Source organism: Streptomyces sp. NPDC048506, from assembly GCF_040651315.1.
GTDB lineage: Bacteria > Actinomycetota > Actinomycetes > Streptomycetales > Streptomycetaceae > Streptomyces.
Map to the genome: position 1 here is coordinate 1 of NZ_JBEZIX010000071.1, position 43,105 is coordinate 43,105.

The 43,105-nt window shown below is 71.0% G+C and carries 41 protein-coding genes and 7 tRNA genes; 14 read left to right on the plus strand and 34 right to left on the minus strand.

Translation table 11 applies throughout. The features are described from left to right. Window positions 1-120: 120 nt before the first annotated feature. The 15 genes from AB0C96_RS38275 to pgsA all read right to left on the minus strand — a co-directional run bounded on the left by AB0C96_RS38275 (window position 121) and on the right by pgsA (window position 15,631). Complete coding sequence (locus AB0C96_RS38275; protein WP_362924308.1) at window positions 121-2,748, minus strand: RelA/SpoT family protein; 2,628 nt, start codon at window positions 2,746-2,748, stop codon at window positions 121-123. Between the two features lie 172 nt (window positions 2,749-2,920). Further along, on the minus strand, window positions 2,921-3,469 hold the full coding sequence (locus AB0C96_RS38280; protein ID WP_362924310.1) for an adenine phosphoribosyltransferase: 549 nt from the start codon (window positions 3,467-3,469) through the stop codon (window positions 2,921-2,923). Further along, complete coding sequence (secF, locus tag AB0C96_RS38285) at window positions 3,466-4,581, minus strand: protein translocase subunit SecF (RefSeq protein ID WP_362924311.1); 1,116 nt, start codon at window positions 4,579-4,581, stop codon at window positions 3,466-3,468. Before secF ends, AB0C96_RS38280 begins: the two co-directional genes overlap by 4 nt. 1 nt (window position 4,582) lies before the next feature. Further along, window positions 4,583-6,328 (minus strand): protein translocase subunit SecD, encoded by a 1,746-nt coding sequence (gene secD / locus AB0C96_RS38290; RefSeq protein WP_362924313.1) that lies wholly within the window; start codon window positions 6,326-6,328, stop codon window positions 4,583-4,585. A gap of 148 nt (window positions 6,329-6,476) precedes the next feature. Next, window positions 6,477-7,016 carry a preprotein translocase subunit YajC gene (yajC, locus tag AB0C96_RS38295; protein WP_362924315.1) on the minus strand — a complete coding sequence of 180 codons (540 nt, stop codon included), beginning with the start codon at window positions 7,014-7,016 and terminating at the stop codon, window positions 6,477-6,479. A 163-nt stretch (window positions 7,017-7,179) separates the two neighbouring features. After that, complete coding sequence (ruvB, locus tag AB0C96_RS38300; protein ID WP_362924317.1) at window positions 7,180-8,268, minus strand: Holliday junction branch migration DNA helicase RuvB; 1,089 nt, start codon at window positions 8,266-8,268, stop codon at window positions 7,180-7,182. An 82-nt stretch (window positions 8,269-8,350) separates the two neighbouring features. Further along, window positions 8,351-8,971 (minus strand): Holliday junction branch migration protein RuvA, encoded by a 621-nt coding sequence (gene ruvA / locus AB0C96_RS38305; RefSeq protein ID WP_362924319.1) that lies wholly within the window; start codon window positions 8,969-8,971, stop codon window positions 8,351-8,353. Continuing rightward, window positions 8,968-9,519 (minus strand): crossover junction endodeoxyribonuclease RuvC, encoded by a 552-nt coding sequence (gene ruvC, locus AB0C96_RS38310; protein ID WP_362924320.1) that lies wholly within the window; start codon window positions 9,517-9,519, stop codon window positions 8,968-8,970. Before ruvC ends, ruvA begins: the two co-directional genes overlap by 4 nt. A 196-nt stretch (window positions 9,520-9,715) precedes the next feature. After that, window positions 9,716-10,468 carry a YebC/PmpR family DNA-binding transcriptional regulator gene (locus tag AB0C96_RS38315; protein WP_362924322.1) on the minus strand — a complete coding sequence of 251 codons (753 nt, stop codon included), beginning with the start codon at window positions 10,466-10,468 and terminating at the stop codon, window positions 9,716-9,718. 73 nt (window positions 10,469-10,541) lie between these two features. Next, a complete protein-coding gene (gene pdxT / locus AB0C96_RS38320; RefSeq protein WP_362924323.1) occupies window positions 10,542-11,135 on the minus strand; it encodes a pyridoxal 5'-phosphate synthase glutaminase subunit PdxT in 594 nt (197 codons plus the stop codon). A gap of 9 nt (window positions 11,136-11,144) precedes the next feature. Continuing rightward, a complete protein-coding gene (pdxS, locus tag AB0C96_RS38325) occupies window positions 11,145-12,056 on the minus strand; it encodes a pyridoxal 5'-phosphate synthase lyase subunit PdxS (RefSeq protein ID WP_362924324.1) in 912 nt (303 codons plus the stop codon). A 128-nt stretch (window positions 12,057-12,184) separates the two neighbouring features. Beyond that, entirely contained in the window at window positions 12,185-12,730 is a 546-nt protein-coding gene (locus AB0C96_RS38330) for a hypothetical protein (protein WP_362924325.1), read from the minus strand. 152 nt (window positions 12,731-12,882) lie between these two features. After that, on the minus strand, window positions 12,883-14,043 hold the full coding sequence (locus tag AB0C96_RS38335) for a glycosyltransferase family 4 protein (RefSeq protein WP_362924327.1): 1,161 nt from the start codon (window positions 14,041-14,043) through the stop codon (window positions 12,883-12,885). Continuing rightward, on the minus strand, window positions 14,040-14,975 hold the full coding sequence (locus tag AB0C96_RS38340; protein ID WP_362924329.1) for a phosphatidylinositol mannoside acyltransferase: 936 nt from the start codon (window positions 14,973-14,975) through the stop codon (window positions 14,040-14,042). The genes AB0C96_RS38335 and AB0C96_RS38340 overlap by 4 nt, the downstream gene beginning before the upstream one ends. Next, window positions 14,972-15,631 carry a phosphatidylinositol phosphate synthase gene (gene pgsA / locus AB0C96_RS38345; protein WP_362924331.1) on the minus strand — a complete coding sequence of 220 codons (660 nt, stop codon included), beginning with the start codon at window positions 15,629-15,631 and terminating at the stop codon, window positions 14,972-14,974. Before pgsA ends, AB0C96_RS38340 begins: the two co-directional genes overlap by 4 nt. Window positions 15,632-15,894: 263 nt before the next feature. On the opposite strand from pgsA, the gene AB0C96_RS38350 reads away from it, so the two are divergent. Next, on the plus strand, window positions 15,895-18,093 hold the full coding sequence (locus AB0C96_RS38350) for an elongation factor G-like protein EF-G2 (protein ID WP_362924333.1): 2,199 nt from the start codon (window positions 15,895-15,897) through the stop codon (window positions 18,091-18,093). Window positions 18,094-18,291: 198 nt separating this feature from the next. After that, a complete protein-coding gene (locus AB0C96_RS38355; protein ID WP_362924334.1) occupies window positions 18,292-19,947 on the plus strand; it encodes a hypothetical protein in 1,656 nt (551 codons plus the stop codon). A gap of 91 nt (window positions 19,948-20,038) precedes the next feature. On the opposite strand, the gene AB0C96_RS38360 is transcribed toward AB0C96_RS38355, so the two are convergent. From AB0C96_RS38360 to AB0C96_RS38380, 5 genes are all read right to left on the minus strand, one after another. Then, complete coding sequence (locus tag AB0C96_RS38360) at window positions 20,039-22,633, minus strand: DUF6185 family protein (protein WP_362924336.1); 2,595 nt, start codon at window positions 22,631-22,633, stop codon at window positions 20,039-20,041. Beyond that, window positions 22,615-22,980, minus strand: a complete 366-nt coding sequence (locus tag AB0C96_RS38365; protein ID WP_362924338.1) for a hypothetical protein — start codon at window positions 22,978-22,980, stop codon at window positions 22,615-22,617. The genes AB0C96_RS38360 and AB0C96_RS38365 overlap by 19 nt, the downstream gene beginning before the upstream one ends. Window positions 22,981-23,156: 176 nt before the next feature. Next, on the minus strand, window positions 23,157-24,371 hold the full coding sequence (locus AB0C96_RS38370; RefSeq protein WP_362924339.1) for a hypothetical protein: 1,215 nt from the start codon (window positions 24,369-24,371) through the stop codon (window positions 23,157-23,159). Next, window positions 24,371-25,147, minus strand: a complete 777-nt coding sequence (locus AB0C96_RS38375; RefSeq protein ID WP_362924370.1) for a polysaccharide deacetylase family protein — start codon at window positions 25,145-25,147, stop codon at window positions 24,371-24,373. The genes AB0C96_RS38370 and AB0C96_RS38375 overlap by 1 nt, the downstream gene beginning before the upstream one ends. Before the next feature lie 124 nt (window positions 25,148-25,271). Then, a complete protein-coding gene (locus tag AB0C96_RS38380) occupies window positions 25,272-25,829 on the minus strand; it encodes an HIT domain-containing protein (protein WP_362924341.1) in 558 nt (185 codons plus the stop codon). Window positions 25,830-25,890: 61 nt separating this feature from the next. Between AB0C96_RS38380 and AB0C96_RS38385 the strand changes: the two genes are divergently transcribed. Beyond that, a complete protein-coding gene (locus AB0C96_RS38385) occupies window positions 25,891-26,538 on the plus strand; it encodes an ion channel (RefSeq protein WP_362924372.1) in 648 nt (215 codons plus the stop codon). A gap of 97 nt (window positions 26,539-26,635) precedes the next feature. Here the strand turns inward: AB0C96_RS38385 and thrS are convergent, their stop codons facing one another. From thrS to AB0C96_RS38400, 3 genes are all read right to left on the minus strand, one after another. Then, a complete protein-coding gene (gene thrS / locus AB0C96_RS38390; protein ID WP_362924342.1) occupies window positions 26,636-28,615 on the minus strand; it encodes a threonine--tRNA ligase in 1,980 nt (659 codons plus the stop codon). A gap of 104 nt (window positions 28,616-28,719) precedes the next feature. Next, window positions 28,720-29,919 carry a hypothetical protein gene (locus AB0C96_RS38395; protein WP_362924344.1) on the minus strand — a complete coding sequence of 400 codons (1,200 nt, stop codon included), beginning with the start codon at window positions 29,917-29,919 and terminating at the stop codon, window positions 28,720-28,722. Next, window positions 29,919-30,485 carry a DUF4365 domain-containing protein gene (locus tag AB0C96_RS38400; protein WP_362924346.1) on the minus strand — a complete coding sequence of 189 codons (567 nt, stop codon included), beginning with the start codon at window positions 30,483-30,485 and terminating at the stop codon, window positions 29,919-29,921. The genes AB0C96_RS38395 and AB0C96_RS38400 overlap by 1 nt, the downstream gene beginning before the upstream one ends. A gap of 201 nt (window positions 30,486-30,686) precedes the next feature. Here AB0C96_RS38400 and AB0C96_RS38405 point away from each other — a divergent pair, with 201 nt between their 5' ends. Beyond that, window positions 30,687-31,412, plus strand: coding sequence for an exonuclease domain-containing protein (locus AB0C96_RS38405; protein WP_362924348.1), 726 nt, complete (start codon window positions 30,687-30,689; stop codon window positions 31,410-31,412). Window positions 31,413-31,573: 161 nt separating this feature from the next. Here the strand turns inward: AB0C96_RS38405 and AB0C96_RS38410 are convergent. The 4 genes from AB0C96_RS38410 to AB0C96_RS38425 all read right to left on the minus strand — a co-directional run bounded on the left by AB0C96_RS38410 (window position 31,574) and on the right by AB0C96_RS38425 (window position 32,824). Further along, window positions 31,574-31,645: transfer RNA gene (locus tag AB0C96_RS38410), tRNA-Val, on the minus strand. A 73-nt stretch (window positions 31,646-31,718) separates the two neighbouring features. Continuing rightward, window positions 31,719-32,180, minus strand: a complete 462-nt coding sequence (locus tag AB0C96_RS38415; protein WP_362924349.1) for an SRPBCC family protein — start codon at window positions 32,178-32,180, stop codon at window positions 31,719-31,721. A gap of 86 nt (window positions 32,181-32,266) precedes the next feature. Beyond that, window positions 32,267-32,338 (minus strand) — tRNA-Val (locus AB0C96_RS38420). A 54-nt stretch (window positions 32,339-32,392) separates the two neighbouring features. Continuing rightward, window positions 32,393-32,824, minus strand: a complete 432-nt coding sequence (locus AB0C96_RS38425; protein WP_362924351.1) for a TIGR02611 family protein — start codon at window positions 32,822-32,824, stop codon at window positions 32,393-32,395. 189 nt (window positions 32,825-33,013) lie between these two features. Between AB0C96_RS38425 and AB0C96_RS38430 the strand changes: the two genes are divergently transcribed. The 3 genes from AB0C96_RS38430 (at window position 33,014) to AB0C96_RS38440 (ending at window position 34,443) form a co-directional block, all read left to right on the plus strand. Beyond that, on the plus strand, window positions 33,014-33,427 hold the full coding sequence (locus tag AB0C96_RS38430) for an SsgA family sporulation/cell division regulator (protein WP_003959770.1): 414 nt from the start codon (window positions 33,014-33,016) through the stop codon (window positions 33,425-33,427). A 227-nt stretch (window positions 33,428-33,654) separates the two neighbouring features. Then, window positions 33,655-34,221: a CGNR zinc finger domain-containing protein gene (locus AB0C96_RS38435; protein WP_362924353.1), complete on the plus strand. Its 567-nt coding sequence runs from the start codon at window positions 33,655-33,657 to the stop codon at window positions 34,219-34,221. A gap of 51 nt (window positions 34,222-34,272) precedes the next feature. Further along, on the plus strand, window positions 34,273-34,443 hold the full coding sequence (locus AB0C96_RS38440; RefSeq protein ID WP_362924374.1) for a hypothetical protein: 171 nt from the start codon (window positions 34,273-34,275) through the stop codon (window positions 34,441-34,443). 35 nt (window positions 34,444-34,478) lie between these two features. Here the strand turns inward: AB0C96_RS38440 and AB0C96_RS38445 are convergent, their stop codons facing one another. Then, the gene (locus tag AB0C96_RS38445; RefSeq protein ID WP_362924355.1) at window positions 34,479-34,931 is read right to left on the minus strand and encodes a hypothetical protein; all 453 of its coding nucleotides are present in this window, start codon (window positions 34,929-34,931) and stop codon (window positions 34,479-34,481) included. Window positions 34,932-35,141: 210 nt separating this feature from the next. Between AB0C96_RS38445 and AB0C96_RS38450 the strand changes: the two genes are divergently transcribed. Continuing rightward, window positions 35,142-35,666 carry a DsbA family protein gene (locus AB0C96_RS38450; protein ID WP_362924356.1) on the plus strand — a complete coding sequence of 175 codons (525 nt, stop codon included), beginning with the start codon at window positions 35,142-35,144 and terminating at the stop codon, window positions 35,664-35,666. A 62-nt stretch (window positions 35,667-35,728) separates the two neighbouring features. Here AB0C96_RS38450 and AB0C96_RS38455 read toward each other — a convergent pair whose 3' ends face one another. The 3 genes from AB0C96_RS38455 to AB0C96_RS38465 are packed head-to-tail and all read right to left on the minus strand — an operon-like array spanning window position 35,729 to window position 38,483. Further along, window positions 35,729-36,559, minus strand: a complete 831-nt coding sequence (locus AB0C96_RS38455) for a GNAT family N-acetyltransferase (protein WP_362924358.1) — start codon at window positions 36,557-36,559, stop codon at window positions 35,729-35,731. A gap of 35 nt (window positions 36,560-36,594) precedes the next feature. Beyond that, a complete protein-coding gene (locus AB0C96_RS38460) occupies window positions 36,595-37,419 on the minus strand; it encodes an aminodeoxychorismate lyase (protein WP_362924360.1) in 825 nt (274 codons plus the stop codon). Beyond that, window positions 37,416-38,483: a chorismate-binding protein gene (locus AB0C96_RS38465; protein WP_362924362.1), complete on the minus strand. Its 1,068-nt coding sequence runs from the start codon at window positions 38,481-38,483 to the stop codon at window positions 37,416-37,418. The genes AB0C96_RS38460 and AB0C96_RS38465 overlap by 4 nt, the downstream gene beginning before the upstream one ends. 177 nt (window positions 38,484-38,660) lie before the next feature. Between AB0C96_RS38465 and AB0C96_RS38470 the strand changes: the two genes are divergently transcribed. The 5 genes from AB0C96_RS38470 to AB0C96_RS38490 all read left to right on the plus strand — a co-directional run bounded on the left by AB0C96_RS38470 (window position 38,661) and on the right by AB0C96_RS38490 (window position 39,118). After that, window positions 38,661-38,733, plus strand: a tRNA-Gly gene (locus AB0C96_RS38470). 36 nt (window positions 38,734-38,769) lie between these two features. Further along, window positions 38,770-38,843 (plus strand) — tRNA-Cys (locus tag AB0C96_RS38475). A 1-nt stretch (window position 38,844) separates the two neighbouring features. Continuing rightward, a tRNA-Val gene (locus tag AB0C96_RS38480) sits at window positions 38,845-38,916 on the plus strand. A 24-nt stretch (window positions 38,917-38,940) separates the two neighbouring features. Continuing rightward, window positions 38,941-39,012: transfer RNA gene (locus AB0C96_RS38485), tRNA-Val, on the plus strand. A 34-nt stretch (window positions 39,013-39,046) separates the two neighbouring features. After that, a tRNA-Val gene (locus tag AB0C96_RS38490) sits at window positions 39,047-39,118 on the plus strand. 114 nt (window positions 39,119-39,232) lie between these two features. On the opposite strand, the gene AB0C96_RS38495 is transcribed toward AB0C96_RS38490, so the two are convergent. The 3 genes from AB0C96_RS38495 to AB0C96_RS38505 all read right to left on the minus strand — a co-directional run bounded on the left by AB0C96_RS38495 (window position 39,233) and on the right by AB0C96_RS38505 (window position 41,041). Continuing rightward, on the minus strand, window positions 39,233-39,514 hold the full coding sequence (locus tag AB0C96_RS38495) for a zf-TFIIB domain-containing protein (RefSeq protein WP_362924364.1): 282 nt from the start codon (window positions 39,512-39,514) through the stop codon (window positions 39,233-39,235). A gap of 74 nt (window positions 39,515-39,588) precedes the next feature. Next, window positions 39,589-40,590 carry a phosphotransferase gene (locus AB0C96_RS38500; RefSeq protein WP_362924366.1) on the minus strand — a complete coding sequence of 334 codons (1,002 nt, stop codon included), beginning with the start codon at window positions 40,588-40,590 and terminating at the stop codon, window positions 39,589-39,591. A gap of 241 nt (window positions 40,591-40,831) precedes the next feature. Further along, on the minus strand, window positions 40,832-41,041 hold the full coding sequence (locus AB0C96_RS38505) for a hypothetical protein (protein ID WP_362924367.1): 210 nt from the start codon (window positions 41,039-41,041) through the stop codon (window positions 40,832-40,834). Window positions 41,042-41,646: 605 nt separating this feature from the next. Between AB0C96_RS38505 and AB0C96_RS38510 the strand changes: the two genes are divergently transcribed. Next, complete coding sequence (locus tag AB0C96_RS38510; protein WP_362924369.1) at window positions 41,647-43,005, plus strand: serine/threonine-protein kinase; 1,359 nt, start codon at window positions 41,647-41,649, stop codon at window positions 43,003-43,005. Window positions 43,006-43,105: the final 100 nt, after the last annotated feature.

Consider the following 43,105-nt stretch of genomic DNA (forward strand, 5'->3'; position numbering starts at 1 on the left):
GCCCCAGCCGAGCGCCTGCATAAACTGCTCGCGGCCTGATCAACCGACCACGTGTTGCGACGATCCCCAGAATCCGCCGGCGCGTACCGGGGCCCTCCCCGTGTGTCCGGTCCGTCCTGCCTACGGCCGGCGGGCCGACGTCACCCGGTACACGTCGTACACGCCCTCCACGCCCCGTACCGCCTTCAGGACGTGCCCAAGGTGCTTGGGGTCGCCCATCTCGAAGGTGAAGCGGGAGGTGGCGACGCGGTCGCGGGAGGTCTGGACGGCCGCGGAGAGGATGTTGACGTGCTGGTCGGAGAGGACCCGTGTGACGTCCGAGAGGAGCCGGGAGCGGTCCAGCGCCTCGACCTGGATGGCGACCAGGAAGACCGAGGACTGGGTGGGCGCCCACTCCACGTCCAGGATCCGCTCCGGCTGCCGGGACAACGAGTCGACGTTGACGCAGTCGGCACGGTGCACCGAGACGCCGCTGCCGCGGGTGACGAAGCCGATGATGGGGTCGCCCGGCACCGGCGTGCAACAGCGGGCGAGCTTGACCCAGACGTCGTCCACGCCCTTGACGACCACGCCGGGGTCCGCGCTGGAGCGGCGCTTGGAGCGCGGCCGGATCGGAGTGGACTCGGCGATGTCCTCGGTGGCCTCGTCCTGGCCGCCGAGCGCCTGCACCAGTTTCTGGACCACGCCCTGCGCCGCGACATGGCCCTCCCCGATGGCGGCGTAGAGCGAGGAGATGTCCGGGTAGCGCATCTCGTGCGCCAGGGTCACCAGCGAGTCGCCGGTCAGGATCCGCTGGATCGGCAGGTTCTGCTTGCGCATCGCGCGTGCGATGGCGTCCTTGCCCTGCTCGATCGCCTCGTCGCGGCGCTCCTTGGAGAACCAACCGCGGATCTTGTTGCGGGCGCGCGGGGACTTGACGAAGCCGAGCCAGTCGCGGGACGGTCCGGCGCCCGGCGCCTTGGAGGTGAAGACCTCCACCAAGTCGCCGTTGTCCAGGGTCGATTCGAGCGGGACGAGCCGTCCGTTGACCCGGGCGCCTATGGTGCGGTGGCCGACCTCGGTGTGCACCGCGTACGCGAAGTCGACGGGCGTGGCACCGGCCGGCAGCGCTATCACGTCGCCCTTCGGCGTGAAGACGAAGACCTCGTTGCGGGACAGGTCGAAGCGCAGCGACTCCAGGAACTCGCCCGGGTCCTCAGTCTCCTTCTGCCAGTCGAGCAACTGCCGCAGCCAGGCCATGTCGTTGACCGTGTCCTGGCCCTTGCCGGCGTTCTTGGGCACATCGGTGCGGATCTTGGACGCGCCGGCGACCGCTTCCTGCTTGTACTTCCAGTGGGCGGCGATGCCGTACTCCGCCCGGCGGTGCATGTCGAAGGTACGGATCTGGAGTTCGACCGGCTTGCCGTTGGGGCCGATGACCGTCGTGTGCAGCGACTGGTACATGTTGAACTTCGGCATCGCGATGTAGTCCTTGAACCGGCCGGGGACCGGGTTCCATCGCGCGTGGATCGTGCCGAGGGCGGCGTAGCAGTCGCGGACCGTGTCGACGAGGACGCGGATGCCCACCAGGTCGTAGATCTCGGCGAAGTCGCGGCCGCGCACGATCATCTTCTGGTAGACGCTGTAGTAGTGCTTCGGGCGGCCGGTGACGGTGGCCTTGATGCGGGCCGCGCGCAGGTCGGCCTGGACCTCGTCGGTCACTATCGCCAGGTACTCGTCCCGCTTGGGCGCCCGCTCGGCGACCAGCCGCACGATCTCGTCGTACATCTTGGGGTAGAGGATCGCGAAGGCGAGGTCCTCCAGCTCCCACTTGATGGTGTTCATGCCCAGCCGGTGGGCGAGCGGGGCGTAGATCTCCAGCGTCTCGCGGGCCTTCTTCTCCTGCTTCTCCCGCTTGAGGTAGCGCATGGTGCGCATGTTGTGCAGCCGGTCGGCGAGCTTGATGACCAGCACACGCGGGTCCTTGGCCATCGCGACGACCATCTTGCGGACCGTCTCGGCCTGCGCGGCCTCGCCGAACTTGACCTTGTCCAGCTTGGTGACGCCGTCGACGAGCAGCGCGACCTGGTCGCCGAAGTCGCGGCGCAGGGTGTCCAGGCCGTACTCGGTGTCCTCGACGGTGTCGTGCAGCAGCCCGGCCATCAGCGTCGCCGGGTCCATGCCCAGCTCGGCGAGGATGGTGGTGACCGCGAGCGGATGGGTGATGTACGGGTCGCCGCTCTTGCGCTTCTGGCCGCGGTGCCAGCGCTCGGCGACCTGGTAGGCCCGCTCGACCTGGCGCAGCGTCGCGGTCTCGATCTTGGGGTCGTTGCCGCGGACGGCCCTCAGCAGCGGCTCCAGGACCGGGTTGTACGGGCTGGAGCGCTGGACGCCGAGCCGGGCGAGGCGGGCCCGGACGCGGTTGGGCGAGCCGGAGCGGCCGACGGGGGTGGGCGGCAGCGGCTTGGACGCGGCGGGCTGGTCGGCCTTGACGGGCGGCTTGGGCGCGCGGGTCGGCGCGGCCGTGGACCGGGGCGAGGCGGCGGGCCCGGGCTTGGGCGCCTGGTGGGACCGGTCACCGGGGGCCGGGGGCGCGGCGGTGGGCCGGCCGGCCGGCCGGGGTGCGGCGGTCCCGTCGGGCGCACCGTGCCGCTCGGGCTGGGGCGCGTCCGAGGAAGCCGCCGGCGCGGGCTTCGACTCGTTCGGGCGCGCGGCTTCGGATCCCGTCGGACGCAGTCCGGGGGAGAGCGGCTGGGCCTCGTCTGGCAAGAGCACTCCTCAAGCGGTTCCGGACCCCAGGACCTCGAACGGGTCGGGGTGCCATGGTATCGACCTCCGGGCCGCGGCTCCCGCTCGGCTATGGGTCCGTACATGACACAGCAGCAGGGGCATCCGAATTCTTCCGGATGCCCCTGCTGCTCAGAGGGTGCGTACGGGCCGGTCAGACCGTGATCAGCGCCTCCAGGGGGGCGCCCTTCAGACCTGGCTCCAGCCGCTCGCGGCCCGCCAGGAAGCCCAGCTCCAGCAGCACCGCCAGGCCCGCGACCTCGGCGCCCGCGCGACGGATGAGCTGCATCGAGGCATCGGCCGTGCCACCGGTGGCCAGGACGTCGTCGATCACCAGCACCCGCTCGCCCGGGCGCAACGCGTCGGCGTGCATCTCGATCTCGGCGGTGCCGTACTCCAGCTCGTAGGACTGGCCGAGCGTGGCGCCGGGCAGCTTGCCGGCCTTGCGCACCGGCACGAAGCCGAGGCCGGCGCGCACCGCGACGGGGGCGGCGAGTATGAAGCCGCGCGCCTCCAGGCCGACGACCTTGTCCGCGCGGTGGCGCGCGCACAGCTCGGCGAGGGCGTCGGTGAGCGCGCCGAAGGCGGCCGGGTCGGCCAGCAGCGGGGTGATGTCCTTGAACATCACCCCGGGCTGCGGGTAGTCCGGCACGTCGGTGATCCGGCTGAGCAGCAGCTCGCGCAGGGCTGCGGGGGCGCTCATCGGCGCTTGCCCGACGGGCGGCCGCGTCCGCGGTTGCGGGCGGCGGGCTGGTGGCGCGGGCCGACGACCGCGGCGCCGTCCTCGGCGTCCTCCGGGTCCGCGGGCCCGTCCTCGGCGCCCTCCTGGCTCGCGGCCTTGGCCGCGGCCGCGGCGCGCTTCGCCTTGACCCGCTTGGCCAGCGCCTTCATCTCCGGCTCGCTGTTCTTGAAGTCGGCGACCAGCGGGGTGGCGATGAAGATCGACGAGTACGCACCGGCGGCGAGACCGACGAACAGGGCCAGCGAGATGTCGTTGAGCATGCCCGCGCCCAGCAGACCGCCGCCGACGAAGAGCAGACCGGCGACCGGGAGCAGCGCCACGACGGTGGTGTTGATCGACCGGACCAGGGTGCCGTTGATCGAGCGGTTGGCGATCTCGCTGTAGGTGAAGCGGGTCTGCTTGGTGATGTCCTTGGAGGCTTCCTTGAGGCTGTCGAAGACGACGACGGTGTCGTACAGCGAGTAGCCGAGGATCGTCAGCAGACCGATGACCGTGCCGGGGGTGACCTCGAAGCCCACCAGGGCGTAGACGCCGACGGTGATGGTGAGGTCGTGGATCAGCGCGATCAGGGCGGCGAGCGCCATCCGCCACTCGAAGGCGATGGCCAGGTAGAGCACCACGAGGACCATGAAGATCCCCAGGCCCAGCCAGGCCTTGTTGGCGATCTCCTCACCCCAACTCGGGCCGACCAGCTGGGTGTTGACGTCCTTGGCCGGGACCTTCAGGTCCTTGGCGAGCTCCTCCTGGACCGGCAGCGCCTGCTTGGTGTCCAGACCGCCGATCTGGATGCGCAGCGCGCCGTCGCCGAGCTGCTGGACGACCGCCTGGTGGCCGCCGGACGCGGACTCGGCATGGTGCTGTGCCTCCGCGGTGGTCACCGAGGTCTTCGGGGTGGTGAAGACCGCGCCGCCGGAGAACTCGATGCCCATGTTCAGGCCGCGCACCGCCAGGCCGACGATGGCCGTGATGGTGATGAGGATCGAGATGCCGTACCAGATCTTCCGCTTGCCGATGAAGTCGTAGCCGACCTCACCGCGGTAGAGCCGGGCGCCGATGCTTCCGAGCTTGGACATCTCACGCCTCCTTCGTCTGGGTGGGGGCCGTGCGACGACGGCGCAGCGGCGGCTTGGCGCCCAGGCGCTTGGGGTCGAGGCCGGACCAGGGGTGTCCGTCGGCGAAGAACTTCCGCCGGGCCAGCAGCGTCATCAGGGGCTTGGTGAAGAGGAAGACCACGACGACGTCGAGGACGGTGGTCAGGCCGAGCGTGAACGCGAAGCCCTGCACCTTGCCGACGGTGACGATGAACAGCACCGCCGCGGCCAGGAACGACACGAAGTCGGAGACCAGGATCGTCCGGCGGGCCCGCGGCCAGCCGCGCTCGACGGCCGGGCGCAGGGTGCGTCCCTCGCGGATCTCGTCCCGGATGCGTTCGAAGTAGACGATGAACGAGTCGGCGGTGATACCGATGGCGACGATGGCGCCACAGACCGCCGGGAGGTTCAGTGCGAACTGGATGGCCGGGCCCAGCAGCGTCATGATCGCGTACGTCAGGATCGCCGAGACGCAGAGGCTCGCCAGCGCGACCAGCGCCAGCCCCCGGTAGTAGGCGACGAGGTAGATCACGACCAGCGCGAGGCCGATGGCGCCGGCGATCAGACCGGCGTGCAGCTGCTCGCCACCGAGCGCCGCGGTGACCGTGGTCTCGTCGACGATCTTGAAGGAGAGCGGCAGGGCGCCGTAGGACAGCATGTTCGACAGGTCCTGGGCGGACTGCTGGGTGAAACCGCCGGAGATGGTGGCGTTGCCGCCGTTCAGGCGCTCGTGGACCCGCGGGTCGGAGACCACCGCGCCGTCCAGGACGATCGCGAACTGGTCCTGCGGCGGGGTCTTGGTGGCGAGCTTGCCGGTGATGTCCGCGAACTTCTTGCCACCGTCGGAGGTGAAGTCCATCTGGACGATCCAGCCCTGGCCCTGCTGGCTGTCGAAGACGGCCTTGGCGCCCTTGACGTCGGTGCCCTCGACGGCGAGCGGGCCCAGCACGTACTTCTGTGTGCCGTCGTCCTTGCAGGCCACCACGGGGTCGGTCGGCTTGGCGCCGGCGGCCTTCTCACCGGCCGCGGCGCGGTTCTGCTTGGTGGAGCAGTCCAGGGCGTCCAGCTGCTTCTGGAGGGCCGGTGGGATCTCCGAGCCACCGGGCGTCGGCGGCGTGGAGGGCTTGGTCGAGCCGGACGGGCTGGGCTTCGCGGACGGCGCCTTCTTCAGGGAGTCCGTGACCGCGCGCCCCTGCGTCGTGGGCTTCGCACTGGGGGTCGGCGAGGACGAGGCGTTCTGCTGGGTGCCCTTCGCCTTGTCGCCGCCCTTGCCGTTCGTGCCCTTCGAGGGGCTGGGCTTGGGCTCGGGGGTCTTGGTGCCGAGGGTCGTGGTCAGCACCGGGCGGAATCCCAGCTGGGCGGTGGTGCCGACCTGCTGGCGCGCCTGCTTCGCGTTCGTCCCCCGCGGGATGTTCACGATGATGTGGTTCGTGCCCTGCGTCTGGACCTCGGTCTCGGAGACGCCCAGACCGTTGACCCGCCGGTCCATGATGTCCGCGGCGGTCTTCATGTTGGTCTCGTTGATCGCGTTGGGCTTGCCCGGCATGTTCTCGGCCTGGAGCGTGAAGCTCGTACCGCCCGCCAGGTCGATGCCCAGGCGGGGTGCCTTCGTGCCGGAGTAGAACATGCCTCCGATCAGCCCCGCCATCACGATGAGGACCAGGAGCAGGGTGCGGCCCGGGTGCCCCTGGCTCGCGGGCGCCCTGCGGCCCTTCTTCGGTGCTGCCACCTTCTCGTTTCTCCCTGTCCAACCGCCTCGGCCCGGGGTGTCGGCCGGGCGGCCACGAATGTTGTGGGGACGACCCCCCGCCGGAGCCTAGACCGTCCCGGAACCGCGGTGCACGACACGACGCGTGCTCCGCGGTTCCGTGGTTGGACTACTTCGCGTCGTCGCCGGCCTTCTTGTCCTCCTTGGCGACGTCCGCGACGGCCTTGGCGCCGTCCTCGGCGTCCTTGTCTGCCGCGTCGGCCTTCGCCTCGTCGGCTGCGGGCTCGGAGTCGGCCGGGGCCTCGGTCTTGCCGAGGTCGATCTTGTCGGCCTTGTCACCCTTTTCGGTGGCTTCGCCGGCGGTGTCGCCGGTCAGCGAGGAGGCGTCGTCGGGGACGACCGGCTCGTCGCCGTGGAGCGGTTCGGCACCGTCCAGGATGCGGTTGTACTCCTCGTCCGCGAGCACCGCGCCGATGGCGTTCTTGGCATAGATGGCGTGCACGCCGGGGGCGACCTCCAGGAGGACGGTGTCCTCGTGGACTTCCTTGACGGTGGCGTACATGCCGCCGATCGTCCGGACGCCGGTGCCGGCCTGCATCTCATCGCGCATGTGCTGGGCCGCCTGCTGCTTCTTCTTGGCGGACCGCGTCATCAGGAACATGGCCCCGATGAGAACGATGAAGGGGAGGAGAGTCACGATATTGGGCACGGGACGGAAATCCTTCGCACGACCGCAGCTGCGCGGTCTCTTATAGCGGGGGTGGGTATGCCGGCCCCTACGGACGGCATCGGCGGAGTCTAAGCGAGTCCCCACCAGTGGAACAACGCCCAGCATCGCACCGCAGTTCCTGACCGGGCGAGTCTCCGCGCCGTCACGGTCCGAACAAGCCCTGCTGTCCGCTTCCGCCCGATTGGTGCTGGGGCGGGACCAGGTCCATATGGCTCCAGGCGGCCGGAGTGGCGATCCGTCCGCGGGGAGTCCTGGCCAGCAGACCTTCCCGTACCAGGAACGGCTCGGCGACCTCCTCGACCGTCTCCCGCTCCTCCCCCACGGCGACCGCGAGGGTGGACAGGCCGACCGGGCCGCCGCCGAACAGCTTCAGCAGGGCCGTGAGCACCGCGCGGTCGAGGCGGTCCAGGCCACGGGCGTCGACCTCGTAGACCCCCAGGGCCTGGGAGGCGATCTCGCGGGTGATCAGGCCGTCGGCCTTGACCTGGGCGTAGTCCCGCACGCGGCGCAGCAGGCGGTTGGCGATACGGGGCGTGCCGCGGGAGCGCCCGGCGATCTCGGCGGCGCCCTCCTCCTCTATGGCGACGTCGAGCAGCCCGGCCGAGCGGTGGATGACCCGCTGGAGTTCGGCGGGCGCGTAGAACTCCATGTGGGCGGTGAAGCCGAAGCGGTCGCGCAGCGGGGGCGGCAGCAGACCGGCCCGGGTCGTGGCGCCGACCAGGGTGAACGGCGGCAGCTCCAGGGGAATGGCGGTGGCGCCCGGGCCCTTGCCGACGATGACGTCGACCCGGAAGTCCTCCATCGCCATGTAGAGCATCTCCTCGGCGGGCCGGGACATCCGGTGGATCTCGTCGAGGAAGAGGACCTCGCCCTCCTGGAGGGAGGAGAGGATCGCGGCGAGATCGCCGGCGTGCTGGATGGCGGGGCCGGAGGTGATCCGGATCGGGGCGCCCATCTCGGCGGCGATGATCATCGAGAGGGTCGTCTTACCGAGGCCGGGCGCCCCGGACAACAGGACGTGGTCGGCGGTGGCGCCGCGGGCGCGGGCGGCGCGCAACACCAGGTCGAGCTGCTCGCGCACCCGCTCCTGCCCGACGAACTCGGCGAGGTCCTTGGGCCGCAGGGCGGCCTCGACGGCGGTGTCCTCGCCGTCCGCGTCGGCGCCGACCAGCCGGTCGGGACCGCCGGGGGCGGCGTCCTCGGTGGGCGGTGCGGTGTCGTCCCAGTTCACTGCGGAATGCCTCGCGGGGTCGGGGCGGCCGGGCCGCCTTCACGGTCGTGCGGTCGGGTGGGGTGCGCCCGGAGGGCGCCGGTCATCGGGCGCGGTTGAGGGTCTGGAGAGCGGCCTTGAGCAGCTGCGGCACCTGGGGTGCGGCGCCCTCGGCGAGGGCCGCCTCGGCCTGCGGGGCGACCGCGGCGACCGCCTCGTCCGCCTCGCGGGTGGCGTAGCCGAGCCCGATCAGGGCGGCCTGGAGCTGGTCGCGCCAGCCGGCGGTGGCGGCGCCGCCGACGCCCGCACGGCCGGTGCCCACCGGCTCGCCGAGCCGGTCCTTGAGCTCCAGCAGCAGCTTCTGGGCCCCCTTCTTCCCGATGCCGGGGACGGCCGTGAGGGCCTTCTCGTCACCGGTGGCGACGGCCAGCCGCAGCGCGTCCGGGGAGTGCACGGCGAGCATGGCCTGGGCGAGCCGGGGGCCGACGCCGCTGGCGGTCTGCAACAGCTCGAAGGTCTGCCGCTCGTCGTCGTCCGCGAAGCCGTACAGCGTCAGCGAGTCCTCGCGGACGACGAGGGACGTGGCGAGCTTGGCCTGCTGCCCGATGCGCAGGGCGGAGAGCGTGGTCGGGGTGCACTGGACGGCCATGCCGATGCCGCCGACCTCGACGACGGCGGTGTCGGGTGCCAGGGCCGCGACCGGGCCGGAGACGAAGGCGATCATCGGGTGCCCTTCAGCGTACGAACGGGAGCGGAGGTGCGGCGGGCGGCGGCCTGCGCCTGCTGGAGGCGGTTGACCGCGGGCGCGCGCCAGATGTGACAGATGGCGAGGGCGAGGGCGTCGGCGGCGTCGGCCGGCTTCGGCGGTGCGTCGAGCCGCAGCAGCCGCGTGACCATCGCGCCGACCTGGGCCTTGTCGGCCCGGCCGGAGCCGGTGACGGCGGCCTTGACCTCGCTGGGGGTGTGCAGGGCGACCGGCAGTCCGCGGCGGGCGGCGCAGAGCATGGCGACCGCGCTGGCCTGGGCGGTCCCCATGACCGTACGGACGTTGTGCTGGCTGAACACCCGCTCCACGGCGACGAATTCGGGACGGTGGGCGTCCAACCACTCGTCTATGCCGCGCTCGATGAGGACCAGGCGGTGGGCGACGTCCGCGTCGGCCGGGGTGCGCACGACACCGACACCGGCCATCTTCAGCGGACGGCCGGCGACGCCCTCCACCACGCCGACCCCGCACCGGGTCAGCCCCGGGTCCACGCCCAGTACGCGCACGACGCCCCCTTCCTCGGCCATCCTCGACCAACCGACAGACTGTTCGTGCAGGTTATCGGCTACCACTGACAATGCGTCGGGAGCGGTGCGGCGGTGCGGCGGTGCGGCGGTGCGGCGGCAGACGAAACGGCCCGCCGGATCTCTCCGGCGGGCCGTTGCCGTGCTACGGACCAGAACGGTCGGGCGTCGGCCGGTCTCAGGCGTCGACCTTCGCCATGACGTCGTCCGACACGTCGAAGTTGGCGAAGACGTTCTGCACGTCGTCGCTGTCCTCCAGCGCGTCGATCAGCTTGAAGATCTTGCGCGCGCCCTCTTCCTCCAGCTCGACCTGCATGGTCGGCACGAAGTTGGCGTCGGCCGAGTCGTAGTCGATGCCGGCCTCCTGGAGGGCGGTACGGACCGCGACCAGGTCGGTGGCCTCGCTGAGCACCTCGAAGGACTCGCCCAGGTCGTTGACCTCCTCGGCGCCCGCGTCCAGCACCGCGCCGAGCACGTCGTCCTCGGACAGCTCGCCCTTGGGGACGATCACCACGCCCTTGCGGTTGAACAGGTACGACACCGAGCCCGGGTCGGCCATCGAGCCGCCGTTGCGGGTCATGGCGACGCGGACGTCCGAGGCGGCACGGTTGCGGTTGTCGGTGAGGCACTCGATGAGCACCGCGACACCGTTGGGGCCGTAACCCTCGTACATGATCGTCTCGTAGTCGGCGCCGCCCGCCTCAAGACCGGCACCGCGCTTGATGGCGGAGTCGATGTTCTTGTTGGGCACGGACTGCTTCTTGGCCTTCTGCACGGCGTCGTACAGCGTCGGGTTGCCTTCGAGGTCGGCGCCGCCCATGCGGGCCGCGACCTCGACGTTCTTGATCAGCTTCGCGAAGAGCTTGCCGCGCTTGGCATCGATCACGGCCTTCTTGTGCTTCGTCGTAGCCCATTTAGAGTGGCCGGACATCCGCCTGTCTCCTTCGCGTAACCCATTCCTGCAACGAACGCCTTCGATCCTACCGGGGCCGGATCACCGGGCGTTACCCAACCGAGCGCCGCACCATGTCCACGAACAGGGCGTGCACGCGGTGGTCACCGGTGAGCTCCGGATGGAAGGACGTGGCGAGGACGTTACCCTGCCGCACGGCCACGGTGTGCCCGCCGTACGTCGCCAGGACCTCGACCGCGCCGCCGACCGACTCGACCCAGGGTGCCCGGATGAAGACGCCCTCGACCGGGCCGCCGGGGATGCCGGCGACGTCGATGGCCGCCTCGAAGGAGTCGTTCTGCCGCCCGAAGGCGTTACGGCGCACGATCATGTCGATGCCGCCGAGCGTCTCCTGGTCCTCCCGGGCGTCCAGCAGCTTGTCCGCGACCATGATCATGCCGGCGCAGGTGCCGTAGACCGGCCTGCCCGCGCGCACGAACGCGCGCAGCGGCTCCAGCATGCCGAAGGCGATCGCCAGCTTGGACATCGTGGTGGACTCGCCGCCCGGTATGACCAGGCCGTCGACCTCGGCCAGCTCCTCGGGACGGCGTACCGGCCGGGCCTGGGCACCGGCGTCCGCGAGCGCCGTGACGTGCTCGCGGACGTCGCCCTGGAGGGCCAGCACACCGATGGTGGGGGTGCTCATGTGGCTACGTCACCAACCGCGGTTGGCGTAGCGCTCGGCCTCGGGGAGGGTGTCGCAGTTGATGCCGACCATGGCCTCGCCCAGGTTGCGCGAGACGTCCGCGATGACCTTCGGGTCGTCGTAGAAGGTGGTGGCCTTCACGATCGCGGCGGCGCGCTTGGCCGGGTCACCGGACTTGAAGATGCCGGAGCCGACGAACACGCCCTCGGCGCCGAGCTGACGCATCAGCGCGGCGTCGGCCGGGGTGGCCACACCACCGGCGGAGAACAGCACGACCGGCAGCTTGCCGAGCTCGGCGACCTCCTTGACCAGCTCGAACGGGGCGCGCAGCTCCTTGGCGGCGGCGTACAGCTCGTTGTTGTCGCAGCCGCGCAGCTTGGCGATCTCGCCCTTGATCTGGCGCAGGTGACGGACCGCCTCGACGACGTTGCCGGTGCCGGCCTCGCCCTTGGAGCGGATCATCGCGGCGCCCTCGGCGATCCGACGCAGCGCCTCGCCCAGGTTGGTGGCACCGCAGACGAAGGGGGTGGTGAAGGCCCACTTGTCGGAGTGGTTGACCTCGTCGGCCGGGGTGAGCACCTCGGACTCGTCGATGTAGTCGACGCCGAGCGACTGGAGCACCTGGGCCTCGACGAAGTGGCCGATCCGCGACTTCGCCATGACCGGGATGGAGACGGCGTTGATGATGCCGTCGATCATGTCGGGGTCCGACATGCGGGCCACGCCACCGTCCTTGCGGATGTCGGCGGGGACCCGCTCCAGGGCCATGACGGCGACGGCGCCCGCGTCCTCGGCGATCTTCGCCTCTTCCGGCGTGACGACGTCCATGATCACGCCGCCCTTGAGCTGCTCGGCCATACCGCGCTTGACGCGCGCGGTTCCGGTCTCGGGGTGCTGGGGCGTGGTGGGCGTGCTGGACACGGTTAGACCTCACTCGATGCGGGTGGTTGTGCGTGCCGCCCACACAACCCTTTGCCGGTGGACCGGGAAAAGGGCCAATTCAAGGCCGGTGGCTCGTCAGAGCTGGGAGTTGCCGGATTCCCGCGCCGTCAGGCCCCCACCGACCGGTCGTCCAGCACGGCCGGCGGCTCGTCGTCCATCTCGAAGGCCAGTGGGAACGGCGCGTGGCCGGCCAGCCGAAAGTACCGCACCACCCGGTGGCGACGGACCGCGCGTGCGGCCCGTACGGCGTCGTTGTGGAAGCGGCGGGCCATCGGGACGCGGCGGACCGCGGCGGTGAGCTCGGTAACCGTCTGCTCGCCGCCCGGGGCCTCGCGCACCGCCTCCAGCTGCGTCTCCTCCTCGAAGATGGCCCGGAGCGTCTGGCTGAGCTCGCTCTCCGCGACCTCGCGGTGGTCCTCCTCGGCCTGCCGGGCCTCGTGCGCGGCCTGGTAGAGGACGATCGAGGCGGCCGGGTCCAGGACGCCCGAGGTGCCGAGCTCCTGGGCGACCGACGCGCGCCGCAGCAGCTGGGCGTCGAGGGCAGCGCGGGCCGCGTCGATGCGCGCGTGCAGCCGGTCCAGGCGGCCGGCGGTCCAGCTCAGGTAGATGCCGATGAGGACGATCGCGGAGGCGATCCAGATGAACGTGGTCACGGTCGGTCACGTTACCCGTCCGCTGCGCTCGGCCGGCTTCCCACGTTGTCGACTGTCCCGCCGGGCGTCCTTTCGCCGTTGCGCCGGCGGCGAGCCCTCCTCGCGCTGTCGGCTGTCCCGTCGTGGTGGTACCGGATGCGGGCGTGGAGCTCTCAGTCCCTTGCCAGCCAGCGGCGGGCACGGAGGCCCACGCGTTCGTCGGTGGCCACGGAGGCGGCACCGGCGGTGACGGTCTCGTAGACGGCGAGGACGTCGGCGCCGACCGTCGACCAGTCGAAGCGGCGGACGTGCCGGCTGCCGCGTTCGCGCAGCTCCGCGAGGCGGGCGGGGTCGCCCATGAGGCGGACGGCGGCGGCGGCCAGCGCGTCGGCGTCCTCGTTGGCGAAGAGCTCGCCGGCGTCCCCCTGGTCGAGGACCTGGGCGAAGGCGTCGAGGTCGCTGGCCAGGACGGGGGCGCCGGCCGACATGGCCTCCACGAGGATGATGCCGAAGGACTCGCCGCCCGTGTTGGGGGCGACGTAGACGTCCACGCTGCGGAGCAGGCGCGCCTTGTCCTCGTCGCTGACCATGCCGAGGAACTCGACCCGGGAGCGCAGGTCGACGGGGAGCTGTGCGACCGCCTCCTCCTCGTCGCCGCGGCCGGCGACCAGCAGCCGGGCGTCGGGCACCTCGGCGAGGATGGCGGGCAGCGCCTTCATGAGGACCGGCAGGCCCTTGCGGGGTTCGTCGATGCGGCCGATGAAGCCGATCGTCCTGCCCTGCCATGCCGCCTTGGGCTCGGCCCGGGCGAAGAAGTCGACGTCCACGCCGTTGGGGATGACCACCGCGTCCCCGCCGAGGTGCTCGACGAGGGTGCGCCGGGCGTACTCGCTGACCGCGATGCGGGCGCTGATCTTCTCCAGGGCCGGCTGGAGGATCGGGTACGCGGCGATCATGGCCCGGGAGCGCGGGTTGGAGGTGTGGAAGGTGGCCACGATCGGGCCCTGCGCCGCCCAGCAGGCGAGCAGGCCGAGCGACGGGGAGGCCGGTTCGTGGATGTGGATGACGTCGAAGGCGCCGTTCTGAAGCCAGCGGCGCACCCGGGCGGCGGAGAGGAAGCCGAAGTTCAGGCGGGCCACCGAGCCGTTGTAGGGAACGGGGACGGCGCGGCCGGCGGGGACGACGTAGGGCGGCAGGGGCGTCTCGTCGTCGGCGGGGGCCAGGACGGAGACCTCGTGGCCGAGGCGGAGGAGGTGCTCGGCCAGGTCACGGATGTGGAACTGGACGCCGCCGGGGACGTCCCAGGCGTAGGGGCAGACGATGCCGATCTTCATGACGTCTCCTCGCGCGGCTCCAGGTCGGCCAGCCACAGGCGTTGCAGCATGTGCCAGTCCTCGGGGTGGTCGGCGATGCCGGAGGCGAAGACGTCGGCGAGCGCCTGGGTCATCCGGGCTGCCTTCTCGGTGCGGGTACCGGTCTCGGGGACGGCGATCTCCGGGTGCACCCGGCCGCGCATCACGGGGGACTCGTCGTACCAGAGGGTGACCGGGAGCAGCATCGCGCCGGTCTGGAGGGCGAGCATCGCGGGGCCCACCGGCATCTTCGTCTCCTCGCCGAAGAACGTGACGGGGATGCCGGAGCTGGAGAGGTCGCGGTCGGCGACCAGGCAGACCAGGCCGCCGGCGCGCAGTCGGCGGGCGAGGGTGCCGAAGGCGGCGCCGCCGGTGTGCGGCAGCACCTCCATGCCCAGGCCCTCGCGGTAGGCGACGAAGCGGTCGTAGAGCGTCTCCGGCTTGAGGCGCTCGGCGACGGTGGTGAAGGGGGTGTTGAGCTTGGTGGTGACCCAGACGCCGGCGAGGTCGTAGTTGCCCATGTGCGGCAGGGCGAGGACGACGCCGCGGTCGCTCGTGAGGCCGTCCGTCAGGTGGTGCACGTCTTCGGGGACGAAGCCCGTCCTTATCCGCTCCTTGCTCCAGACCGGCAGGCGGAAGGACTCCATCCAGTAGCGCATGTACGAGCGCATACCGGCCCGGGAGAGCTCGGCCAGGCGCGCGGGCGTGGCGTCCGGGACGACCCGGGCGAGGTTCGCCTCCAGGCGAAGGACGCCCTTGCCGCGGCGCTTCCAGGCGGTGTCGGCGATGCGGCGGCCGAGGCCGGTGGCGACACCTTCGGGCAGCTTCTTGACGGTGCTCCAGCCCAGGCCGTAGAGCGCGTCGGTGAGCTTGTCGACGGCGGTGCCGGGCAGCCCGGTGCTGCGCTCGGTCATGCGCTGTTCCCCCCTTGTGCGACGGCGGCGTCGGCCTCGGCCGACTCCCGGCGTACCGTCACCACGCGCTGGCCGAGCGTGACGGCGCTGCCGACGCCGACGAGCCACAGGGCGATCGGCAGCAGCACCTCGACACCGGGCACGCCGAACGCGTGCAGCCCGGAGAGTCCGCATGCGACCAGCGTGATGACCAGCCGCTCGGCGCGCTCGACCAGGCCGTTGACGTCCACCGGCAGCCCGATGGCCTCACCGCGGGCCTTGGTGTACGAGACCACCTGGCCACTGGCGAGGCAGAAGATCGCCATCCCGCAGAGCACCAGGCTGTCGCCGCGCCCCGCGTACCACAGGGCCAGACCACCGAAGATCGCCGAGTCGGCGACCCGGTCCAGGGTGGAGTCGAGGAAGGCCCCCCAGCGGCTGGAGCGGCCCAGCTGCCGTGCCATGTTGCCGTCGACCAGATCGGAGAAGACGAACAGGGTGATGACGACCGTGCCCCAGAAGAACTCGCCCCGCGGGTAGAAGACCAGGGCCCCGGCCACCACGCCTCCGGTCCCGACGAGGGTGACCGCGTCCGGGCTGACGCCGATCCGGATGAGCAGGGCGGCGAACGGCGTGAGAACACGCGTGAAGAACGCACGCGCGTACTTGTTCAGCATGGCCTTCCCGAAGGGTCGATACGGGCCGCGCGGTCAAGGGGCCACCGGCTGGCCCATCGTAGCCACGAGGCCACGGACCACTGCGGACGCATCGCGGCACGGGGTGCATGCGGCGGCTCGGGGCCCCGGTTGCGCGCCTCCCGGCGCACGGACGGGCCCCGGGAGCCCTTGGGAGGACCGGCCTCGTGCGCCATGTATGGACGCGGCATGACCGCGGTGGAAAGCTCGAATCACCGCAAAGTGTCGACCTGGAGGCGAGACACATGAGCGAGAAGACGAGTACACACCCGGGAGCCGCCGGAAGGGCATCAACGGCCGGCCAGCCCACGGCCCTGCGGAATGTGGTGCTGGTCGGCCACAGCGGATCGGGCAAGACCACATTGGTCGAGGCCCTCGCCCTGGCATCCGGCGCGGTCAACCGGGCCGGCCGGGTGGAGGACGGCGGCTGTCTGTCGGACTACGACGAGATCGAACACCGCCAGCAACGCTCCGTACAGCTCTCCCTGGTCCCGGTGGACTGGGGCGGGGTCAAGATCAATATCCTGGACACCCCCGGATACGCCGATTTCGTCGGGGAGCTCAGGGCCGGTCTGCGCGCCGCGGACGCGGCCCTTTTCGTTGTCTCGGCGGCCGACGGCGTGGCCGGCGCGACCCGGATGGTCTGGGACGAGTGCGCGGCCGTCGGGATGCCGCGGGCCCTGGTCGTCACGCACCTGGAGGCGTCCCGCGCCGACTTCGACGAGATGACCGAGCGGTGCCGCACCACCTTCGGCGGCGACGACCCGGACGCGGTGCTGCCGCTCTACCTCCCGCTGTACGGGGAGCCGGGCGCCGACGGCCACGCCCCCGTGCACGGCCTGATCGGCCTGCTCTCCCAGCGGGTCTTCGACTACTCCTCCGGTGAGCGCACCGAACGCGCGCCGACCCCCGACGAGCTACCGCGGATCGAGGAGGCCCGCAACCGCCTCATCGAGGGGATCATCGCCGAGAGCGAGGACGAGACCCTGATGGACCGCTACCTCGGCGGCGAGGACATCGACGTCAAGACCCTCATCGGGGACCTGGAGACGGCGGTCGCCCGCGGCACCTTCCACCCGGTCCTGGCCGCCGCCCCGGCCCCCGACGGAGCCAGGCAGGGGCTGGGCACCGTGGAGCTGCTGGAGCTGATCACCGGCGGTTTCCCGACGCCGGCCGAGCGCGAGGCGCCCGAGGTGACCAGCCCGGACGGCGCGCCGCGCCCCGGCCTGCGCTGCGATCCGGACGGCCCGCTGGCGGCCGAGGTGGTCAAGACCTCCTCCGACCCGTACGTGGGCCGGATCTCGCTGGTGCGGGTCTTCTCCGGCACCCTGCGGCCCGACGAGACGGTGCACGTCTCGGGCCACGGCCTCACCGACCGGGGGCACGAGGACCACGACCTCGACGAGCGGGTCGGCGCGCTGTCCACGCCCTTCGGCAAGCAGCAACGTCCGCTGTCCCAGGCGGTCGCCGGCGACCTGGCGTGCGTGGGGAAGCTGACCCGCGCCGAGACCGGCGACACCCTCTCCGCCAAGGACGCGCCGCTCCTGATGGAGCCCTGGTCGATGCCGGACCCGCTGCTGCCGATCGCCATCCGGGCGCACAGCAAGGCCGACGAGGACAAGCTCTCGCAGGGGCTGGCCCGCCTGGTGGCGGAGGACCCGACGATGCGGCTGGAGCACAACCAGGACACCCACCAGGTGGTGCTGTGGTGCCTGGGCGAGGCGCACGTCGACGTGGCGCTGGAGCGGCTGCGCTCGCGGTACGGCGTCCAGGTGGACACCGTCGCGCACAAGGTGGCGTTGCGGGAGACCTTCGGCGAGGCGGCGGCGGGCCGCGGGCGGCATGTGAAGCAGTCCGGCGGGCACGGCCAGTTCGCGATCTGCGAGATCGAGGTCGAACCGCTGCCCGGCGGCTCGGGCATCGAGTTCGTGGACAAGGTCGTGGGCGGCGCGGTGCCCCGGCAGTTCATCCCGTCCGTGGAGAAGGGCGTGCGCACCCAGGCCGCGCGTGGGGTCGCCGCCGGGTATCCGCTCGTCGACATCCGGGTCACCCTGCTCGACGGCAAGGCCCACTCCGTCGACTCCTCGGACGCCGCGTTCCAGACGGCGGGCGCCCTGGCGCTGCGCGAGGCGGCCGCCGATGTCCGGATCGACCTCCTGGAACCGGTCTGCGAGGTCAGCGTGATGGTTCCGGACGACTTCGTCGGCCCGGTGATGAGCGATCTGTCGGGGCGCCGCGGCCGGGTCGTGGGCACCGAACAGTCGGGGGCGGGCCGCACCGTGGTGCGCGCCGAGGTGCCCGAGATCGAGATCGGTCGGTATGCGGTCGATCTGCGCTCCCTCTCGCACGGCAGCGGCCGGTTCTCCCGCGTCTACCTGCGGCACGAGCCGATGCCGCCGCAGCTCGCCGGGAAGCTGCGGGAGGAGGCCGAGAACGGCGCGTAGGCACCGGCCGAACGGCCGTCGGCCCGGCCGCCGTCCGTTCCCAACTCCCTTGGGACGGACGGCGGCTGTACGCTGAGCTCCACGCCGTTACACGCAGTGCGACGGTGCGCCGCCCGGCCACACCACGCTCAACAGGTGTGCTCGGGGCGGAAGTCGGGAAGAGCCGCATCATCAGGTGCGAGCGGTGTGGGGGCGGTAGTGGCAGACGGCTTTGACTTCAGTCCCGGGGCGCAGGTGCCGCTCTCGGGGAGCGCCGGGCAGACGGCGGCCACCCAGGCGCTCGCCTCGGCCGCCTACCGGGACAGTCCGCTGTCGGACATCTCCAAGGCGGACTCCGACTCCGGCAAGTCCGACATCAAGAAGCCCAAACTGTCCCTCTTCGAGCCCAACCTCGGCGAGGCGTTCTCGCGCGCCGTCCAGGTGCGGATGCTCGGCGGCGGCCGCAAGCCGCTCATCCAGTCCTTCGGCACGGAACCGCAGACCATCGTCGAGCACTGTCTGTCGGCCACCCGCATCCGCAAGCAGCGGGACGCCAAACTGAGCCTGCTGATGGTGCTGTTCGGGCTGGTGTTCCTGCCCGGCGTGCTGCTGTGGCTGGGCGTCTTCCAGCTGCGCAAGACGTTCTCCAAGGGCAGCGACGGCAAGAGCGTCTCGCTGCTCGGCGCGGTGCTGCTGACCGTGCTCGCCGGCGTCGCCCTGATCTTCATGGTCAAGCTGCCGCTGACCGGCTTCTGGCCGATGTACGCCCGCGCCATGGTCGCCGCCCCGGTGGTCGGCTGGTGGTTGGCCAAGCAGATCTGCGAGAAGACCGCGGTGGCCATGCGGGAGGCCTGGAAGGGGCTGCTGGAGGGCGGCGGGGTGGCCGCGAAGATCCCCGAGGCGGTGCCGCAGGACCCCAACCAGACCGCCGCCGAGACCCTCCGGCAGAACCTCGCCAAGGTCTCCGCCGAGCAGAACAGCAACGTCGTCTTCTACGCCGGCCCCAAGGGCATACTCGGCATGGGCACCCGCTGGGGCAGCTGGCAGCTCGCCGAGGAGCTCACGCCCGCGCAGGAGGGCACCGAGATCAACCCGTTCCGCAGCTGGGACGTGATCCGGGCGATCCACGACCGGCTGCGGCTGCTGGAGCGCAGCCCGGTGCACACCGGCGGCTTCCCCACGCCCTCCGTACGCCACTGGATCGTCTCGCCGGTCGGCGAGAAGGCCGGCGCCGTGAGCCGTCCCGAGGGCTCGCATGTGGAGGCGTACCAGATCCGCGGGCACGAGATAGAGCGGATCTGCAACGAGCAGCAGTTCGGCAGCGGCAACCGCCACTACCTGGGTGTGCAGTTCGTCCTGTGGGACGGCCAGTTGGTGATCACCCTGATGATCACCGTCACGGTGCTGCACGAGACGCTGCGCATCGAGGTGACCGGCCACGCCCTCGGACCGGTCCACGGCCTGTTCACCACCAAGCCGGAGCCCAAGACCAAGGACGTCGCCAAGGTCGTCAAGTTCTGGGAGACCAGGACCCAGACCCTGCCGCTGATCGAGGCGAAGGAGGTGGTCCGGCTCGCCGCCCGGGCCCCGCTGACGTGGTTCCCGCCGGTCCTGGACTTCCTCGGCGGCAAGCTCGCCCTGCCCGAACCGTTCGGCCTGCGCCACGTCTGGGCCGACAAGCCCTGGCGGCACCGCTTCATGGCCGACGACGCGCTGCGCACCGCCACCCCGGTACTGCGCGCGGTCCACGCCGCCGCGATGAACGTCCTGAAGGACAACGGCGTGAACACCGAGCGCTTCACCAACCGTTCGCTGGTCCTCAGCGGCATGATCCAGGGCGCGGAGCCGCAGAAGGCCGACGAGTACCACGCGTAGGCACGGAGGGGCAGCGGGCCGGGGCCTTCCCGGGGGGGGCGGCCACGGACCCGCAGGATATCGACAGGCGTCATGGGCCGTCGGCTGGTGGTCACTTGGAGGCGAGCTGATGCCAGATCGCCACCGCAGCCCCCGCCTGCAACATCAGAAAGGCAATGTGCCCGGAGAGTCCGTACAACTGGTAGACCGATGCCAGCAGGCTGAGGCGTTTCGTCAGGTAATGCCGTTCACGGCTGAACGTGTCGGTGTCCATCCACATACTCGTCACTGTCAGCACCATCAACATGAGGACGACGCGCAGGACCGCCAAGCCCAGATCGCTGCTACCGATGTTGCGGTTGATGGTGGCAACGACGCCGATGGGGACGAGCCAGACGATGAACAGGGTGAAAGCCCGTGCTGGGCCGCGCTCTCCAGGCAGTACACGCCACAACGCCCCCAGGACGAGTCCCGCACCGGCGAAGGCGATCTCCTGCGTGAGGAACGCCCCGATCGTGTCGGGAATGCCCGTCGGTGAGTCGACCGTGAAAGTCCAGTGATCGGCACCGTGTGCGTTGTCATACCAGGCGGTGACCATACTTGGCAGAATCCCGAAGATGGCGGCCCAGCGCGCAGCATTGACTGCGTTTTGCCACCAACCTGGGTGTGGCCCCCAGCTGAGAGCGACGTCGACCACGGTGACGGCGTCCGGTAGGCAGTCGTGGCGACATCCGCTGGGCCGCCAGTGGTGCAGCGATCGGAGTTGTTTCTCCAGATTTCGTCGCGTGGTTCCCTCCCCGCGCCCCTGATCGACGACGTGCAGCCGGTGGAGCAGATCGCGGCAGCGGCGGGCATCTTCCAGCAACTGCCTGTGCCTTGCCGGGTCGCTCAGTTCCGCTGCGACGCCATTCTTCCCTGCTTTACGGTCCACTCGGCTCAGCACCGACCACCGACGCCCTGCCTTCACCATGACGTAGAGAGCAACCATGTTCAGGGGTAGCCAGAAACCGTAAACTGCCGCCACGCTTCCCGCGAACGAGGCCACTCTCAGCGCCACGACGATGGCGAAGACGGCAGCCACCAGCAGCAGATCCGCCCCCTCCGGTCCGAGGGACACCTGCGGTGCGGTTCGGGAGTTGCTGTGGAGTAGCGCCACAAGTGCGACTCCTGCCAGCACCCATGTGTAGGCGTAAGCCCATTGGGGGCCGACGGATGCGAAGTCTGCGAGTTTCCCACTCAGGGCAGTTCCATGGTCGGTATGGAAAAGCGTGGATGCTTCCCCCAGCCAGTTCGCGCGTTTCCATCCGAACTCAAACGACAGAATACGGAAGGCCACCACCACGGCTGCGACCGCGGCGAGCGCGACTCCGGTTGCAGCGATACGCAGGAGGGGATGCTTAAGCCCGCTTCCACTGGAGGAATGAGAATACTCGGGCCTGGTTCCACTTGAGGGCTCTCCCAACCTTCCTTCTCGCGCAAAACGCCAACCCCAGGCGGCCATGGCAGTAAACAACAGCCACAGCATGGACAGGTCCAATAGGGCCAGCGCGGCAATCCCTGAAGCCGGAGGCGAGGATTTTGGAATGAGATCCGACGGGAGGTCGAAGAGCTGGGGATCCAGGATCACCAGCAGGCCGACCCCTGCTACTGCCGCTGCGGCAGTGACCACGGCCACCTTGCGCCCCTTCAGCCCTCTGGGGCTTCCGTCGGAGTCCTGATTCATTGGGAGCCACGGCCGCGCGAGGAGCACGAGGGTAAAACCCGATGAAATACCGATAACAGCGCGCCACGTATTCACGCTGGGAGAGGGGCGGAGCAACAGCAGCAAGGTCAAGCCAAGAGCTGCACTCAGACCGGCCCATTCCAACACCGCACTGGCCAGGTTTCTGGAAGTGTGATGCTGGGGGTTTCCTGCGGCTTTTCTGTTGCCCAGACCGAGGAAAGGCCATGCTGACGCGGCGATCACGCCCGAGGCACAGAACCACCAGGAGGCGATTCCGACAGAAACGATCAAGGAGACACGGCGACTCAGCGCCGGGATCTCCCGCGGCGGAACCATTTCAGCGCGAACATCCGGCTTGTGCCCGATCCATACTCGATGGTCTCTCCTGGCGCTCGACGCTCCGGGGGCGTCGCTGATTTCCAGGCCGCCCGAGTCGACCTCGATCGTCCGCCATGAGGCTTTGGCCAGATCGTTGGACGGATGGAGGGTGGCCACCCAATCCTTGGCTACCGCAACCTTGATCAACCATGGCCCCACTTCGAATTTCCCGGCGGAGCCGATCAGATTCCACGACTCATACGGCAGCGTGACCAGGCCATTTCGTTGCGTCGCCTGGTGATTGGTGGATTGCCACTCCGGATGCCACCCGGTGATGCTTTTCGGCGATTTTCCACTGCCGAGCAGCAGGCAGTGCAGAGCATGTTGGTATTTGGGAGTCTTCGGGCTGAGCGTCAGATCGTTGACAAACTCTCCATTTTGCTTAGGAACCTCGACGCTGGTTTTCTGTCGCACTTTGACGAACTTAGGCTGCCTACTGAAGAAGATCCGAGAATCGACTTTCACCTTCCCGGGCTGCTGGATTGTCGGGCAACTGGTCACATCAGCCGCGTGCGCCTCTAATGGCGACACTCCCCACCACCCCAGCACCGCGAAGGCGAGCGCGAACCACCTCCACGCCGGGGAACTCATCTCCGCGGCGGGCATCCGCTGTAGGGGTCGCACGCCAGGATGACTTCATAAGGATCACCGGCGAGGTCGGCGCGGCGCGAATGGTGGACGCCGGGGAGGAATCGCCACTGGGTGGGCTTGCTGTGCCCGGCCCGGCCCGCGTCCTCCACGTGGGTGTGGAGGGTGCGCGCCTCCACGTCAGCCTCCTCGACGAGGACCTCGTCCGCAGCCAGGGGAAAGTGATCGTGCAGCAGACACAGCCCGAAGCGCTCCAGGTTGCCGTGCTTCTCCAGGACCGCGACCAGATCTTGGACGAATGCCGCGTCCTGCGGCCCAAGGGGTTCCGCCTCCTCGAACCGCGGGAGAGACGATCTTGAGTTCACCTTCCGAGCATTCACCGCTACCACCTTCGACGATTACTAACAGTAGTCTTAAAATCACCTTAAGTGTCGGTGAATTGCCCTGCAACAGGGAGACACCAGGAAGAGGAGACAGGCATGGCAGGCACGGCCCGCACCTGACGGCGGCATTTCCCAGATCGCGGTCTGGACACCAGCGCCTAGCGGAAGATGCCCGTGTGCCCCAGCGAGTACCGGCCCGGCTGCGGGTAGACCGCCAGGCCGTGCGGGCCCGAGCCGACCGGGATCTTGGCGAGGGTCTTGCCGGTACGGGTGTCCAGTGCGTAGACCTCGGAGTTGTAGCGGCCGGAGAGCCACAGGACCTTGCCGTCGGTGGACAGGCCGCCCATGTCGGGGCTGCCGCCGCCCCGGATGTGCCACTTTTCGACGAGCTTGCCGGTCGCGAAGTCGAGGAGGGAGATGGAGCCCTCGCCGCGGTTGGAGATGTACATGTACTTCGAGTCGCGGCTGACGTAGAGGCCGTGGGCGCCCTTGCCGGTCGGCATGAGCGTGGGCCGGTCGAACCGATCGCCGTTCATGACCCAGACGCCGTCGGCCATCATGTCGGCGATGTACCAGGTCCTGCCGTCCGGGGAGATCTTCACGTCCTGCGGCATCGCCCCGTCGAACGGCAGCTTCTCCTGGCCGATGACCTTCATCTTCTCGGTGTCGACCTTCAACAGCTCACCGGAGAACTCGCAGGAGACGATGAAGTACCTGCCGTCCGGCGAGAAGTCCGCGTGGTTCACACCGGCGCAGCTGACCGGGAGGGTCTTGCGTACCTCCATGCTGTGCGGGTCGCGGAAGACCAGCTGACGGTCCATCGAGGCCATCACGACCGCGTACTTCCCGTTGGGCGTGAAGTAGAGGTTGTACGGGTCGTGGACCTTCACCGGCTTGCCGGCCTTGCCGGTTGCCGGGTCGATCGGGGTGAGGTCGTGGCCGCGGTTGTTGTTGACCCAGAGCGTCTTCATGTCCCAGGACGGCACCACGTGCTGCGGCTGGATGCCCACCGGGATGGTCTCGATGACCTTGTACGTCTTGGGGTCGATGACGCTGACCGTGTCGGAGTTGGTGTTGGGCACATAGATCCGCGAGGGATAGCCCTTGACCTGCGGCGACAGCTTCCCCGGCCGGTCCGCCGCGTACAGGTCGTGCGCATCGAGCACCGGCGGCATGCCGGGCAGGCCCGGCTTCGCGGCCTGGACCGGCGCGCGCTCGACCGGCCGCGGGCTCTGCGCGGCCGGTTTGCCGGCGCCGCCCCCGCAGCCCGCCGCCGCCAGCGCACAGGCCGCGGCGAGCAGCGCGGCCACCCGGTGGCGAAGGCCCCGTCCCATGGCGCGTGTTGGGGAATCGGTACGGTTCCGGTCAGCCATCACGTCACTAGCTCCGTTGTCGTCACCGCGCGCAGACCGCGCCGGCGGAGGCCGTCGAGGATCGGGGGCAGCGCAGCCACCGTGCCGGCGTGCCCGAGGTGGAGGCTCACGACCGAGCCCGGTCCGACCGAGTCCAGGACCGTGCGCCGAACGGCCGGGGCGCCGGGGTCGTTCGCGTCGAGGGAGTCCAGGTCGTAGGAGAGCACGTGCGGATAGCCGGCCCGACGAGCCAGCCGGACCACCAGGTCCGTGGCCCGCCGGGTCTGTGACGGGCGGAACCAGCTGCCGATGGTTCCGGTGAGCCGGCGCAGCCGGTCCGCGCACCCGCTGATCTCGGCGTACGCTTCGGCCTCCGGCAGGGCGCAGATGTTGCGGTGGTGCAGGGTGTGGTTGCCCAGCTCGTGGCCGCCGTCGAGGATCCGACGGGCCATCGCGGGCTGCGCGTCGAGCCAGCTGCCGACGGCGAGGACGGTGACCCTGGCGCCGGCCCGCTCGGCCTCGCCCAGCAGGGCGGTGGCCAGCTTGGGATCGCCCGCGCCGTGGAAGGTCAGCGCGACCGCACGGCCGTCCCGTGGCCCGTGCTCGATCTGCACCGGCAGGCCGGGCACCCGGGTGGGCGGCCGGGCGGCGTGCGCCGGCGCGGGCGGATGGTGCGCCGCCCCGGACGGGCTCGGCCCGCCGGCGGCCCGGCCGGCGCCGGAGTCCACGTCCCGGTGCGGGTCGCACCCCGCCACCAGTGCTCCTGCCGCGGTGGCCGAGGCGGCCGCGCGCAGCACGGAGCGGCGATCCAGTGAAGTCACCACCCCATTAGAGAGGCAACTAATCCGAATTAGGGCGATATGCCCGATTCGTCGAGGTGCGTGTCGCCTCGGGCACCGCCCCGTACGACGTCCCGGAGACCTACGCCGGCCAGGCGTCGGCCAGCATCGCCCGGGTGTCGGCGAGGAGTTGGGGCAGCACCTTGGTGTGCCCGACCACCGGCATGAAGTTGGTGTCGCCGCCCCAGCGCGGGACGACGTGCTGGTGGAGGTGGGCCGCGATCCCGGCGCCGGCGACCCCGCCCTGGTTCATCCCGATGTTGAAGCCGTGCGCCCCGGACGCGGTGCGCAGCGCGGTCATCGCCCGCTTGGTGAAGGCCGCCAGCTCCGCGGTCTCGGCGTCGTCCAGCTCGGTGTAGTCCGCGACGTGCCGGAACGGGACGACCATGAGGTGGCCCCCGTTGTACGGGTAGAGGTTCAGCACCGCGTAGACCCGCTCACCGCGCGCGATCACCAGGCCGTCCTCGTCCGATTTCTCGGGGATCGTGCAGAACGGACAGCCGTCGTCGGCCCCCGGGCCGGTCGGCTTGTTCTCCCCCTGGATGTAGGCCATCCGGTGGGGCGTCCACAGGCGCTGGAAGGCGTCCTGCGTCCCGACTCCGATCTGCTGCTCCGGCTCGCTTGTCATACGGGCCAGCATATGGCGTCGCCCATTGGCAGCGTGTCGTTGGGGCGCGGACCACGGGCCGCTCGGCGATGCTGTGGCGGTGGACAGGCAACAGCGGCTGCTGACGTGGGAGCGGACCGCCGAGCCGTACCTCTTCGCCGCCTCGATGCTCTTCCTGGCCTCCTACGCGGTCCGGGTGCTCAACCCCGACCTCTCCCCCGGATGGAACACCTTCTGGGACCTCGTCACCCTCGTGACCTGGAGCGCCTTCGCCCTCGAATACCTGGCCCGGCTGCTGCTCAGCGACGACCGCCGGCACTTCGTCCGCACCCGCTGGCTGGATCTGGTGGTGACCGTGCTGCCCCTGCTCAGGCCGCTGCGGATCGTCGACGTGCACGACCGGATGCTGCGCCGCAGGGGCCGTCCGCGGCTCGCCCTGGAGGCCCGGGTGATGACCTACGCCGGGCTGACCTCGCTGCTCCTGGGCTTCGCCGCCAGCCTGGCCGTCTACCACGACGAGCGCAGCGCCCCGGACGCCAACATCCGCACCTTCGGCGACTCGGTCTGGTGGGCCGCGTCGACCCTGACGACCACCGGATACGGCGACGCCACACCGGTCACCGTGCGCGGCCGGTGGATCGCGGTGGGGCTGATGTTCGTCGGCGTCGCGCTGGTCGGCGCGGTGGTGGGCTCGTTCTCGTCGTGGCTGATGCGGGCCTTCCGCCAGGACGGCGAGGCCTGAGCCACGCGGCGGGGCCTGAGCCGGACGGCAGGCATGAAGAGGCCCCGGGGAGCAGGTCGCTCCCCGGGGCCGCACGCTCAGGCAGCGGGCACCGTGGTCACAGCTGGACCCGGCGCTCCACCACGTCGAGGATCTCGGCGATCGCCTCGTCACGCGGGATGCCGTTCTTCTGCGAACCGTCGCGGTAGCGGAAGGAGACCGCACCGGCCGCCATGTCCTCATCGCCGGCGAGGACCATGAACGGCACCTTCGCCTTCTGGGCGTTCCGGATCTTCTTCTGCATCCGGTCCGACGAGGAGTCCACCTCGATCCGCAGCCCCTTGGCCTTCGCCTGCGCGGCGAACTCCTGGAGGTACGGGACGTGCGCGTCGCCGATCGGGATGCAGGTGGCCTGGACCGGGGCCAGCCACGCCGGGAACGCGCCCGCGTAGTGCTCCAGCAGCACCGCGAAGAACCGCTCGATGGAGCCGAACAGCGCGCGGTGGATCATGACCGGCCGCTGCTTCGTGCCGTCCGCCGCGGTGTACTCCAGCTCGAACCGCTTGGGCTGCTGGAAGTCCACCTGGATGGTCGACATCTGCCAGGTACGGCCGATGGCGTCCTTGGCCTGCACGGAGATCTTGGGGCCGTAGTACGCGGCGCCGCCCGGGTCCATGACCAGCTCCAGACCCTGCTTCTCGGCGGCCTGGCGCAGCGTCTCGGTGGCCTCCTCCCACTCCGCGTCCTCGCCGATGAACTTGTCGGAGCCGTCGCGGGTGGACAGCTCCAGATAGAAGTCCGACAGGCCGTAGTCGCGCAGCAGGTCGAGCACGAACGTCAGGAGCGAGTCCAGCTCGTCGTGCATCTGCTCCTTGGTGCAGTAGATGTGCGAGTCGTCCTGGGTGAAGCCGCGGGCGCGGGTGAGGCCGTGCACCACGCCGGACTTCTCGTAGCGGTAGACCGTGCCGAACTCGAAGAGCCGCAGCGGCAGTTCACGGTACGAGCGGCCGCGCGCCTGGAAGATCAGGTTGTGCATCGGGCAGTTCATCGCCTTGAGGCGGTAGTCCTGGCCCTCGAACTGCACCGGCGGGAACATCGCGTCCGCGTAGCTCGGCAGGTGCCCGGAGACCTCGAAGAGCTTCTGCTTCGAGATGTGCGGGGTGTTGACGAACTCGTAGCCCGCCTCCTCGTGCCGCCGACGGGCGTAGTCCTCCATCACCTTGCGGACGACGCCGCCCTTGGGGTGGAAGACCGCGAGGCCCGAGCCGAGGATCTCCGGGATGGAGAACAGGTCGAGCTCGGCACCGAGCTTGCGGTGGTCGCGCTTCTCCGCCTCGGCGAGGAACTCCAGGTGCGCCTTGAGCTCGTCCTTGGTCGGCCAGGCGGTGCCGTAGATCCGCTGCAACTGCTTGTTCTTCTCGCTGCCGCGCCAGTACGCGGCGGCCGAGCGCATCAGCTTGAACGCCGGGATGGTGCGGGTGCTGGGCAGGTGCGGACCGCGGCAGAGGTCCTTCCAGCACAGCTCGCCGGACTTGGCGTCGACGTTGTCGTAGATGGTCAGCTCACCGGCGCCGACCTCGGCGGAGGCGCCCTCGGCGGCGTCCGCGGCGGAGCCCTTGAGCCCGATCAGTTCGAGCTTGTACGGCTCGTCCGCCAGCTCCTCGCGGGCGGCGTCATCGCTGACCGGACGGCGCACGAACCTCTGCCCGCGCTTCTGGATCTCCTGCATCTTCTTCTCGATGCGCTTGAGATCGTCCGGGTGGAAGGGGGTCTCCACGTCGAAGTCGTAGTAGAAGCCGTCCTTGATCGGCGGGCCGATGCCGAGCTTGGCCTCCGGGAACAGCTCCTGCACGGCCTGCGCCATCACATGCGCGGTGGAGTGCCGCAGGATGTTCAGGCCGTCCTCGGAGGTGATCTCGACGGGCTCGACCACGTCGCCCTCGGCGACCTCGTACGCCAGGTCCTTCAGCTCCCCGGCCACCCGCGCGGCGACGACGCTGCGGTCGCCCTGGAAGAGGTCGGCGGCCGTAGTGCCCGTGGTCACCACGCGTTCTTCCCGCTCGGAATCGCGTTGGACGGTCACACGGACGTCTGACACCGGTCTCTCCTGACTCATGTCTCTCTCACGTCAGCGATTGCTGCGCAGCCGAATCGTACCGAGCCACCGGACCCGACCGCGAAACGGATTCCGCGGGCTCCGGGTCAGTCCGCGTCCAGGTCCGGCTCCAGCGGCCCGCCGCACGCCTCCTCGAAGAAGTCGAGATTCTCCTGGAGCGACTTCAGCAGCCGGTCCCGCTCCGCCTCGTCGACCTGTACCGGGGCGACGTCGCGGCCGCCGGTGATCCGCCGGAAGCCGCCCCGGCTCTCCAGCCGTCCGCTGACCCGGATCGGCAGTCCGACGAGGTGGGCGTGCCCGGCGATCCGGTAGTCCTCCTCCCCCAGCGCCACCCTGACCTGCACCACGTCGGCCCCGGCGAGCACCCGCAGCCGCACCGTGCCGGGCCCGCCGGGCCGCTCCCGGCGCAGCCGTACGACCGCGCCGGTCACCCGCACCGGCAGCGAGGGCTCGTCGCGCACATAGCGCTGAGCCGCCTGTTGGAGGGCGGGCAGGTCGCCGGGCGAGAACTCGACCGGTTCGGGGCGGGCCGGGCAGCCGGTGGGGGCGCCGGCCGCCGGTGACCACTCGATCGTGATCCGCGCCCCCTCGGCGTCCCGCACCAGCGCGATCAGCGCCTGGGTCAGCTCGTGGCAGACGCCGAGCTCGACGGCCGCGTCGAAGGCCTCCATCCCGCCGGTGGCCCGCTGGTAGTCGGTGGCGTCCCGGACCGCGTGCAGGGCCTGCTGGAGCCCGGCGACCGCCCCGCGCCCGCCGCGCACCGGGACGAACGCGGCCAGCCGGCGCCCGGCCGCCGCCGGGCCGACCAGCACCTCGCCCATGAATCCCTCGGCCTGCCGCTTGTACCGGGCGCCGTAGTAGCCGGCCCGCCCGTACGTGCCCAGCGCCCCGGCGACCAGCATCGAGCGGGCGGCGCCGCGCAGCTGCTCCTGCGCCATCCAGTGCGCGGCCCCCGAGCCGCCGTCGGGGACCTCGCGCTCCCAGCGGACCTCGTCACTGGGCACCGCGAGCCCCATCAGCACCTCGCGGGCGGAGGGCGCCGCGCTCCGCGCCAGCGCCGCCAGCGCCTCGGTGAGCAGCTCGGCGCTGTCGGGGAAGCAGCGGTCGTGCGGCACCAACAGGCTGGTGCCGCCCGTCCCGCCGGGCGGCGTCCAGCGGGCGTAGGGGCCGGCGGCCCCGCCCCGGCGCCGCCAGCCGTGCCGGGCCAGCAGTGCGGTCAGCACCGCCGGGTCGAGTCGCGCGGGATCCAGCAGCCGCGCGTCTGGTTCGTCGGTCGGCCGGTACATCAGGGTCTCCCTCCCGCCCCGACCCGCGTCATGATCCCGCAGAGCGCTCGGTCGTCGAAGATCCGCGAGGTCGGGATCCGCACAGTGGTCCTGCGCCGGCCGGTCACCGGATGGCCGGCCAGATTGATCCAGTAGCAGCAGTGCCGCAGTTCGAGACGGTCGTGGGAGGCCCGCAGCCAGTCCTCCTGGGTCCGGGGGACCAGCATCACGACCAGGATCTTGTGCACCGCAACGGGCGTGCGGGCCAGCTTCACCAGGTGCTCGTTGTCGAGGGTGAAGGCGAAGGTGGGCCCCGGTGGGCGCGGGGCGGTCTGGTAGGTGCACTTCAACTGCACCTTGATGGTGACCTCGTCGTCGACGGTGTGGCCGGGCGCGCCATGGCTGACGTGCCAGTCGATTCCGTTGTCCGGGAAGGGCTGCGCCAGCGAGCATCCGGAGGCGGCGGCGACCGCGTGCAGATAGGCCACCTGGAGCGTCTCCATACAGGCCGTGGTGGCGAGGCCGCCGCGCTGCGGGGTGATCGACTGGGGCAGCAGCCCGCCCGGTTCGGGCTGCGCGAGCGTCATCGCGGAGCTGCCTTCCGGGCTGTGCCGTTGCGGTGCGTCTGGGACGACGGGGAGGCGCCGGTTCGCGCGGCCCGTCCCTGTGGTTGTCTCCGCGTCAAGTGGTCCGCAAACAAGGACGGTTCGACCACCGGGCGGCTCGGGTATCACCAGCTCGGGCGACCTACGAGGTCACCCCCCGTACGGCCGGGAGGAGTTGGGATGATGCCGTGCTGGTTTGACGGTCCACTTGCCGCCTTCGACACCGAAACGACGGGCATCGACGTCGAGCGGGATCGCATCGTCTCCGCGGCCCTGGTCGTCCAGGAGACCCCGCGGTCGGCGCCCCGCACCACCCGCTGGCTGATCAACCCCGGCGTGGAGATCCCGGAAGCCGCCACGGCGGTGCACGGGCTGACGGCCGACCACCTCGCCCTGCACGGCCGCTGGCCGGCTCCGGTACTGGAGGAGGTCGCGCGGGCCCTGGCGGCCCAGTCGGTGGCCGGCCGGCCGCTGGTGGTGATGAACGCCCCGTTCGATCTGACCCTTCTGGAACGCGAGTTGAAGCGGCACCGCGCCAGCTCGCTCGGCACCTACCTGGGCGCGCATCCGCTCTGCGTACTGGACCCCCGGGTGCTCGACAAACACCTGGACCGCTACCGCAAGGGCCGCCGCACGCTCACCGATCTGTGTGCGCACTACGAGGTCGAGCTCACCGACGCGCACGAGGCGGCCGCCGATGCGCTCGCCGCGCTGTGCGTCGTCCGGGCCGTGGGGCGCCGCTTCGCCGAGCGGCTGAAAGGGCTGCAACCGGCGGAGCTGCACACCCGCCAGGCGGTCTGGCACGCGGCCCAGGCCCGCGGGCTTCAGGCGTGGTTCGACCGGACCGGCAGCCCGGAGGCGGTCGATCCGCATTGGCCGATGCGTCCGGAACTCCCGGCCGCCGCCTGATTACGCATCAGAATTCCGGGCGGCCGACAAAGGCACAGCACCGGACAGGAATTCTCCGCAAAACCGCACACGGTATCTCGGCAACGCGTCGGCTATCTCCACGGCAGCCATCAACGAATAAGGACCGGACCGCCTTTCGGCGGCCCGGTCCTTGATCCCGGTGGGCGATACTGGGTTCGAACCAGTGACCTCTTCGGTGTGAACGAAGCGCTCTCCCACTGAGCTAATCGCCCGGGATGTCGGTGAGGTTTCCCTCGCGAACGACCTGAACAATACAGGTCGCGCGGGCCATCCATCAAATTCCGCTCAGCCGCGGGCCAGCCAGGCGGCGAGCCCGCGCCGCCCGGCCCGCATCATCAGCGCGTGGTTGGCCACGAACAGCGGCCGGCCCACCAGCGCGAACCGCCGCAGCAGCGGTTTGCGGACCTCCACCTCCTGATCGAATACGGCGCGGGTCCCCCCGGCACCCGGCGCGATCGTCCAGCGCGCCCAGCCGGCCAGGTCTCCGTGCAGGGCTATCTCCAGGACGCCCGCCCCCGGGTCCCGTACCCGCGCGGTCGCCACGACCTCCAGGTCGTACGGCAGCAGCGAGCGGAACCGGGCGGTGCCGCTGCGCTCGTCGAGCGGGGTCACCTCGCGGACCTGTGGCCACCAGCGGGGGTACGCCTCGGCCCGTTCCAGAACGGCGTAGACGACGGCCGGCGAGGCGTGCAGCACCCAGACGCTGCGGAAGCGGTAGCGGTGCAGTCGGTGCGACCAGTCGGGCATGATCCCAGTGTGCGCCCCGACACCGCGTGAACGCCCAACAACTGCGACGGCCCGGAGACTTGGAGTCTCCGGGCCGTCGTCCGGGGTGGGCGATACTGGGTTCGAACCAGTGACCTCTTCGGTGTGAACGAAGCGCTCTCCCACTGAGCTAATCGCCCGGGCGCACCGCCAACATTACCCCACGTCGGCGGGCACTTGTGACCACGTTCCGGTCACTCGGAGACGTTCCACGGCATCGCGAGGCCGAACTTCCACACGTAGACCGCAAGCACGGCCGCGATGACGATCACGCCGATGGTGGTGAGAATGATGTTGCGGCGCCGCACCTTGGGGTCGAGGGCCTTCTGGGCCGCTTCGGTGACCTTGCGCTTGGTCCAGCGCAGCACCAACTGGGCCCAGACGAATTCGGTCGCCCAGATCGCCATTCCGGCGAAGATCACCAGCCAGCCGGGGCCCGGCAGCGGCAGCATGATCACGCCGGCCACGACCACCGCGAGGCCGACCACGAAGACCCCGACCTGCCAGCTGAGGTGCAGCGGCCGGGAGCGCTTGATGAAGCGCGGCGCCCGGGAACCGAGCGGCTGCTCGCGCGGCACGGCGTCCCCCTCGACGACGCCCGTCCCCCCGTTACTCTGCGTATTCATGGCATCAAACTTACCGGACGGGACGGGTCCGCGAAATTACCGACGGGGACGATCTCGCAATCCGCCGTAAGAGGTACGTGAAGCCACCCAAAACCGTCAGAGGGGTTTACAACGGCACCGTAGGTGGCATGTCGATTTCGCCGACGTGCGAATCCCCGAGCGCACACTGAGCGAAAGGCCCTGGCGCTTATGAACACCACGGTCAGCTGCGAGCTGCACCTGCGCCTCGTTGTGTCGAGCGAGTCCTCACTGCCTGTACCCGCGGGCCTGCGGTATGACACGGCCGACCCCTACGCCGTGCACGCCACCTTCCACACCGGAGCCGAGGAGACCGTGGAGTGGGTTTTCGCCCGCGACCTCCTCGCCGAGGGTCTGCACCGGCCCACCGGCACCGGAGACGTCCGCGTATGGCCGTCCCGGAGCCACGGACAGGGCGTGGTCTGCATCGCCCTGAGCTCCCCGGAAGGCGAAGCCCTGCTCGAGGCGCCCGCACGGGCCCTTGAGTCGTTCCTCAAAAGGACCGATGCCGCCGTACCGCCCGGTACGGAACACCGGCATTTCGATCTCGACACGGAGCTGTCCCACATCCTCGCGGAGAGCTGAGACGCAGAACGGTTACCGAAAGCACCCATCCGCTCACACTTGCGCCCGTCCGACTCGGGGAGACGGCGCAGGACCGACAAGTTCATACGGCACACTTCGGCGCCGTTGCCGCGGACCCATCGCGGACGCGGCGTCGAGGCTTGTTCGAGGCGCTAGAGTCGGCGACCATTCGGCAACGACACCGGGGGCGGCAACCGTCCGCCCCCACCCGGCCAGGGAGCGGAACCGTGCTGATCACCCATGACACCCGGTACGCGCTGGACGTGGTCGTCGACCTGCTGAACACCGCCGTGGAGGGCGGGGCCGACGACGCCTCGGACGGCCTGACCGACGTCCCGGCCCTAGAGGAGTTCGTCCGGCGCCACAGCTTCAGCGACGTGGGCACGCTCGGTGCGGACGATCTGACGGCCGTCCGGTCCGTGCGCACACAGTTCGCCGAGGTCTTCGCGGCCGAGGACGACCGCACCGCGGCCGAGCGGCTCAATGCGCTGGTCGCCTCGGCCGGCACCACGCCGCAGCTGACCGATCACGACGGCTACGACTGGCACGTCCACTACTTCGCGCCGGGTGCCTCGGTCGCCGACCACCTGGCCGCCGACGGCGGGATGGCGCTGGCCTTCCTCGTCGTGGCCGGCGAGCGCGAGCGGCTGCGCCGCTGCGAGGCGCCGGACTGCCGGCACGCCTTCGTCGACCTCTCCCGCAACCGCTCCCGGCGCTACTGCGACAGCCGTACCTGCGGGAACCGGCTGCACGTCGCCGCCTACCGGGCACGGCGGCGGGAGGCCGCCGGCTGACGGCGGGACACCGGGTGGCACCGCTCACCGGCCTCACAGGATGAAGAGATCGTGTACGGCACCGAGGAGCAGCAGAACGCCGATGACTGCGAGGAAGAGCATCAGCGGCGGCTGGGACAGCGCGAACAGGCAACCGCGCGGTTCGGGGGACGGGGCGTCGTCTTGGGCGAGGGCGCACTCATCGTTCATCTCGCGCGCATCATGACGCAGATGATCGTCTGAGTACGCCCAAATAGCCCCTCAGCAGCGGGAGTTCATCAGATCCCGTGCTTTTTCAGGATCGCTTCGATGTCCGAGAAGTCATCCTTGGGAGCGCTGTCCGCGGCCTGCGGGGCCTTCCCCTTGGCGGTCGACCGGCCCGCGCCGAGCGACGGTACCGAGGCGGCCGGCGCCACCGCGTCGGGCGCGGCGGCGGCGCCCGCGGCCTTGCGCTCCTTACGGCCGCCGATCCCCCCGCGACGGCGCTCCACACCCCTGCTGATCATGAACAGCAGGGCGGAGAGCGCCAGCAGACCGAAACCGGCCCAGACCGTGGGCTTGAAGACGATGTTGGTCACCCAGTCGATCACGCCGGTCATCACCAGGCCGATCGGGATGAGGGAGAAGGCGGCGATACGGGTCGCGGCCAGGAACCGCTTCCGGTACGCCGTCAGCGCGGCGATGCCCAGGCCCGCTGCCGACACCGCGGCGCAGACGGTCGAGGTCAGCATTGGGTCCTCCTGCCGGTCGATGGGCGAGCAGGCGGCGCTCTGCTCCCTTCCATCCTGCCCTCTCCTGGCCCGTGCGGGCCATGTTCCGGGGCGTCTTCAGGGAGATCTCCGGGTCGTCTCGGGGTCGCGGTCATCCCCAGGTCCCGGTTCGGGTGCCTGGCCGGGGGTACCTCGCGGCGTGCGCTGCCGGAAGGCTGGAAGACTGGCCCCATGAACGACGCCACCACCGCCGCCCGTCCCGTCCGCCCCGTTCTGGACGTGTGGTGCGAACTACAGTGCCCGGACTGCCACGCCGCCCTGGAGGACCTGCGGGCGCTGCGGGAGCGCTACGGCGACCGGCTGGAGATCCGCCTGCGCCACTTCCCCCTCGCAAAGCACAAGCACGCCTACGCGGCCGCGCAGGCCGCCGAGGAGGCCTTCGAACAGGGCACGGGCTGGCCGTACGTCGAGGCGGTGCTGGCCCGCACCGAGGAGCTCGGCCGGCGCGGCGAGAAGCTGCTGCTGGAGGTCGCCGAGGAGCTGGAGCTGGACGCCGAGGAGCTGGACACCGCGCTGATCGACGGGCGGCACCTGCTGACCGTCGACGCGGACGAAGCCGAGGGCAAGGCGATCGGGGTGACCGGCACCCCGACGTATGTGATCGGTGGCGAGCGCCTGGACGGCGGCACCGGCCAGGCGGGGCTGCGCGCCCGGATCGAGGAGATCACCGACCGGCTGCTGGCCGAGCAGGGCTGAGCCCGCGCCTCGGGCCGGGTCCGAGGGATCACCGCCCGGCCGGGCGGTGCCGCCCGGCCCGGTCACAGGATCGGCTTCCACAGCAGGTACGCGGTGGGCCGGTAGCCCAGCGCGTCGTACAGGCCGCGCGCCGGCGCATTGTCCGCGTGGACGTTCAGGGCGAGACCGGTGCGGCCGGCGGCGAGGCAGAGGCGCTCGGCGACCAGCATCAGGGTGCGGCCGTGCCCGTGCCCGCGGTGGGCCGGCGCCACCTGCACATCGACGACGTAGCCGCCCGGCTGCCCGGGCCGGCGCAGGGCCACCCAGAGACTGCCGACGTCCTCGCCGTCGTGCACCAGGACGCGCAGCGCCTGGTCGGGCGTCCGCGGACCGTCCGGCAGCAGCTCGCGGTGCGCGGCCTGCGAGCTCTCCTCGGCGCGGGCCCGCGACATCCCCTGCCCCCTCCGCGTCCGCGCGTACGCGGCGACCGCGGCATCCCGCCAGGCCGGGTACTCGGCCGCGCCGAGCGGCCGGTCCGTGCTGCCCTCGGGCAGGCGGGGCACGTCGGTGAGCGGTTTGGCCAGCAGGCGGCCGCGCTCGGTGTAGCCCAGCGCCGCCGCGAGCCGTACCGCGGCCGTGGCCTCGGCCGGGACGGTCACCTCGATCTGCCGGCACCCCCAGCCCCGCAACACCTCCTCGGCGGCGAGCGCGGCGACCGTGGCGCGGCCGCGCCCACGGTCCGGCGGGTCGATGCTCAGGTCCGCGATCCGGCCGGCCACCGGGCCGAACAGGGCGTCCGTCGCCAGCCGGACGCCGCCGACCCGGCGGCTGTTGACACAGACGTCGTACGGGCGGGCCCGGGTGCCGTCGTCGTGGCGTTCTTCCGGTCCCGCGGGGCGCAGCGTAGTGGTCACGAGGACTTTCTACTCGCCCGCGCACGGGCCCGTCATCACCGCGGATCGAAGTCCGCGGCGGACTGCTCGTCGAAGATCCGCATGGCTTCCGCGGTCACCGGGCCCGGCCCGTCGGCCAGTTGGCGGCGGTCGATCCGGGTCACGGCCTGGACGTCGCGCAGGGTGGAGGTCAGGAAGATCTCCTCGGCCCGCTCCAGGGCGTCCAGCGGCAGATCGGTCTCCTTGGCGCCGGCCCAGGTGATCGTCAGCGCGCGGGTGATGCCCGCCAGGCAGCCGGAGTGCAGCGGCGGGGTGTGCAGTTCGCCGTCGAGGACGACGAAGACGTTGGAGCCGGTGCCCTCGCAGAGCGCACCGACGGTGTTGGCGAACAGCGCCTCGGAGGCGCCCAGTTCGCGCGCCCGGGCCAGGGCGACCACGTTCTCGCCGTAGGAGGTGGTCTTCAGGCCGGCGAGCGCACCGCGCTCGTTACGGGTCCAGGGGACGGTGACGGCGGCGGTGGCATCGGGGCGGCGCCGGGTCTCGGAGAGCGCGATGACCAGCGTGGGGCCGGCCTCACCGCGGTCCGAGCCGAGCGGCGAGACACCGCCGGTGTAGGTGATCCGCAGCCGGCCGAGCGCCATCGGATTGGCGTCGAGGACGGCCTCGCAGCCCCGCCGCACCTCGTCCAGGTCGGGGTCCGGCAGGCCGAGTCCGCGGGCGGAGGTGGTCAGCCGCTCCAGGTGACGGGTGAGGGCGAAGGCGCGTCCGTGGTCGGCCTTGATGGTCTCGAAGACCCCGTCGCCGACCGTCAGCCCGTGGTCGAAGACCGAGACCCGCGCGCCCTCGGCGTCCCGCAGTGCCCCGTCGAGCCAGATCCTCATCGCTCTCCTCCGCTCGCCTCGTGCAGTCCCGACGCTACCGCGAGCAGTCGGCTCGCCTTCAACTCGGTCTCCGCCCACTCCCGCTCCGGATCGGAGTCCCAGATGATCCCGGCGCCGGCGCCGAAGCGGAGCACCGGGCCCTCGGGCGGGGTGCGGTCGATCCAGAACGTACGGATGCCGACCGCGAGCTCACCGGTGTGCCGGTCGGCGTCGACCCAGCCGATGCCCCCGCAGTACGGGCCCCGGGGCGCGGTCTCCAGCTCGTCGATGATCCGCAGGGCGCTGGACTTGGGGGCGCCGGTGACCGAACCGGGCGGGAAGGTGGCGTCGAGCAGGTCCGCCCAGGCGGTCTTCTCGTTGGCCGGGTCCAGCTCCCCGCTCACCGTGGAGACGAGGTGGACCAGCCCGGGGTGCTCCTCGACGGCGCACAGTGCCGGGACGGTGACCGTGCCCGTGGCGCAGACCCGACCGAGGTCGTTGCGGACCAGGTCCACGATCATCACGTTCTCCGCCCGGTCCTTCTCCGACAGGTCGGCCGCGGTCCGGCCGGTCCCCTTGATCGGGCCGGAGGAGACGGTGTGGCCGTCGCGCCGCAGGAAGAGTTCGGGCGAGGCGCTGGCGATCTCGACGCCGTGGTCGGGCAGCCGGATCGTGCCCGCGTGCGGCGCCGGGTTGCCGCGGGCCAGCACCGCGGAGAGCGCGTCCACGTCGGCGCGGGCGGGGTCGGGCAGCGGCGCGGTCAGCACCCGACAGAGGTTGACCTGGTAGACGTCTCCGGCCGCGATGTGTTCACGGACGCGCCGTACGCCGCCGGTATAGGCCGTGCGGTCCAGGGAGCTGGTCCAGGCACCCCGGGCGGGGCCCCGCCAGCCGTCGGGCGCGGGCGCATCCGCCGCGGTGGCGGGCCGTACGTCGGCGAAGCGGGCGCAGACCACCGCGCCCTCGAAGTCGGCGGCCACCGCCCACCAGCCCGTGGAGTCCAGGGCCGCGGGATCGCTGGTCACATCACGCAGGTCGGTGGCTATCAGGCCGCCGAAGCGGGCCATGGGAGCGAAGTCGTGCACGTCAGCGAGTCTATGGCGGCGGCCCGGGACCCGCCTGTGCCGAGCGAGCAGCGCAGCACGCTGCACAAACGCGTTTTTGTACTGGCCCCGGAATCCGCTAGAGTTCAACACGTCGCCGGGACGCGGAAGCGCCCCGGAGGCCAGGTAGCTCCCGGACGTAGTCTGGGAGAGACACCTGCGGACGTAGCTCAGTTGGTAGAGCACCACCTTGCCAAGGTGGATGTCGCGAGTTCGAGTCTCGTCGTCCGCTCGATGTGGGGGATCTTCCCGAACCCCCTACACTCCTGGTGGAGTGGCCGAGAGGCGAGGCAACGGCCTGCAAAGCCGTCTACACGGGTTCAAATCCCGTCTCCACCTCCAAGGACGATTAGCTCAGCGGGAGAGCGCTTCCCTGACACGGAAGAGGTCACTGGTTCAATCCCAGTATCGTCCACTGGTCCGGTTCGTCCGGATCCCCGCGCGATTAGCTCAGCGGGAGAGCGCTTCCCTGACACGGAAGAGGTCACTGGTTCAATCCCAGTATCGCGCACGCAGCTGCGGGTCCTTGTGATCCGCGGTCCCGAGGACGATTAGCTCAGCGGGAGAGCGCTTCCCTGACACGGAAGAGGTCACTGGTTCAATCCCAGTATCGTCCACACCCAAGCCCGAGGGCCGGAGCATCTCGCTCCGGCCCTCGGGCTTTGTGCGGTTCCTCCGGGAGTCCGCGGGGAGTCGTCCGGGAGGACGGTGCGGGTCCTCCCGGACGGCGTTCAGGAGGAGAAGAGCATGTGGCCGAAGCTGCGGTGGTGGTGACCGTGATGCCCGTGGTGACCGTGGTGGCCCTGATGCGGGGCGCCCCAGGCCGGGGCGGCGGGGTAGGCCTGCGGGGCGGGCGGCGGCGGAGCCTGCTGGACCCACTGCGCCTCAAGGCGGGTCAGCGCCTCCAGCTCCCCGTAGTCCAGGAAGATCCCCCGACAGCCGGAACACTGCTCGATCTGGACGCCGTTGCGGTTGTACGTGTGCATCGGCGCATGGCACTTGGGGCACTGCATCGTCGCTCAACTCCTGTCACGTTCACTGCTGCTCACTGCGGCGCCGCCGGAACGGGCTCCCGGCGGCGAGGTGTTCACCCTACGGTGCGGCCGGCGGTCGCCAACTGCGGCGGTAGGGACGTCATCCGGGCGCAGGCCTCGACGACCGCGGACTCGACCTCGTCGAGGGGGCGGGACGCGGCGGCGGCCTTGGCGACGGCGAGCGCGGCGGTCTGCACGGTCAGGGCGCGGGCCGGGACCTCCAAGGCGGGCCAGGGATCGTCGTCGGGGCCCGCGGCGGGGCCGCCGGCGGAGCGGTAGGCGGTCAGGAAGCGGGTCCAGACGTCCGGGGCGAGCAGGCCGCTGGCGAACCAGGCGGCGGGACGGGCCAGGTCCCAGGCACCGTCGCCGCACCCCAGGTCGTCGATGTCTATCAGCAGCCACGGGCCGTCGGGCGCCGGGTGGCGGACCAGCTGGCCGAGGTGGAGATCGCCGTGGCAGAGGGTGTCGGTGCGCGGCGACGGGGCCTCGTCGCGGGCCCAGGGCGGCAGCAGGGACCAGGCCCGTTCGACGGCCGCGGCGGCGGCCGGGAGGGAGCCCGGTGCGCCGGGACCGGAGGCCGGGACCGGGGCGCCGCGCAGTCGGGCCAGGGCACGGGCGGCCTTGGCCGGGCCGCGCATCGGCGGCACGGGACCGGGGAGTTGGCGCGGGTCGAGGGAGTGCAACCGGGCCAACAGGCGGGCGGTGTCCTCCCAGGGCGCGGCGTCCGGGTCGTCCGGGGGCACCGGGCTGCCGTACGGCCAGCGGCTGACCGCGCGGCCGTCCTCGCTGCGGGTGAGGAAGCCGTCGGGTGCGGTGATCGGGAGCGGGGGCAGCAGGGTGCCGTGCAGGAGCGGGTGGGCGGCGATGCGCAGCCGGGCGGCCAGGTCCTGCGGGTCGGCGTCGCGGGCGTGGGTCTTGGTGACCGTACGGCCGCTGCGGACGACCGTGCCGTCGGGGCGGTCGGCGAGCACCTGCCGGGACGGGGCGTCCGAAGAGGCGGCGACCGTGGACCGGAGTGCCGGGGCGGCGGGATGGCCGGGCGGCGGTGTGGTCATCGTTCCCCTCTCCGGGTGTCGGCGGCCGGTGCCCGGACGTGGTGGACGGACGGGACCGGGCGGTCCGTCCCGGGATCGTACGCGCGCAAGGGGCCGGTCGGGGCGGGCGGTCCGGGAAAGCTCGAAGGCCGGGCATCTCCCCAGATGCCCGGCCGTTCGTGCCGTCCGCCGCACCCCCGTCCCCACGGGGTTGGGCCGGAAGTCCCCGTCCCGGGCCGCTCTCCCGGGACTGGGGCGCCGCTCAGCGCCCCAGCATTCCGACCACGGACGACGCCTGTGTGATGACGGCTTCCCAGCCGCCGAAGACCACCGCGAGGACGGTGGCCAGCGGCAGCACCATGGCCACCGCGACAAGGGGATGGCGCGTCCCCGAGGACTGCTGGCCACCGAGCGCCGAGGCGAACCTGCGCCCCTGCGCCCGAAGGGCCGTCCGTCCTGAGGTCCGCTCCATCGTCCCGCTCCTGTCGTCTCGGAGCGGCGGGCGTCTGACCTCGGGGGACGAGTGCTGCGCCCGCCGCTTGAAGACAACAGTAGGCATCCGGCCGACGCCGGACGTCATGCCGTCGTACCCATTCGTCGGCCTCCAGGAGGATGAGGGAACCACGTCCCGCGTACTCCCCTGGGTGGAGAGGAGGCACCGGAGACCTGGGGATATCCCCCAGGGGGCGCCACCCGCCCGTCGGCCCGCGGCCCCTCGGGGTGACCTCGCTCACGTCGACCGCTCCCCCGCGGAACCCGGCCACGCCCCTTCCATGCGCCCCTCGTACCCCCACTGCGCCCGTCGGGGCCGCGCCCCCAGTGTCCCCGTTCCTCCCGTCGTGCACACCTTTCATGGCGTCAATCCCCTTTCTTCGGTGGATCATTGGGTTCCCGGACGGGAAGTCGAGCCGTACCGCGCCCCGTTCCCGCCGGCTCTTCGAGGATCGCAGCCGCCACTGACAATCCGGTTGCCGACGCATGCGCGGCCTCTCAGCACAGCGAGCCGTCAATCCGTAAGCTGTGCCACGTCAGACGGTTGGCAGCGGAGGGGCCTCCCACCGCAGGTAGGGGACGGACATGGCGATGATGCGGCTCCGACGCGAGGACCCGCGTGTCGTCGGGACGTTCCGGCTGCACCGCCGGCTCGGCGCCGGCGGGATGGGCGTGGTCTACCTCGGCTCGGACAAGCGCGGTCAGCGGGTGGCGCTGAAGGTGATCCGGCCGGACCTGGCCGAGGACCAGGAGTTCCGCTCCCGGTTCGCGCGCGAGGTGTCGGCTGCCCGCCGCATCCGCGGCGGGTGTACGGCCCGGCTGGTGGCGGCCGATCTCGATGCGGACCGCCCGTGGTTCGCCACACAGTACGTACCCGGGCCCTCGCTGCACGACAAGGTCAACGAGGACGGACCGCTGTCCCCGGCGCAGGTCGCCTCCGTCGGCGCCGCGCTGTCCGAGGGGCTGCTCGCCGTCCACGACGCGGGCGTGGTGCACCGCGACCTGAAGCCGTCCAACATCCTGCTGTCGCCCAAGGGCCCGCGGATCATCGACTTCGGCATCGCCTGGGCGACCGGCGCCAGCACGCTGACGCACGTCGGTACGGCCGTCGGCTCGCCGGGCTTCCTGGCGCCGGAACAGGTACGCGGCGCCGCGGTGACACCGGCGACCGACATCTTCGCGCTGGGCGCCACCCTGGCGTACGCCTGCACCGCGGACTCCCCCTTCGGGCAGGGCAGTTCGGAGGTCATGCTCTACCGGGTGGTCCACGAGGAGGCACAGCTCGCCGGGGTGCCGGACGCCCTCGCTCCGCTGCTCGCCACGTGTCTGTCCAAGGACCCGGCGGACCGCCCCAGCACCCTGTCGCTGTCGCTCCGGCTCAAGGAGATCGCGGCCCGCGAGGCGCACGGCCTCTCGGGCGGGCCACTGGAGAACGGGGCCGGGGCCGGGGCCGGTTGGGGACGCGTGGAGCGCCGCCCCGCGGAGCGGCCGACCGGCCAGCGGGCGGACGAGTACGTGCGGCAGCGCACCGAGCGCGGGACGGCGGGCCACTCCGCACCACGTCCGCACCCGTCCCGGCCCACGGCCCCGCGGGACTCCGGGTCCCGGCCGGCCGGGCCGGCGTCGGGCACGGGGAAGAGCCCGAACCCGGGGACCGGTGGACGCGGTCCGCGCCGGGCGCCGTCGTCGCGGCCCACGGGGCGAAACGGTTCGCGTGGCCCGGTGCGGACGTCGTCGAACGGGCGGCGGCCCGGTCCCGACCGGCGGCTGCTGCGCCAGCGGGTCATCGTCTTCGTGGTGGTGACGCTGCTGGTGGCGCTCGGGATCGCGGCGGCACAGGGCTGCCAGGGTCCGACCCGTGGGCTGGGGGTGGAGCGCCCGGTTCCGGTCGCGCCGTCCGGGGGCGGGGAGAGGCCTTACGGGGTGGGGGAACAGATCCCCTAGGGGCGATACCGGTGATTTAGGGCTTCTTCCGGTGGGTCGGGGTGGTTCTGGTCGGCTTGGTGATCGTGATGCTCGGTGTCTGGGGGCAGGGTGGGTTGCG

Excerpts from the sequence above, each read along its gene's own strand:
- AB0C96_RS38395 (WP_362924344.1), bottom strand. The coding sequence starts at position 29,919 with ATGTACCGGCCGACCGACGAACCAGACGCGCGGCTGCTGGATCCCGCG.
- AB0C96_RS38380 (WP_362924341.1), bottom strand. The coding sequence starts at position 25,829 with ATGCTGGCCCGTATGACAAGCGAGCCGGAGCAGCAGATCGGAGTCGGG.
- AB0C96_RS38360 (WP_362924336.1), bottom strand. The coding sequence starts at position 22,633 with ATGCCCGCCGCGGAGATGAGTTCCCCGGCGTGGAGGTGGTTCGCGCTC.
- AB0C96_RS38425 (WP_362924351.1), bottom strand. The coding sequence starts at position 32,824 with ATGAATACGCAGAGTAACGGGGGGACGGGCGTCGTCGAGGGGGACGCC.
- AB0C96_RS38505 (WP_362924367.1), bottom strand. The coding sequence starts at position 41,041 with ATGGAGCGGACCTCAGGACGGACGGCCCTTCGGGCGCAGGGGCGCAGG.
- AB0C96_RS38370 (WP_362924339.1), bottom strand. The coding sequence starts at position 24,371 with ATGGCTGACCGGAACCGTACCGATTCCCCAACACGCGCCATGGGACGG.
- AB0C96_RS38445 (WP_362924355.1), bottom strand. The coding sequence starts at position 34,931 with ATGCTGACCTCGACCGTCTGCGCCGCGGTGTCGGCAGCGGGCCTGGGC.
- AB0C96_RS38510 (WP_362924369.1), top strand. The coding sequence starts at position 41,647 with ATGGCGATGATGCGGCTCCGACGCGAGGACCCGCGTGTCGTCGGGACG.
- AB0C96_RS38340 (WP_362924329.1), bottom strand. The coding sequence starts at position 14,975 with ATGACCGAGCGCAGCACCGGGCTGCCCGGCACCGCCGTCGACAAGCTC.
- AB0C96_RS38280 (WP_362924310.1), bottom strand. The coding sequence starts at position 3,469 with ATGAGCGCCCCCGCAGCCCTGCGCGAGCTGCTGCTCAGCCGGATCACC.
- AB0C96_RS38460 (WP_362924360.1), bottom strand. The coding sequence starts at position 37,419 with ATGAGGATCTGGCTCGACGGGGCACTGCGGGACGCCGAGGGCGCGCGG.
- ruvA (WP_362924319.1), bottom strand. The coding sequence starts at position 8,971 with ATGATCGCCTTCGTCTCCGGCCCGGTCGCGGCCCTGGCACCCGACACC.
- pgsA (WP_362924331.1), bottom strand. The coding sequence starts at position 15,631 with ATGCTGAACAAGTACGCGCGTGCGTTCTTCACGCGTGTTCTCACGCCG.
- AB0C96_RS38400 (WP_362924346.1), bottom strand. The coding sequence starts at position 30,485 with ATGACGCTCGCGCAGCCCGAACCGGGCGGGCTGCTGCCCCAGTCGATC.
- pdxT (WP_362924323.1), bottom strand. The coding sequence starts at position 11,135 with ATGAGCACCCCCACCATCGGTGTGCTGGCCCTCCAGGGCGACGTCCGC.
- AB0C96_RS38335 (WP_362924327.1), bottom strand. The coding sequence starts at position 14,043 with ATGAAGATCGGCATCGTCTGCCCCTACGCCTGGGACGTCCCCGGCGGC.
- AB0C96_RS38415 (WP_362924349.1), bottom strand. The coding sequence starts at position 32,180 with ATGCCCGACTGGTCGCACCGACTGCACCGCTACCGCTTCCGCAGCGTC.
- AB0C96_RS38430 (WP_003959770.1), top strand. The coding sequence starts at position 33,014 with ATGAACACCACGGTCAGCTGCGAGCTGCACCTGCGCCTCGTTGTGTCG.
- AB0C96_RS38495 (WP_362924364.1), bottom strand. The coding sequence starts at position 39,514 with ATGCAGTGCCCCAAGTGCCATGCGCCGATGCACACGTACAACCGCAAC.
- secF (WP_362924311.1), bottom strand. The coding sequence starts at position 4,581 with ATGTCCAAGCTCGGAAGCATCGGCGCCCGGCTCTACCGCGGTGAGGTC.
- AB0C96_RS38405 (WP_362924348.1), top strand. The coding sequence starts at position 30,687 with ATGCCGTGCTGGTTTGACGGTCCACTTGCCGCCTTCGACACCGAAACG.
- AB0C96_RS38450 (WP_362924356.1), top strand. The coding sequence starts at position 35,142 with ATGAACGACGCCACCACCGCCGCCCGTCCCGTCCGCCCCGTTCTGGAC.
- AB0C96_RS38500 (WP_362924366.1), bottom strand. The coding sequence starts at position 40,590 with ATGACCACACCGCCGCCCGGCCATCCCGCCGCCCCGGCACTCCGGTCC.
- AB0C96_RS38315 (WP_362924322.1), bottom strand. The coding sequence starts at position 10,468 with ATGTCCGGCCACTCTAAATGGGCTACGACGAAGCACAAGAAGGCCGTG.
- AB0C96_RS38350 (WP_362924333.1), top strand. The coding sequence starts at position 15,895 with ATGAGCGAGAAGACGAGTACACACCCGGGAGCCGCCGGAAGGGCATCA.